Origin of the sequence: Paenibacillus rubinfantis (assembly GCF_001486505.1) — a bacterium.
GTDB classification, from domain to species: Bacteria; Bacillota; Bacilli; order Paenibacillales; family Paenibacillaceae; genus Fontibacillus; species Fontibacillus rubinfantis.
The window spans coordinates 1-56,864 of record NZ_LN909059.1; the positions used below are offsets into that span (position 1 = coordinate 1).

Consider the following 56,864-nt stretch of genomic DNA (forward strand, 5'->3'; position numbering starts at 1 on the left):
CGGCGTCGGCCTGCGCCTGCACGTTGGCATAGAGCGCCTTCCGCACCGGGCCGCGTGGCCCGGCCTTGATGATTAGGCGCTGTGTCGCCGCCCACTGGCGGATGCGCTCGGCCTCGCGCGCCCGCTCGGTCTTGAGGCTGGCAAAGCCCTGCTTGCGGCCCGCAATGGCCGCCTGCCGCTGCCGCTGATACTCGGCGAACAACGCCGCGCTCGACGGGTGTGGTTGTCGCGGGCGCGGCTCGTATCGCCGCCTCGCCTCCTTCGCTGCGCGGCTCTTGTCGCGCTCGAACGGCCCTAGCCGGTCGGTCAGCGCCTTCATGGATAGATCGCGCCCGGCTTCGCTGGCCTTGCACCACAAGCCTAGACCGGCATCGCCGATCACAAGGCCCGCGCCGCGCGGCTTGATCTGCAAGCCATGCTCGGCGAGCGCGGCGTGTAGCTCCTGCCAACTGGTGGCCCGGCGCATGGCAGGGGCAACCTCGCGCGCGGCGTAGCCTATGAGGCTATCGACGCCCGCGTGCGCCTCCATGTCCGCCGCTTTGCCGTCTATCCCTGCTCCATCGCGGCCAGCGCCATTTCGCGCCCGTCGCACGCTGTCAGGCTGTTGGGTTCGTCCTTGCTCCATACGATCACGTGCATGACGCGGCAGTAGTTCCGAATACCGTCCCGGCCCGTGTGCCACACCGCTGCCGGACAGGTTTCGCAAACCGTTGTAGGTTTCGGCCTCTGGCCGCTCGGCAAGCGCGAGATGGTAGGACTGACGTAGGAACTCGCGGAAACGGGAGTCGTGTTGTCGCTCGGGTCCGAGTTGGATTCGATCAGGTCGGTCATAGGCTTTTCCTTCGGTTAGGCCGTGGTTGGTGCGTTGCAGGCCGTGCTTGATTTCGAGGCGTTCGCACGCCTCCATGAGCCGTTGCTTGTCAAAGAACGGCTCGACGTTTTGCAGGCCCGTGGGGTGAACCTTGTTGATGGCGACGTGCACGTGCAGGTGGTCGGTGTCGATATGCACGGCGCTGATGCGCTGATGGTCGGCGTAGCCGATGACGGCGCATAGCTCGTCCTCGATGGCGTGCAGCACGTCGAGCGGCGGGCGCTCGCCCGGCGGAAAGCTGTAGACAAGGTGATAGGTCTTGTCCGCCTTGGACCGCGTGTTGGCCGCCTGCGTGGCCTCTATGATCGTCGTGGCCTGCGCCGGGTCATCGGTGCCGCAGTTCGTTACGCGATAGCTGGCGACCTTCTCGCCCTGCGTCGTCGTACCCTTGCTGTCCAGAATGTAATCGGCGGTGCGCTTCCAGCTTTCCGGCTCGATACCGCCTTGGGCCGCCACCATGTAGCGGACAAGCCGCGCCGGGCTGGAAGTGCCCGCCCGCCTCGGCACTCGCTTGGCGATCATTTGAGCGCCCGCCGCATGATGGCCGATAGCTCGGTCTGCAAGGCCCGGAACTCGGTCATCATCTTCTCAACGTCGATGGGCCGTGCGCCCTGCCCGCGCTTCTCGGCCAGCCACAGCTTTAGCAGCCCGGCCACGCGGCCAAGGTCGCCGTTGACCCGGCCAAGGTCCGCCACGGCCTTGAGGTCGTAGACGGACCGGATCGGATGATTGAGGCCCGCCGCCAGCATGTAGGCGGACAGCGATAGACCGGCCTGCGCCGCCCGGACGGCGATCTCCGCTTTCTCGCCGTCCGTCACCCATACCTTGATCGGCGGAACCTTCCGCCGGGGCCGGTCGGCCTGCTCGTTCATGTCGTCGTCTGCCATGCGCTGCGCGCCCTCCTTTTCGTTTGGTGCCTCCCCTTCGTCGCGGCAGCGACCGTGAGCCTCGCAGAGCAAGATGCCGTCGAGCCGCAGGCGAGTAAGGGGCGGTGTTGGGGGTCTGCGCGGCTCGCCGCGTAGGCCCACAACACACATCTTGCCGTCCTGTCTCTGCCAATTTTACGCAACTCTACGCAAGGATGCCAGAAATATCGCCTACAGGCGATATTTCCCTTGCGCGCTTGCCTTAACTTGCCTAGAATTGCCTTCAGTTGCGCTAAATTGCCTTAACGGGCTTGCGCAATTGCCCTAAATTTACTAGAATTGCGTTGAGTTGCCTAACGCGCTATAGTGAGTCGCCACGCGGCAAAATGAGGCGCTTTATCGGAGAAACAGCAGATGACGGATAACACCAAAAAGGTGCATCGCGGCGCGGGCCGGGTCGCCTTTCTGGCCCGTCTGGCTGACTTCCAAAGGCTGCTCGACGCGGGCCACCCGATGCGGTCGATCTACGACGATCACAAGGACCAACTCGGGATCGGGTATCCGCAATTCACAAAGTATGTCGGCAGATATGTGAGGAAGGCAGACCATGACAGGCACCAAACCGGAAGCGGGCAAGGCCACGCCGCCGCCCCGCAAGTCCCCTCCCCGGCCCCAGCGACAAGCGCAGGACCGGCACAGCAACCCACCGCAGGAAGTGCCGGAGCCGCAAGCGCCGGAACTTCCCCCGGACAGCGGCCCGGCAAACCCGCCCGGCCCGGATTCCAGCACAACCCAAACAGCGGCAATGACCGCGACGATCTCATCTGAAAGGAGCGACGATTTTATGAAGCAAGTTCATTTCACCCTGCAAGGCAAAGGCGGCGTCGGCAAGTCCTTCGTGTCGAGCCTCATCACGCAATACCTGCGCGCCAAGGGCGAGCCGGTCGTTGCCGTCGATACGGACCCGGTGAACGCCACCCTTGCGGGCTATAAGGCTTTCGGCACCCAGCGCCTTGAACTGATGGAAGGCGGCTCGCTGGTCGAGCGTAACTTTGACGCGCTGATTGAGCGCGTGGTGGCCGAAGATTCGCACTTCGTCATCGACAACGGCGCGGCGAGCTTCATTCCGCTGTCCTATTACATCGCCGAAAACGACGCTATCAACGTGATTGCCGGGCACGGCAAACATTACCGGCTGCGCTTCTTTCCGCACCGGGACGCGGCGAGGTTCACCGTTGGCATTGATGCCGAGTGGAGCGACGAGAAGCCCGGCGGACTGGCGAACTACACGCCGAGCTATGAGGGCGGCAACGACGCTTGCCAGCCCGGCGAGGTGGCGATTTCCGATTTGCTCGCCCGATCCCCATCGTGGAAGTCGCTGCGGAGGCCGACGCCATGGTGACGGTGTTCGGCATTCTGAATCTCACCGAGGACTCCTTCTTCGATGAGAGCCGGCGGCTAGACCCCGCCGGCGCTGTCACCGCGGCGATCGAAATGCTGCGAGTCGGAGCAGACGTCGTGGATGTCGGACCGGCCGCCAGCCATCCGGACGCGAGGCCTGTATCGCCGGCCGATGAGATCAGACGTATTGCGCCGCTCTTAGACGCCCTGTCCGATCAGATGCACCGTGTTTCAATCGACAGCTTCCAACCGGAAACCCAGCGCTATGCGCTCAAGCGCGGCGTGGGCTACCTGAACGATATCCAAGGATTTCCTGACCCTGCGCTCTATCCCGATATTGCTGAGGCGGACTGCAGGCTGGTGGTTATGCACTCAGCGCAGCGGGATGGCATCGCCACCCGCACCGGTCACCTTCGACCCGAAGACGCGCTCGACGAGATTGTGCGGTTCTTCGAGGCGCGGGTTTCCGCCTTGCGACGGAGCGGGGTCGCTGCCGACCGGCTCATCCTCGATCCGGGGATGGGATTTTTCTTGAGCCCCGCACCGGAAACATCGCTGCACGTGCTGTCGAACCTTCAAAAGCTGAAGTCGGCGTTGGGGCTTCCGCTATTGGTCTCGGTGTCGCGGAAATCCTTCTTGGGCGCCACCGTTGGCCTTCCTGTAAAGGATCTGGGTCCAGCGAGCCTTGCGGCGGAACTTCACGCGATCGGCAATGGCGCTGACTACGTCCGCACCCACGCGCCTGGAGATCTGCGAAGCGCAATCACCATCTCGGAAACCCTCGCGAAATTTCGCAGTCGCGACGCCAGAGACCGAGGGTTAGATCATGCCTAGCATTCACCTTCCGGCCGCCCGCTAGCGGACCCTGGTCAGGTTCCGCGAAGGTGGGCGCAGACATGCTGGGCTCGTCAGGATCAAACTGCACTATGAGGCGGCGGTTCATACCGCGCCAGGGGAGCGAATGGACAGCGAGGAGCCTCCGAACGTTCGGGTCGCCTGCTCGGGTGATATCGACGAGGTTGTGCGGCTGATGCACGACGCTGCGGCGTGGCTTTGATCCGAGCTGGCGCCTGGATGAAACCTACGTCAAGGTGCGGGGCAAGTGGACCTACCTGTACCGGGCAGTCGACAAGCGGGGCGACACGATCGATTTCTACCTGTCGCCGACCCGCAGCGCCAAGGCAGCGAAGCGGTTCCTGGGCAAGGCCCTGCGAGGCCTGAAGCACTGGGAAAAGCCTGCCACGCTCAATACCGACAAAGCGCCGAGCTATGGTGCAGCGATCACCGAATTGAAGCGCGAAGGAAAGCTGGACCGGGAGACGGCCCACCGGCAGGTGAAGTATCTCAATAACGTGATCGAGGCCGATCACGGAAAGCTCAAGATACTGATCAAGCCGGTGCGCGGTTTCAAATCGATCCCCACGGCCTATGCCACGATCAAGGGATTCGAAGTCATGCGAGCCCTGCGCAAAGGACAGGCTCGCCCCTGGTGCCTGCAGCCCGGCATCAGGGGCGAGGTGCGCCTTGTGGAGAGAGCTTTTGGCATTGGGCCCTCGGCGCTGACGGAGGCCATGGGCATGCTCAACCACCATTTCGCAGCAGCCGCCTGATCGGCGCAGAGCGACAGCCTACCTCTGACTGCCGCCAATCTTTGCAACAGAGCCCCTTTGTGGACCGGGTTTCCGAGGTCCGCTTTGTCCGCGACGGCAAGGTGCATGTCGATCTCAACCACTGGACCGCGACGACGATCTACGACGAGGGCGAGACGGTTCAAGTGATCCAGAGCCGCAAGGCATAGACGAGAGGGGCGACACCAAAATGAACAAGGAACGGCGCAAGCGGATCGAGGAAGCGAGCGCGAAGATCGCCGAGGCCGAGGCCGCGCTACAGGCCGCGCAGGAGATCATTCAAGAGGTCCGCGACGGCGAGGAATCGGCGCGTGAAAACCTGCCGGAGAGCTTGCAGGACGGCGAGCGCGGGCAGGCGATGCAGGAAGCGATAGACGCGCTCGACAGCGCCTTGAGCGAGATCGAGGGCGTCGATCTTTCGGAAATCAGCAGCCAGCTTGAAACAGCGGCGCAGTAAGGGAGGGCGAGAGGATGAAGGTAGAGACGCGGCAGAAGATCGAGCGGCAGATTGCGCGCCGGGCCGCCAAGGACTTGATAGCGGCAGGCTACAAGGTGGCCGTGTTCGACGGCGAGGAAATCGCCTTGGAGGCCAGCACGGACGTGCGCGCGATCATCGCCGCCATGTTCAGCACCGACGAGGACTATCTGTTTGCCATGACGCCCGGCGAGGACGGCAAGTTGAAGCGGGCCGGGTGGGTTCGCTTCATCTACGGCAATACCGGCTTCGACGTCATCAACGACTACACCACCAATCTTGAAACCGTGCTGGCCGGGACGAACGCGCTCGCCGACCAGCTCGAAAGCAAGCACGCATAATTTCCGTCACAGCCAGTAAGGAGGCCAGCTTGCGCGATCCGGCAGACGAAGGCCGCACCCACGAAATGACCTTGCCCGGCGGATCGGGCGCGCGGATCGGCTACGCCCGCGTTTCCACGCCGGAGCAGGACATATCCTTGCAGATCGACGCGCTAGAGCGCGCCGGTTGCTCCCGCATCTTTCAGGACGTGGCGAGCGGTGCGAAGGCCGAGCGCAAGGGACTGGACGAGGCGTTGGCCTACCTACGGCCCGGCGACACGCTTGTGGTCTGGAAGATCGACCGGCTAGGCCGGTCGCTCGCGCATCTTGTCGCCGTGGTGGAGGACTTGCGCAGCCGAGGAATCGGCTTTCGGTCGCTCACCGATCCGGGCATGGACACCACCACGGCCAGCGGCGCGCTGATTTTCCATATCTTCGGCGCGCTGGCCGCGTTCGAGCGCGAGCTAATCCGCGAGCGCACCAAGGCCGGTTTAGCCGTGGCGGCCGCGCCGCGCGCGGCCGACGCGGCGGCCGAAGGCCAGTTGTCACCGCTGCCGTGCTGAAACGGGCCAAGGCCCTGATGCACGACAAGGGGTTGACGGTGCGCGAGGCGGCGGGCGCGCTCAAGATCGGCAAGACGGCCCTTTACGACGCGCTACGGGCCGCCGAGGACGAGGAACAGGTGAAGGCGGCCAAGACGCCGCCCCGGAAAGGGAGACGTGCCCGCTAGGGCCGTTTTCCGGGCCGCTGGCGGCCTTTGGGCCTTGTGGGGTATCCAAGGCCCAGGCCACCCGCTAAAGCCGCTCCTGCGCCTCCTGTGGCGGTCGAGAGGTTCGCGCCGGGCAGTTTCGGGCGTAACATGGCAGCGACAGGCCCCGTTTGCGGGCCGCGATGCCGTCAGGATCGCACCGCCGCGCCCTTGCAACGCCGGAGGCGTCCGCCGCGATGCTCCGGCCCAAGGGTGCAAGGACGCTTTGCCACGGTGCAACGTGATCGCCATACGGCCCAACTCACAAACGGAGGTGCCACCATGTTCAATACCGCCCTTCACCGCCTGCTAGGCGCGGCCTACGGCCCCACTTACCGCCTCGCCGGAATCGGCGCGTGGATCTTCGGCGGCTATGGCCTGTTGATCCTCGCAATGGCGATGGCCGCAGGGCGCACCGCCGAGAGCTTCGCCGTCTACGGCAAGCCGCTGGCCCTCGCGGTCGCGCTCATCGCCTTGCGCCGGTTCTATACCGGCGGCCTTCGCCGCCTCGCCCGGCGGCACTGATCGCGGGGCACGAAAAAAGGGCCGGTCGCCCGGCCCTTTCGTTCTCGCTTCCTCCCTTACAGTTCGACGCCGCCGCCCCGTTCTCGAGAACGGGCTACGCTTCCCGTCTCGCGCCCTACGGCGGCTCCCCGGCCATTCTGATAGTTGACCGTGACCCGCTGCCCTTCGGCGAGCGCGGGGCCGCCCTTTTCCAGATCGCGGAACACCGAGCGGTCATGCACGACGATACCGCGCCCGTGCAGTTGGTAGACCTTTTCATAGTCCACCTGTAGCACCTGCCCCGTGTAGCTCACCGGGGCATTGCGCACGGGCGGGCGCTGGGCGTCATCGAGGAAATAGACGCCCTTCGGCAAGCCCGCTTCCGGCAGCACCTTGAGCGTCACCCACTGGCCGCCTATCACCTTATCAAGCTGGCGGCTCCCGTTGAGAACCGCCACCTTGCGCGACCCTTCCGGCCTCATCATCACTCGTTCCATCGCCTCGCCCTTTTGGTGTCAGCGACGGCCCGAACATGTGGATAGAAGTACAACGTCCCGGTTATATACTGAAGCAGGTGTATGGTTCTGCAAGGACTGATGAGGCAAGTAATAATTGTGTAAATGGATGTATCGATCCACACCTTGCCTGGTCTCCCGAGGACTTGTGTAGTCGTTGATGTAGACCTCATTGTACTTCAGGCTGCGCCAAAAGCGCTCGATGACTATGTTATCCGTAGCCCTGCCTTTGCCATCCATACTAATACGAACCTCGTTTTCTTGCAGTAGATCGATATACTTCGGACTCGTAAAGTGGCTGCCTTGATCGCTGTTGACAATCCCGGGCTTACGTCGTGTGAATGCACGTTTCATGGTCTCAAGCACGAAACCGATCTCCAAGCTTTGATCCAGTTGCCAATCTACGATGTAACGGGAATACCAATCCATGACGGCGTACAGGTACATCCAGCCGTATTTCATGCGAATATATGTAATATCCACACTCCACACCTGATCAGGCTCTGTAATATTCAGTTTCCGAAGCAGATATGGATAAACCCTGTGTTGTAGATCCCGCTTACTCAGATTTGGCCCAGGATGAATAGCCATAAGGCCCATTTCGCGCATGTAGCGCCTGACAGTGTTTTCGTGAATACTGTCTCCTTCCCTATTCATAATTGCAGCAATCCTCCGGTAACCCAGAAACGAATGCTCTGTGTAAATCTCATCAATCCGGTGTTTGAGGCGAATTTCCTCCGGGGAGGGAGGGACCGGCTTATAATAAAGGCTGGAGCGATTCAGACTTAATAGATCGGCCTGAACGCTGAGCGAGTGCTCGGGGCAATCCCATTCTAGAAGATCCATACGTTCTTCGCGGGACAGGTTAGAAGCCAGATTTTTTTTTGAGCCACGACAATTGACTGGTCAGCTTTCCAATCTCGGCGTAGAGGTCGTTGATCGTGTTTTCATAATCGTTTTTCATCTTCGTGATGCCTTTGCGATCATCGACAAACAATTGCGCTAGATTCTGGACAGCTTCTGATTTCCACCGGTTGAGGACATTTGCATGAATGCCATGCTCAGATGAGAGCTGCGAAACCGACTTTTCTTCCTTTAAAATTTCCAGTACGATTTGCGCTTTCTCCTCCGGTGTGAACTTTCTTCTACTGGTTGCCATACAACTAAGAAACTCCTTTTTTGCTGTCTAGATTCTATGTAGCATTATAAGATAACGGATACTGTCCAGGTGAATCAAGAAGTCTTTGAATTTATTGATGACTATAATCAACTTACATCAGCTTACGATTCTGAATCCTCCTATTTGATCTCGTACAAGGCATATCGGAAATACGTTAAAACAAAAACAAAGGAAAAAGCGCGAGAAAAGATGGGCGCTTTCCAATTTATCAATATCATTGATCGATTTTATGGTGATATCGTTACTCCGAAGTACGGTGATTTAGAAAGAATAAAGCCTGGCGATACCAGACACTTTGCCTTTTGCAATATGATGCTGCAAGGGTTTAATATGCTTACTATTGCCCGCATAGGCGGACATAGCCAACTGGAAACCCAATTACATTACCATAAACATTTGGATCACTTCGCTCAATCTTTCGTCCATCACGCGGCGCAGATGCTCCGGATGAACCGTAAGAACTTAATGAGGTCAAATTGGGATGTTGGGACACAAGCCGTAATTGCCAAAAGTAGAATCTACCGAGTTGGCGATTTTCAAGAGACATACAAAGTGGAACATGGCTATTGTACGGATCACCCATCGCGCTGTCAGGTTGGGGATTGCCGCTTTTGCGAATATTATTTTTTCTCGCCAGAGGACGAACAAAAGGGATTAGCATGGTTGAAAGATTGTTCTGATGCGCTGGAAGGGAGATTAAAGGAACAATTGGAGCTCATTCGATATGTCACAAAATCCATGAATTACGATTGTGCAACGTTGACCTATCAGCAAACGGGCCAAGAAAAGCTATCCTCAGCTTGCAGTGAACTGAGGAGATTGATGGATCAAAAAGCGATGGTCGATTCTCATCTTCTGGAGGATGAATTGTGAAAAAGGGAGCACCGCCAAAATATACAGATAAGCAATTAAAAGACATCTTATTAAAATATATCTCAAAGAATCCAGGGAAGAAGATTAATCCTTCCATTTTGGAAAGAGAGACCGGAATAAATCGATTTATTTGGACAAGAAGAATGTCAGAGCAAATCGCGAAGGTCAACGAGCCAGTGCAACAGGAGGTTGTAGAAACTGATGGTGCACTTCCCTTACCAAATGTTGTTGAGCTTGTTGAAACATACTGGAACAATAAAACGGGTTTGATTAATGCATTAGCTCACTATAATGAAATGCTAAATGCTTTGCATCAAAAGGCTAAGGGGTATGACACAATTCTTCAGGAAAACCAAGACTTAGCCGCTCAATTGTCCTTAAAAGAAGACCAGATTAAAACGCTAGAGAACGAGATTAAATTACTCAAAAAACAGTATCTCGAAGTGGCGGTCAAAAGCACATATAAAACCTTCCAAGACGAAGAAGGGCTAGAAAAAATCATATCCATCAATAAAAATAAAAAAACTGAGGATCGAGCCTTAAATGCGGATATTGTGAAAATGTATCCCGAGTTATTTGATAATTGATGTAACCAGCATAGTCGTGAGTGTAAAATGTTTGTGGGCAGAAAAAAGGAATAATTGGTGAACGAATGCGGAAAAGCATGGAAAAAGGCTTCCCTTCTTGGTAGAGTGTAAGTCGACGAAAACCACACTTAGGAAGGAGAAGCCTCATGCAAAAGTCTATCATGAATCTGCCGACAATGAAAGAACTCGAAGTGAATTTATTTCAACAATTGCAAGCGATGTTTGCCGATGTCATGGTTCGCTGCCTCGAAGAGATCGATAAATGGATCATGGAGAATCGCGATCATGCCCGATATCGCTTGCGCGACACGCGTAAAGTGACGATGAGCACATCATTTGGCGAAATCACGTTCGCACGAAGGTTGTATCTGGATCGCGAAAAAGAAACCTGCGTCTACTTGTTGGATCAAGCGCTGGCCTTCGATGGCCAATCCGGCATCAGCCCGCGTCTTGAAGAGTGGGCGGTGGAACTGGCAACCGTGGGACCGTCTTACCATGAGGCAGCGCGGCAAATTGAAGCGCTCCTGGGGTATCAAGCCATTAGCCATGAGACGATCCGGCAACGCCTCATTGCCAAAGCGGAACAAGCGGCTGCAATCGTGCCGGAAGAAAAGAAACCGGCGAAAGTGCTGTTTGTCGAAGTGGACGGGTTATACACGAAGCTTCAGAGGACGAGGCAGCAAGGCCAAGAGAACAAGATGGCGATCATCCATGAAGGATGGGAAAAAAACGGCAGGCGGGTCCAACTGAGAAACAAAACCCACTATCTGCATACGGGAAGCGGCGCTTCCTTTTGGGAAGGCTTCGGTGACTTTCTGATCGAACATTATGACGTGGATGAGGATACGTGGCTGGTCGTCAATGGGGACGGAGCGGAATGGATCGGGGAATGCGCGTCCTACTTTCATCGCTGCATCTACACGCTCGATCGCTTTCATGTTGCACGGGATTTGAAACACTATTTACGCGACCTTCCCACGCATTGGAGAGCGGCGAGCCGGGCACTGGCGGCGTATGATCCGCAAGCGTTGTTCGCTGCAATCGACGCCGTTCCGGATGATCGCATCCGCGAAGATCGCCGCGAGAATTGGGAACGATTCAAAGCCTTTTTGCGCCGCCATGAAAAGCATCTCCTCGATTACCGTAAGGTACTCGAAGCAAACGGGTTGGATCCGGCAGGGATGCGTCCGATGGGAAGCGCAGAATCCCAAATGCGGGTATTTGCGAAGCGAACGAAGCGCGGCGGATACAGCTGGAGTGTACGAGGTGTGCAAGCGATGCTGCGGTCGATCATCATCCGCAGGGAAGGACGTACAGAGTTACCGGAAGGCAGACAGATTGAATCAACGGACAAGCAGCAAGCGGGGCCCCCATTCCGCATTCAGCAATTGTTCAAGAAGCCCAAAGCGTTCACGACAGGCGTCATCAACGGGATGTTGCGAACGCTCCACACTTCGAAACAGAACAGTCCGTTGGGGATGGCGTTGAAGGGATTGCGCGGATGAGACCAGGATGGTCATCCATAGCGAGGAAAGAAGAAATTAAAGCGCTGCCAAGATTGAAGCTGAAGCATAGATTTCACCAATCTCAGATTTCTGCCCACAATTGCTTGACACACACGCGCCCAGGATGCCGATGGAGATGTCCAGTTGCTCGGCAAATTCCAATTGGGTGTGCCCTTTCAGTTTGCGGAATGCTCGAATTCTTCGGGCCAATTGATTTTTCTCCATAGCCGAACGCCTTCCTTTCCATCCAGTGTCTCCAAAGCCTCGCGGGAAGATACGGCAGCCGAAGCATCTTCGTCAAGAACTTCCAGCAGCGGAATCAGTACGAAAAGCCGTTCGAACATGCGCGGATGCGGAATGGTCAATCGGGGCAGCTCCGCTACTTCATCCCCATACAGCAGCACATCAAGATCGATCGTGCGGGGCCCCCAGCGAACGTCCCGTACGCGGCCCAGCGAACGCTCGATTTTAGCGCAGACGTCCAACAGCGGCTCCGGCTTAAGAATGGTTCGAATTCGCGCAACCATATTCAAAAACGGCGGTTGATCGGTGAACCCGACCGGATCGGTCTCGTAAATATTGGAGCAGCGTTCCACGCGGATGCCGGTTTCACCGTGCAGCCTCTTAACGGCCTGACGCAGCTGCTCTTCTTTGTCCCCCAAGTTCGCACCGAGTCCGATATAGGCGATCGTCGCCGAACCCATCATCGATCATCCCGCCTTCGATGAATCTCGACACTGACGCCGCCGAAGCGAACCGGCACAGGGGGATGCGGCTTCGTAACCCGAACAGTCGTTTCCTCGACTATAGTATAAGTGTCGAGTACCCGTGATGCAATGGTTTCCGCCACCGTTTCAATTAACTGGAAACGGTTCAGCTCCACGATCTCCTGGATAAGGAGACATACATCCGCATAATTGACGCTTCGGGTCAAATCATCCTCCGTACCGGCCGGACGGAGATCCAACCCCATCTCCACATCGATATAGAAACGCTGTCCCAGCCGGTTTTCCTCCGGGAACACGCCGTGATAGCCGTAGCATTCCAGCCGTTCGATTCGAATCTTGTCCATTCCCGTTCACTCCCGCGCCGACGAGACCGCCCCCATCATGGCGTCCGTCATGCGTATCGTCTTGCTCATTTCCGCAACATCATGCACCCTCATGATCTGGCATCCCTGCGCGATGCCCAGCGCCACCGTCGCCGCAGTCCCCTCAAGAACCTGATCGGACGGGAGTCCCAGCGTGCGCTGAATCATGGATTTGCGCGAAGTGCCGAGCAGGACGGGAAACCCCATCGCCGCGATCTCGTGCAGATGCCGCATGATCTCAAGGTTGTGTTCGAGCGTTTTGCCGAACCCGATCCCCGGATCCAGCCAGATGCTGTCCGGCTTGACGCCGGCCTTCAGTCCGATCTCCACGCTGATCTCCAGATCGCGCTTCACGTCGGACAGGAAATCGTTATACACCGGCTGCTCCCGGTTATGCATCAAGATGACCGGACACCCGTGCTTAGCGGCGACGGCGGCCATCTCCGGGTCCTTGCGGAATCCCCAGATGTCGTTGAGGATGTGCGCGCCGGCCGACAGGGCGCGTTCGGCCACTTCAGCCTTGTACGTATCGACGGAGATCGGCGTCCGCACCGTCTCGCGCAGACGCTCGAGAACGGGAAGGAGGCGGGCCCATTCTTCTTCAGCGGACACCGGCATATGTCCCGGGCGCGCCGATTCTCCGCCTACGTCAAGCAGGTCGGCTCCCGCTTCAACCATTGCCCGCGCATGCGCTTCGGCCGCGGCGGGATCCAGATACCTGCCCCCATCGGAGAACGAATCCGGCGTCACATTGAGAATGCCCATCAGCAGCGTGCGTTCGCCCAACGTCAGCGGTATGCCCCCCGGAAAGTCGTATCGCCGTTTATACGGCTGCCAATGCTTCCCGACCATGATGTGTTGTCTCATCCGTTCATTGCCCCTTTCACCGCTTGCCGGTAAGCGGCAAACAGACGTTTCGCGGCATCGGAATGTTCATCTCCCGGGAACCGCCAGATACAGACGCCGTTCGGATCGAAAATGCGATCTACCCTGACGATTTCCTGGATCGAGTTCGTCAGAAACACTTCCTGCGCCCGGACGGCATCCTGAAGCGTCAACATTTCTTCCGCGGCCGGGATGCCCAGCGCTTGCAGCAGCTCCAGTACGAAACCGCGCGTGACGCCCGCCAGAATGCCGGTGTGCAGCGGCGGCGTAATCACGCGTCCGTCGATGACGAAGAAAACGTTGCTGACAATCCCTTCAGCAACGTGACCGTCCGCCGTCAGGAACAAGCCTTCCGCCCCCGCCGCCCACGGATAACGGTTGATTTCCCTTTTTCCCAGAATATTATTCATATAATGAAACGATTTAATCCGCCGTTCGCCTTCCGGCGTATTCCGCGGCAGCCGCAGCACCTGCAGCGGCCGGACGGACGGCTCGGCGTCGTCTGCAATCGGAGGCAGAGGCTTCGCATACACGATCGTATTGGGCGCGGCATAATCCTCGTTCGGCAGTCCGACCGCACCGGCGCCGGCAGACACAGCATAGCGGATATAAGCCTCCGTGAACCCGTTGGCCTCGATCAGCGCCCGGATCAATTCCCGCGCAGCCGGCCGATCGATGTTTACCGCGATGCCGATCGTCCGCAAGCTGCCCTCCAGGCGATTCATGTGGGCATCGAATAAGAACGGCCGTCCGCCGTACGTGCGGAACGTCTCGAAACAGCCCATTCCGTACATAAAGCCGTGATCGAATACCGAGATCACGGCTTCCTTCTCTTCTACCAAACACCCGTTAAAGCCGATCTTCATCGCAACCCGCTCTCGGCTTTGGTCAAGTCCAGGAAATTGCGAAGCAGCCGGTGTCCGTGTTCCGTCATAATCGATTCGGGATGGAACTGCACCCCTTCGATCGGGTACTTCCGATGGCGAAGCGCCATAATCTCGCCCTCCGCCGTCTCCGCGCCGATCTCCAGATCTTCCGGCAACGTCTCGCGCTTCACGATCAGCGAATGGTAACGCGTTGCCGTAAACGGCGATGGAATGCCGGTGAAAATCGTTTTGCCGTCGTGGCGGATCTGCGACGTCTTGCCGTGCATCAGCAGCTCGGCGCGGACGACTTCCCCGCCGAAAGCCTGGGCGATGGACTGGTGGCCCAGACATACGCCGAGGATCGGAATTTCTCCCTTGAACCGATCGATCAGGGCCAGACTGATGCCCGCTTCATTCGGCGTACAGGGGCCGGGCGAGATCAAGATATGGTCCGGCTTCAGTTCGGCGATCTCGTCCAAGGTAACTTGGTCGTTCCGTCTTACCTCCACTGCCTCCCCGAGTTCGCCCAAATACTGGACAAGGTTGTACGTAAACGAATCGTAATTGTCGATAACCAGAATCACGTCGTTCCCTCCCTTTCGCTCAGTTCGATCGCTTTCCACAGCGCTCTCGCCTTGTTCAGCGATTCCTTGTATTCCCGCTCGGGAGAAGAATCGATGACGATCCCAGCCCCCGCCTGTACGTAACCGATGCCGTCTTTCACCACCAGCGTCCGTATAACAATATTAAATTCCATATCCCCGGTATAGTCAATCCACCCGATCGAACCGGTATACAGCCCGCGGCGTACGGGCTCGAGCTCCTCGATGATCTCCATCGTGCGAATTTTCGGCGCGCCGGTGATCGTCCCGCCCGGAAATACGGCCCGTATGACATCGAAGCCGTCCAATCCTTCGGCCAACTCCCCCTCCACCTGCGACACCAGATGCATGACGTGCGAATACGACTCGATCGTCATCAGCTCGCTGACCCGCACGGAGCCGTAACGGGCGATGCGTCCGATGTCGTTGCGCAGCAGGTCGACAAGCATAATATGTTCCGCTCGTTCTTTCTCATTCTCGCGCAGTTCACGCAGGAATCGCGTCTCCTCTTCCGCATCGAATCCGCGCCTGCGGGTGCCGGCGATCGGCCGGGTCGATACCCGTCCGCGTTCCAGCCGGACGAGCAGTTCCGGCGAACCGGAGACGATCTCCAATCCCGGCATCCGAATCATCCCCATATAGGGAGACGGATTGATCATGCGCAGCCATTCATAAATCTCAGTTGGGGCACTGCGCAGCACACGATGCTGCCGGAGCGCCAGATTGACCTGGAACACATCCCCGGCACGAATATACTCCTGGATCCGGCGAACGGCGGCTTTGTAATCCTCTTCCGGAAAATCGATATGCAGGTCCGGCCATGCCTCGGCTCCGGTCCGCAGGCGGGCCGCATCGGGGATGTTCGACCACAGCGCCTCTCGTGCCGCAGACTTCGCGTCAGGCTCGTCCAGACGCCAACTGCGCCAAGCGTCCCGCATCGCTTCCGCCTCGCGTTCCGCCTCCCCGTACAGCACGTCAAGGAGCTTGCCGGCGCCCGGCTCCCACCGCTTGATGACGCAGAAATACAGCCTTTTCGCTTCGTGGTCGAATACGAATAATTGATGGAAACGCATAAACATCGCGTCCGGCATCATCAGATCGTCAACGGCCAGCTGCGGCAATCGCTCGATGGATCGCGCCAAGTCGTACGACCAGAACCCCGCGGCGCCGCCCAGGAAGCGCGGAGCGCCGGGAACGGCGGGCGCACGATAAGCGCGCATCCAGTCGCGAACAGCTTGAATAGAAGAAGGGTGAGGGTGGGGGCGCCGGGCCCCAGGGACCGTGTGGCCACTTCCGCCCTGCACGGTACGGAGGGGTACGGCGTCCGCCCCGCCTCGCGCCTTCGCCCCGCGACTGGGAGGGGGAGGGGCCGACTCTTCCTTCCTGAGCGCATCCAGTCGCGAACAGCTTCGAGCGCGGGCTGCCGGCGGCGTTCCGGCTCCCCTGTCGGCGTTCCGTCCAAGCGGCGCACCTCCGCCTCGCCGTTCCGGCATACGATGATCGATTCCGGGTGCAGTCCGAGATACGTGTAACGGCCGCCCTTCCCGCTTTCCAGCAGAACCGCGTGCGGCGAACGCTCCACCCATACGCGCTCCCAGGAAAAGATACGCCCCGTCCATGTCTCGCACAGCACATAAGGCAGCGCGTTGAAGTCGGCGGCCCAAGCGCGCCATTGCTCCAATGTCGTGACCTGCAACCCGTTCAGCCTCCGTGGGAAAGTGATTTTCGGCATGATACTCATTCTATACCCATGTCAAGGATGATAACAAGATACTATACCGATAGTGACTCTACCATTAACGAAACGGTTAATTCCACCAGTGGTGCAACCAACAACAGTGATAATGATAGTTCGGCTACTGTCAATGACACATTAACAAGCACAAGCGGCTCGAACAATACCTCTAATACCGATAGTGACTCTACCATTAACGAAACGGTTAATTCCACCAGTGGTGCAACCAACAACAGTGATAATGATAGTTCGGCTACCGTGACCGATACATTAACCTCAACTAGCGGCTCGAACAACGCATCAGACGCCACCAGCACTTCGTCATCGGGTGATAGTACCTCCACCAATGGAGATAATACCTCCACCACAAGTAGTGGTCCTGCGGCCAACTCATCGGATACGGACGCCACCAGCAGCTCAGGTGATAGCACATCAACGAATGGTGATAATACGTCAACCACAACAAGTGGTCCTGCAACAAACTCATCGGATACAGATGCTACATCGAGTGCAGGTGACAGTTCCTCAACCACTGGCGATAATTCATCCACAACCAGTGCCACTGCCACCACAGGTGATAACACCTCTACGCCTACAGCAACAGCGTCGACAGGCGATAATACTACCACCAATACCTCCAATGCTGACAACTCTTCAACGAACGACAACGCAAGCACCGCCAACAGCACGTTAAACTCCACCAGCTGCGCCACCAACGAATCCACGAATACCAGTGAATCCAACAACACCTTTGACTACAACAGCGCCTTAGTGAGCACGGCAAACGGGTTAGCGAGCTCGGCAAACAACTCGGCAAACACCGTCTCCAATGGCAACAACTTCACCGTTGGCAATCAAATTCAAATTAGCGACAATTCCGTGCTTTTAGCCTTATTGCTTTTGTTTTGCAAATGCCGTACCTGCTGTAACTGTCAGCCTTCTAGCGGATCAACAAGCGGCTGTACCTGCGGCACGTCGGGGACGACGAATTTGGAAGGGATTATTTCCAAACTGCTCGATGATGAAAAAAATAAACAACAGCGCATTTTTGATATGTTAAACCAAAATAATTCAATCGCTTAAGGAGGCGTTTACCCATGCTTGAAAACAGTTCAAAAACCACGTTCACGATGTCTCGCAAAAACGGAGAAACCACACTTTCGGTGGCGATCAACAATGGCAGCGACGAAGAAAAAAATATTAACATGGTCGTCAAAGACAGTGCAAACGGCAATGTATTGCCAAGTGTGATCGATGGCACAGCCATCGACAACGGGGTGACGCTGGAACCTAAAGCAATCAAAAACATGGTGATTGATACCACAAACGCCATCGGGCAAATTCTCGTGGAAATGGCAGGTGCAGGGAGGATGACAATGCGTCAAAAAAGTTCGTCATCCGGTGGCAAAACAAGCAACATCATCGAATTGATATTAAAATAAAAAATATGCTTCGTGAAGTATCGCGCAGAAACGATTCCTATAGCGCGATTCGTTGCCGATTCATTTGCTGCACGAGTGTTTCCTCGGTTGCGCAAATCGTCTCTACGAACCATCATGAAGGAATGATCTCCTAATATTAAATGACCGCTAATTAAGATTAGCGGTCATTTGGTGTTTTCAAAGCATACACTTGATGTCCGCTAATGTAAGACAAGATTTGGAGGCTTTGCTAATGAGAGAAACACCGGGGATTTCGGAACAGGGCGATCAGACGATTCAGGACTTCATTCACGCTCTCACCACCCACGAAGATTTGAATCCCAAAACACTAAAAGAGTATGCAAGCGACCTAAAACATTTCATCGGCTGGTTTGAGACCGCCTACCACCAAGAGGAAGAGATTATATTTCGAATTGAAGATGTGGCTACTCCAACATTAACGCGATATAGGGAAGCAGCACAAAAAATAATGGAATTGAAACCGGCGACCATTAACCGGCGGCTTATTACCCTGAAACGTTTTTTTGAATGGGCCGTGTCAGAATCCAGGATTCGCCGCGACCCTTCGAAGCCGGTTAAATTGGTTCCGGAAGAAAAGGTAAGCCCCAGACAGATGACAGACAAAGAAGAAGCTGCTTTGGTTGCTGCGGCCGAGCATGGCGGTTCTCTTCGGGATCAGACGATTCTAATCGTGATGTTTCACACGGGCTTACGAAGCATGGAAGTGTGTGACTTGGCTCCCGGAGATATTCAAATCGGTAAACGTAGTGGTCAGCTTACGGTCCGATCCGGAAAACGAAATAAACAGAGGGAAGTTCCTTTGAACGCCACGTGTAGAGTTGCTTTAGAAAAATATCTGGCAGAACTCCCTCCGCACAGTCCTTTTCTGTTTCCATCTGAAAAGACCGGCGATCGATTAACCGAACGTGCTTTACGTCATTTAATTCAAAAATATATGAAAGCAGCCCGGCTCGAAGGATTGAGCGCCCACGATCTACGGCACCGGTTCGGCTATGTGATGGCAGAAAACACGCCGTTGCACCGCTTGGCGCAAATTATGGGACACGATAGTCTGGACACAACGATGATTTACGTCAAGGCAACCCGTGCGGATCTGCAAGCGGAAGTCGAAAAAATAGCTTGGCAATAGGGGGATGAAGTACGATGTACGCGAGAGTAAGGGAACTGCTAACTCCGGAGGAACGGCTGCATTATTTGCAGATACCGCCTGATCTTGGCGAATGGGAATTGGGCACTTATTTCACATTTACACAGCATGACCTTGAAATCATACAGCAGCGGCGAAGAGATTATAATCGACTCGGCTTTGCCGTGCAGCTGTGCGTACTTCGTTATCTCGGCTGGACACTTTCTGATACAAAAGAAGTGCCGGTTCAAATTCTTCGTCATATTGCAAAGCAAATCAATGCCGATGTGGAGTCTTTTGCATCTTACGGCGACCGAGAAGCAACGAAGTACGAGCATCTGGATGAGATCCGGAAAGAATATGGCTACCAGACATTCACCTTGAGCGAATATCGTTCTTTGTGCAAGCATCTATTTAGCCATGCAATGGCAAACGGCAATCCCTTACACCTGATTCAACTCGCACTCGAAGATTTACGTAAGCGTAAAATCATTCTCCCTTCAATGGCTACAATTGAAAGAGCCGTTTGGGAAACGCGCAAACGAACAGAAGAAAAAATATTCAAGCTGCTCAGCAGTTCACTGACAGAATTACAAATTGCTAAGCTGGATCGCGTCTTAACCACCATGCCGGAAAGTAGCAAAACCTACTTAGCATGGTTAAGGGAAATTCCAGGTACTAGCTCTCCGGATTCTTTTTTGAAGGTGATTGAAAAACTCGAATACTTACGCGACTTGCAGCTGCAAGTCGATACGAAAGGCATCCATCCGAACCGTCTACGTCAACTTTCTAAAATCGGTTCGCGTTACGAACCTCATTCTTTCAGACGTTTTAATGATCCGAAAAAGTACGCGATTTTAGTAGCGTACCTATTGGAACTAATTCAGGATTTGACAGACCTGGCTTTCGAGATTCATGACCGGCAGATTATGATACTGCTTTCCAAAGGGAGAAAGGCCCAAGAGGAACTTCAAAAGCAAAACGGTAAATCGATCAACGAAAAGGTTGTTCACTTTGCCGATCTTGGAGCCGCTCTTATTAAGGCCCGAAGCGAAGGCATTGATCCGTTTGTTGCTCTTGATGCCGTCATGCCGTGGGATCAGGTCGTCGCATCCGTGGAGGAAGCTAAACGGCTGGCGCGACCAGTTGATTACGACTACTTGGACTTGTTAGAAAAGAAATTCTATGCGCTCCGAAAATACACGCCAACGCTGCTAAAATCGTTGGAATTTCGGTCAACTAAGTCCGCAGAGCCGCTAATGAAGGCGGTCGATATCATCCGGGATATGAATGAAACCGGGAAGCGGAAGGTTCCGGAAGGCGCGCCGCTGAACTTCGTTTCGAACCGCTGGCAAAAGCACGTTTACGACGATGACGGAACGATCAACCGGCATTACTACGAAATGGCTGTCCTGACAGAGTTGCGGAATTACGTTCGTTCCGGGGACGTGTCCATAGTCGGAAGCCGTCAGCATAAGGATTTCGAGGAATACCTTGTTCCGAAAGCCGATTGGAATGGCATTGATCCTAACGCTACAAAGCTTGCCGTCAGTTTGTCCGCAAAGGAATATCTTGAAGAACGGATTGAAGCACTACTTCAAAGATTAAATTGGGTTTCGGATCACATCGATGAGCTGGACGGAGTAAATTTGGAGAACGGGAAATTGCACATTGAGCGATTGGAGAAAGATGTTCCCGATGAATCCCGAAATTTCAGTCTTTCCCTCTATGAGCTGCTACCACGAATTAAGCTTACGGATCTGCTCATGGAAGTAGCCAACTGGACGAATTTTCATGAGCAGTTTATTCACGCTTCCAGTAACCGCGCTCCGAACGAGGAAGAAACAACAATCCTTATGGCTACCCTTATGGCAATGGGAACGAACATCGGGCTTACGAAGATGGCTGAAGCCACGCCGAGCATTTCATATCGGCAAATGGCCAATACAGCTCAATGGCGGCTGTACGAAGACGCGATGAATAAAGCGCAAGCTGTTCTTGTCAATTTTCATCATAAGCTGGCGCTGCCTTCATATTGGGGGAATGGCACTACCTCCTCATCTGATGGAATGCGCGTCCAGATCGGTGTATCGTCTCTTCACGCAGATGCGAATCCTCACTACGGGACCGGAAAAGGAGCAACGATATATCGCTTCGTGAGCGACCAGTTTTCCACGTTCTATACGAAAGTCATCAATACGAACGCTCGGGATGCCGTACACGTCATCGACGGTTTGCTCCACCACGAAACGGACTTGTCCATTGAGGAGCATTATACGGATACTGCTGGTTATCAATACCTTTTTATAAAAAAGTTAGAATTTAATTGTGTTCTTTCATTATAGACATGTATTTAAAGAATGATTAAAAATGACTAACGACTCAAAGTCGTTAGCCATCATCTTCCATTAAAGCACTTAAATAAATGGAATTAACAAGAACCATCCTTACTTTTTAGTTATATTTGAGGAGAGCGTCAAGGGACAATGGAAACTTCTCATGTGCTAATTCCTGCACAGCTTCAGCAAGAACTCTAATTTCGTATTGGGCATCCTCTGGGAGTCTTAAATTCAAGAAATGGGCTACACCTTGAAGAGAACCAGTCCAATAATATCTCACAAACATAGAGTAAGCAGGAAGAAATAATCGAGCTTGTTCTGGAGCCACACCAGCTTCCATGGCTTCTTCATAAAGGCGTTCACCTTCAGCAATATGCTCTTCAAGCTTCTTTGTAAAAACTCCTCCAGATAATTCACTTAAATTCTCGCCAGAGCCTTGTTTTGAATTTGCTGGTTTCGATCTCCACTCATTAGCATTAGGTATGTAAAACTCTGGTTCTTCAGTAATATAACGACGAGAAGATTCATTCCAAGCAACGAATGGGTCCTGAAATCCAGAACCAATGATATGCTTCCAATGTTGTCTTGCGACGTAAAGAGGGACGTAAACTTCAAATTGAAGTGAAGTGTGTCTGAATGGACTTGTGTGACCTTCACGAGCGAGAAAGTCAATGAGTCCCTTATCTTTATCGTCAAGAACGTCCTTTTTCTTGTTATAAGAAACACGAGCTGAATTTGTAACAGATAAGTCGGAACCCATGTAGTCTTGTAAGATCACATATCCACCATTTAAAATGTCAATTTTTTTCATTTTCCAAACCTCTCTCTAACCAAAAATTATTGTTGCTTAATATTTTAATCATTTTTTAAAAGTTTTACTTAAAATCTCTGAAACTGTTAGCTTAATAAATTTATTCTTTTATAAACATGAAAATAGTAGTTATATGGGTTTTTTTCATTCATAATTCCTTTTTCAACAGATTCTTCTTTCCATTCATCAAAATTAACTTCAGGAAAAAATGTGTCTCCCTCGAATTCATGATGAATTCTTGTTATATACATTTTTTCAACATAAGGTAAGAACAAACTATAAATCTGTTCTCCACCGAAAATAAAAATCTCTTCTTCATCTTTACATAACTCAAAAACATCTATAATTGAATGGGCAATTTCACATCCATCAAAATTAAAACCTTTATCTCGTGTCAGAATAATATTCCTTCTGCCAGGTAAAGCTATTCCGATAGACTCAATGTTCTTTCTACCTAATATAATTGAATGTCCATTTGTAGTATCTTTAACATACTTCCAATCATTCGGAATTCTCCAAGGAATGTCATTCTCTTTACCAATTACTCTATTCTTATCCATCGCAACAATTAAAGAAATCTTCATATATACTCAGCCTTTTTTAACTATTTTACCTTGCAATTTTTTATTTCTATTGAAATTTCTTTTTCCACTAAATGACCCTATATTTTAAGTACAATCTTTCAAAATCTCTTCGATATTTTAACATAAATATTCATGAATCCGATGTCATTGTACAAAAAAGACATTCAACATTTTTATGGCTTCGTCATATTACAAGAAAAAAATCAACAGGGAAAGGAAAAAGAGTGGGAACTTAAATATCCTCATACATTTTCCCATATTGAATTTTCAATTGTTCTTTAATTTCTTTATTTTCCTTTTCTAAATGCTTGACTCGCTTCCGTAAGGAAGCGATAATTACATCTTTTGATGCGTCACTCATATTCCTTTTAACTTGCTTTATTGAGGGGAGACCCTCTTGTTGTTTGCGAAGTGTTTCGATTCGATCTCGGAGTTTTGTATTTCTGTATAGAAATGCCTTTGAAACCCCTGATTCTGCAGATATAGAGTTAAAATTGATTTTCATTTGTTTTTTTATCATCTTTTTGATCGCTTCTTCAACTTTTTGAATGGACTTTTCCGTTTTCAACTTCGCATATTTTATAATACCTTCAGTATTTGGGGTTTCATTAGACATTTTGCATCACCTTCTCACGTTCATCTCCAACATACTCACGTCTAGTTTTATCTAAACCAAAGATTCCACCAGTATGTAGTAAACCATTTGCTAATTCTTTATATCTTTTTAATTTGGGTTCAATTAACTCAATGGAACGTAACCTTCCGGATTTTTTGTATACTTCAATATCAGCTTCCATTTTAGATATCTGTTCTTGATAATAGTCGAGAAAAGTCTTGTCAACGTGAAAACTTCGGCAGTTGTTTTTAATACATGGTGGTTCCAATGTCTGTTCAAGAAAATCACAATGAAGTTTTGGGCTTTTTACACAAAACCCATGATCTAAACGAATGGAGTCCATGTTGTGACGTATCCACTCCAGTTCAACTCCATTTTCTTTAGCCTGTTGAGCTAAATCAGCGACAATAACTTCTCCACGTGTATCTAATCTTACTGCGCCATTATCTCGAGCCTTTTCCCATTCATCACGGAGTGTCTGGTCATGAATTTGGGCATAGACTAATGTCATTTCAGGACTGGCATGTGCCATCAATTTTTGAACATGAAGGATATTCATTCCGTTATTAATCAAATTAACACCGTAACGGTGTCGAAATGCATGATTTTTAAACCAATAAATTTCTCCATCCTTGTCCTTAATATTACATCTGTTAGCTAGTTTATTAAGGTTCAGCTTTATGGAATCCTGCGATATGGGATTACCCATCCTTTTCCCTTTAAGTACTGGAAACAAATATTTCTTAGGGTTCGTGTCTAAAGAGGATCTCTTTTTTGTAATTTCTTGCTGCACCAAGACAACATTAGCAATTTCTTCTGAAATAGGAACTTTATGATTTTTATAACTTACTTTTCTTTGATCTCCGATAATCCACCAGCCATCTTCTTGTTTTACTAAGCAGTCAATTATAAGTGATAAAACGTCACTAATTCGAAAACCTGTAGCTTCCATTAGAAGAATTATAGGTATATGATCTGAGGAAAGTTGGTTAATATGGCAAACTAACTGTTCCCATACTTCATCCGGAATATATTTAATTTCATCAGCCTTTGCTCTTTTCTTTTTAGGAATATCCTCAATTGACAATAGTGAAATAACTGACTTTATCGGAGCTTCTTCCCATTCGAATTTTTGTATGTATGAGATAAACGTTTTAAGGTCTATTAAAAAACGATTTACATAATTGTGATCTGGATTAATTAAATATTTTCCTTTTTTAATAGTAGAATGTCGCAAGTATTCAATATACTCCTCAATATCCATTCTAGATAGCTGATTTAATTCTTTCCACTCAGGATATTTCTCCTTCAAAAAGGTGAAGAAAAACAAAAGTCTATTTAAATAACATATTGCTGTAGAAAAGCTAATGGATTGCTGAACAACTAGGCAAGTCTTTATATATTTTTTAAATAATTGTCTATAAGGTTGCGGAATTTTCGAAAAGTCTAATGAATATCTACTGATTGTATTGTTATAATTAATCTTCAAATTTCGTACATCCCAACAATCCTTATCTGTTTCTTCTCGTTCGTCATAAAAGTAATAATAAAAATCATAAACTTGAAGAAATAGTCTAATATACAATGATGGTTGAACTGTTGGTGACATCCACGGTGATGACTTTTTCCGGTGTACAATCTCAACTGATTTTCCTTTCTCTACAAGAAATGTTCGATACTCTATTAGAAACTTTTCTTTCGGAATATCAATAATAGAATCTAAATCAGCATAATATCGAGAGATGAATTCTGTAAAAACTTTAAGACATGGAGAATAATGCATAAAAGCATAGATAATCGAGATCCTTGTCTCCTGTAACCCCTTATAAAAATAATATTTTAATTCATTTTTTAATCTAAGATTGTGTACCTTATCAAAAATCAATTTTCTATTCCAATCATAATGTTTATCCAAAAAGGGACATTCTTGTACATCCCACACATCATTTGCCCAATATCCAAGTAATGGTTCATTTATCTGTTCCAAATGATGGGGAAGGGGTTTTATTTTGAATGTGTTCTGTATCATTATTTATCTCTTCTTCCCATTTTTTTATTTGAATGAGCTTGTTCCCAGCTTTCACGTATGGTTTCATCGGATGCATGGATATAAGTCTGTATGGTTGTTTGAACGTGTGCATGCCCTAATAACCTCTGTATGATGGCAATATCAACTCCTGCTGCGTGTAACTCTGTGGCATATGTATGCCGGAGCATATGAGGGGTAAAATCTATTCCTGTTTTTTTCTTCATCCGTTTAATTAAAGAACGTACAGAACCATCAGTCATTGGTTTACCACGATTTGGTCCAGTTAAGGTGATAAAAACATAATTGCTATCAATTTCGTAAGAATGATAGTCTATTAGATAATCTTGAAAGAGATTCATAGTCTCAATAGACACATAAACTTTTCGTTTTTCTCCATCTGATGTTTTGGATTTCCTCACCGTAACAGCGTTTTTACCTATATCAAAATCCTCTACCCACAAAGAAAGGGCCTCTCCAATCCGTAATCCTCCTTCATATAATATACGGAATAATAATTCATCCCGTATATTGCTGCACGCATCATGGATCACTTGGATTTGATTTTTACTCAAAGTTTTGATTAAACGCTTTGGTTCCTTAATCTTTAAAATGTTTTTATCATAAGAATTCCCTTTTGTAATGTGATGAAGGAAAGGTTTGAAAGTCTTAAAACGCCCTGGGGCTTGCTTTATTAATTGATCATTTAAATTCCCCCCGTAATCCTCATTACGAGTCAAATAGTCATAGAACCCTATGACACACGTTATGATGGTATTGACCGTTTTTTCTGATCGTTTCGCTAAGGTTGCTTCAAAATAAATGACTTTTGTAGATTGATCAGGGATTCTCAGCCAACCGATGAATTGAGCTAAAATATCAAGGTTTACTTCTTGATATTCTAATCTACACTCCTCTAGGAATTGAAAGTAAAGCTTTAGATGGTAACAGTATGACTTTAGTGTGTTTTCAGCTTTTCCAATGTTATCTAAATACTTTATATACTTTGCAACTGAAGTAACTGGATGCCCTCCATTGTCAATTAACAGATATCTTTTCTTCTCATGAATGAGAACTTCTTGTACTTTCAAAATTTCCCCCCATGTCTAAAATCATTTCGTTAGATACTATATATCCATAAAATTCATAGTACATATAATGAATCTATAAGGAAATAAAAAAGAAGTAGTTGATAACATGAGATACGTTAATTACTACTTCTAATACTAGTACAATTAAGGCCGGTTACACCGATCAAGTCTTTGGTTTAACGCATTTGCTTGGATTTCGCTTTGCGCCGCGCTTACGCGACTTGGCTGATTCCAAGCTCTACGCTATCGGAAAACCGTCCATTTTCCCTAAATTGGAGAAGCTGCTTCGCGGACAGATTAATACAAAGATCATTCAAGAGAACTACGACGATGTACTCCGGCTGGCTCACTCCATCCGGGAAGGAACCGTTTCAGCATCACTCATTATGGGGAAAATCGGTTCCTATGCAAGACAAAACAGCTTGGCTACCGCGCTGAGAGAAATGGGGCGTATCGAGAAAACGATCTTCATTCTGGATTACCTTTCGAGCGAGGCGCTGCGGAGAAAAATCCATCGGGGGTTGAACAAAGGAGAAGCCATGAACGCATTGGCCAGAGCGATCTTCTTCGGCAAACATGGCGAACTGCGGGAACGTGCGCTACAAGATCAGCTCCAACGGGCAAGTGCGTTGAACATTATCATCAATGCAATTAGCGTTTGGAATACCGTCTATCTCCAGCAGGCAACTGAACACCGCAAAAAGCAAGGTAAGCTTCAGGAAGAACTGCTAAATCACATTTCCCCCCTTGGATGGGAGCACATCAATTTTCTAGGTGAATACAAATTCAACTTCAAGCAGAATACGTCTCTCAACTCATTACGACCGCTGAAACAACAGGAAGGTGAGTGATCGGTAGTCCGGGCGGTGTAGCCCGGACTATTGGGCTTAGAGTAAGAAAAAACGCTAAGCCAGGTACATCCGAAGGCTTAGCGTATATTATCGTTAAAATGTTGGCGGTACCCCTATTGGGAGTCCGGCGACGCCGTGAACAAAGCGCTTATGGAAGAATCGACTCGTTTATTCAGAGAGTTTCCTGCCCTCGCAAGCGTACAAGTTTCCCTTCCCTTCCAAGGAAAAACGTATTATGTGGACGTAACGAAACAAGAAATCGAAGACTATTTCGACGTAAACTTTGCGGATCTCCATGAGGACGAGACCCTCGACAAATGGAAAAGCGAAGTTGCCGAGCAGTATTTTACCGAAGAAGAGCGCGGGAAGTACGCAGAGAAGTTTATCAAAGTTCAATAATTGCTTTTGTAAGCCGGCACCGCTCCACGGTGTCGGCTTTATTTAGCGTTCGAACCGAAGGAGAGTCTGGAAGTTAATTGATACTATTGATTCCTCATCATTTCCGTAACGTCTACACGAGACGAGAACCCCATCGTTACAGACTGCTCTTTACCGCGCACTTTCTCGCACGCAGATAAATCTATAAGTTCTTTATTGATATCAAAAGGATAATCAAAGCCTAAATCAATTTCTGGCGGGTACCCTACAAGTTCTATATCTCTTTCTGTCCCATGACGCCAATGTTCGTCTTGGGACGAATACGGAAGGTATATCTGATACATGAAGTTATAAAATTTCAAGACAAATTGGCAGTATGGAACGATCCGTGTAATGCCGTCTCTTCGAAAGAATAGTTTGAAACCAACATTTCGTCGAAATGCAGGTCCAGGGATAAACGAATACATCGCCAAAAGAGGTGGCGTCGTTCGCGCACAATGATCTTCCTCTTTTATCCAATCAATTGTTTCTTTAAAGTGTACGAGTTCTTCGGCAGGCATCAACGTTAAGGCCATTTTAGTAAATGCTTTGTACACTGCCCTGGGGGTGAAGGGTTTTACTTTTGCAGTTATTTTAAGCTCATTGTCTCCGTTCCATTGAAGAATTGGTTTATCGATAGGATCTTTAATGAGGATTTGTTCTACTTCATCTCGTATTAAGGATTCGCCTTGTTTGAACGTAGGCGTTCCATACTTCCCTTGAAGTCTTGTAACTGTACGGCCGAGCTCAGTAAACCACCCGAGATCGTTCTCCAATTTTGAGAAAACCTCATTGCAAACATCGCATTCGTAGTAGGTGCACAAGTAATGATTCCCCAGCATTTCCGGAATTGCATGTGCATCTTTTTTAAACTTTACTTCGCCTGCTTTTTTTCCACAAAAACGGCAGACCCGGTTTTGTTTGTCGCCCAGATATGTTCTTCGGTCAAGAGTGATTTCACCATGGATCGATTTATACTGATCGTAATAGGAAGTTACTTTCTCAACAGTCTCTTTCATCTCTTGAAGATACTTGGCAAAGTGAGCATTTTGATTGTCCATTATATCCCCCCCTTTTAACATTACCCGCAGTCGTCACATCTCATAAGCCAATAATGCGATTGACAACGAACAGAAGACTACTGAACACGGCTAATCCGAAACGCTCACCTTTATTTTTTCTGCCAAACAGCGCCCCGATCATGTAGATTAAGGAGACGACTTCAAGCAAAGTGGTCGTGATCTGATAAAATCGCTCCGGTATGATGGCCCCAGCTGATTGAAAGTGCTGGAGCGGGAATAGTAAGCCGTCGCCGCGCGCGTAGGCGAGATAATTGAGCGACAACGTCTGAAGCGCCATCCCCCACAATATCCTCCGCATACCGGTTAAAGTGAGGCGTTTGCCGTCCAGTACACGGCGGCCGGGTTTGACGATGTACGGGACGCTGACAATTATGAAGACTACCGCAAAGCCATACAAATAAACGAGATCGACGATCGACAATAACGGAACCTCCCATTCCGCTAAAGAGTAGTGGAGCGGGATCGGGTGTCATCCTCCCGCTTCCCGCTTCCGTAGAAAAGCACTCATATCGCGCTCGGGCACCTTGCGCTTCAAATGGTCCGGAAGATGATCGTAACAGTAGACCATCTTGTCCCGATTGAGGTTGGGGATGACTTTCAGCAGTTCCCACTCATCCTCCGTAAGCTGTTTGCCGCAACGCGTGTAGATGCAATGCCGGTCAACCTTCGCCCTGGATTGGATGATTTGTCCGGAGGATCGGTCTGCCGGCGGGCCGGACTCGACGAGATGCTTCAAGGCGGGATTGCTACCCCAATCCTTTTTATAGTGTGGCGCAAGGTCTTTCCAGCCCATCTGCCACGAATCAAGCGCCTCGATGAACGCGCTCGCGGCTGCCTGATCGAGCGCATTCCCGATTTTCGGGCGCCCTTGTCCGTCCGAATCAATATAAGAGAAGCCAAAGCCGTCCCGATGATGCTCGCCGATCGTGATGGTGACGACGACCTTCACGTATTTATGCTGGACATTGATTTCGACGTCCTTGATCGCTTTGTTCCACCGGCCCTGCGTCACTGCCTCCAGCCGATCGGTATAGACTTGGTTCGGTATGTAGGCGGCGTTGCTGTCGGATCGAAATTTAACGGTACCCTCGGGGAACGAGTCCTTCAGCCGCTGTATGACTGCTTCATATTCAAACTCGCTCATGAGTTGCCGCCCCCCTTTCTTTTGCTCTTTCGGCGAACAGGATAACGCTTAACGGTTCGGAAAACAAGTGGTTCTGCAGAGCGTCTCCGTTTCTCGGCATGTTCCGCACACATTGTTTTGGTTTCGAGTGCTCTGCCGCAATAGATACAAGTACCCTGGAGCAACCGGGAGTGACGTAGCGCTCTCATGGCGAGGGCTTCTTTCGTCGCCAACCGGGATCGCCCTCCTTATTTCAGATTCACCTTGCCGTAACGCCCCATATATTTCTCGAAGTTTGAGTAGACCTTGTGAGCCAACTTCACCCGTTCTGGCAAGTCGCGAAGCATTTGCATGAAGTATTCGCGCCCGGATTCGGTAATGCTGTAATAGCGATTGTAGCGATCGTCGCCCTTCCACTCGCGAATGACATGGCCGTTCTCGGCCAGCTTTCGCAGCCGGGCGCTCAGGTACGAATCGTTGACCCCGATGCCGCCCAATATGTCGGCAATCTTCTTGTCCAATTCGCTCACGTAAAGTTGCTTGCCTTCCTGCAGCTCGGACAGCACAACGAAGTCAATGACTTGTTGAACCTTGATGACGTAACCGAGTGTACCTTCTTTCTCGACCGGGTTATCGTTTCTCGGCATGCTTCATCCCCCTTCCGCCATTCGCAGCTGAGACCGCCGCGGGCAATAGTAGTCGTGCGCCGCGCCGCGAGGGACGGCGACAATGTAGCGGATCTCGTCCGCGTAATGCGTATCAAACTTGATTCTGGAGCGGGATACCCCATCCGGAATGAAGGAGAAGGCGTCTCTTCCCGCCGGCACGATGGCGTGTACAGCTCCCACTTTCGTTTTGGCGGAGCCGGCAGCCTGGCTTGTCCACTCAACCTTTTGGCCAACCTCAAATGAATGCATCAGCGTTCTCCGGCTCCTTTCGCGGCAGACATCCTCAAGCGGATCGCTAGCAAATCCTCGGTGCACTGCTCGCAAACGATCTGTTCCTTAAAGATGCGAACCCCTTTTCGCGAGCCGCAGAACGTGCAGCGGGGATAATACCTTTCCACGATGATCCGGTCGCCGTCCACGAAGATTTCGACCGCGGCGCCGTTATCCATATCGTAGGCATCTCTGATTTTCTTAGGCAGGGACACTCTTCCAAGCTGATCGAGTTTGCGAACGACTCCGAGTGGCCGATATTTATACGCTTTTTGGTCCAATTTCCACCCACCCCATTACTTTGGATCCGCAATATTCACGTAACCGAAAAATCTGCTCATCAAGTAAGCACAGGCTGCAATTTTATGCTCGTGCTTTGGAGCATACGACCGCATGATGGCCATGATATGACGGCCGGATTTGTAAGGGTCGATACCTTCCTTCGGTTCCAATTCAATTCCTTCCATGCTGCCATAGAAAATTCGATCCGCGGCCTTGTTCCATAAGGTTAGACCTTCCCGAATTCTACCGGGATCTCATCCAAAGCCGGCATCCACTCTAGCGCACGGGCAGGAAACGCAAAATCGACGTCAGAAATCTCAATTGGCGCGATTATCTTCATGATGATATCAATCCTTGTCATTGCCGCTAGTGCGCGAGAACCGCCTATTAGCAGCAAACTCTCGAATGGATGAAAAAATAAGGATTGTAAATAGAGCGAGACCCGTTATCGAGACATAAAATTTTTCAGGACTGCCAAGAGACGAAGATGTTTTCGTGAGCACGATTGTTGCAAAAACGACGAATGCTCCTGCAGACAGGTATGCCATACCTTTATAGATTGACGTCTTTTGACCGATAAGCCATTTCAACAATGCAACAACCACTGCAAGACTAAAAACACTAAGCAAGATTGGATCCTGAAGCAACGCTGTTAGTTTGTCGATTTCCGCAGAATTATTCACTTACGAATCCCTCCAAACGAAATGGTTGGATACGTCTCCGATAGAACGCGGCAACGTCTCCGTACTATCATTATACCACGCCCCCGTGACATCACAAAGCGTGTTATAACTAAGCGTGTTTGCACGCCTTCCGACGCCCGGCTCGCACCATGCGGCGCATTCTCGCTTATCTCCCCCCTTCCCACCGATCCCTTCCGCTCTCTGTACCTAGATTCGTACCTTGCAGCAGATTTCATCGCTGCTACTTGATCCGTGTTTAGTCTTTTGCTGTATCCGTACTCAGTCTCAGGACAGCAATTCTGCTTCTAAGTACGTACTTAGTTACAGTTTTCGATCGTCGGGGGGGCCGCCGCGCGCGCTGCGCGAAAACCGGGTCGGAAAGGGAAAAGAAGTGCCAGAAATGCAGGAAGTAGTCAAGATAAAGTTACAAAGTGCGCGGCGAAACGGAAGGCCGGCACGCAGTCTCAAGATACGCGGAAGCGGGATCGAAGAAGCAAAGGAAGCGGGAAGTTGAAGGAAGATTCGAAGAAGCTGGGGAGCGTCAGACGAACAATCGAAAAGACGTACCGGAAGAAGCGGGCAGTCGCAGGATTAGATCGCGGGCAGCCGCGTGCCCAGCCGCCGAAGTCGTGTAAACACGCTTAGTGTGGACACGGACAAAAGTATGCGGAAGCCCCCTTTCCCGTGTCCGCTGGTCACCGGTCACCGGCGAGTTAGATATTCCTTTTTCCAATGTTCCATCATGTTCTGTATATTTTGGATCGGACTATCATGGGTGTTACTGAGTTTTCCAAGTCTTCAAAATGGAGAGTGCCCCCTTCTACTTGCAGAAAGCAACGAATAAAAATCGGCCCCCCCTTCCGTTTAAGGAGATAGCCGATTTTGTTTAAAGAGCCTATACTTGATATTTCAAACTCATTACTGTTCATTCACCTTACCGTTCTAGGCAAAGAAAAAGAAAAATATTAAGCTCCATTTCGTTCCTCCTCCTGACTGGAGCAGCTTGGTTCTATTGATCTTAAGATATTATGGCAGACCACAGGGGCCCAAGTGACCGATCAATCCTCACTATTCGGACAATGCCTGAGCCGATATCTTCTCCGTTCTCGATGCCCTCAGCGTATCGATCATGACTAAAGCGACCCCTATTACGATAAAGACATCCGCCATGTTAAACACAGGATAGTTGATAAAAGTAAATTCCAGCATATCCACGACTTCGCCATGCAAAGCGCGATCCACAAAATTCCCCAGTGCCCCTCCAAAAATCAGGGCTAGCGCATAAGCGAGCATTTTTTGTTTGCGATAGATTTTGCGCAAATAGACGAAAATGCCAATTAGAACTATAGCTGTCACCACAATGAAAAATAGTCGCTGGTTTTGCAAGATGCCGAATGCGGCACCCCGATTGCGAATGGATGTCACTTGAATAACACCCGAAATAAGCGGTATTTTTTGACCGAGATCCATGTAAGTTGCTACACTCCATTTGATAAATTGGTCAACGGAAAAAGCGATAATACCGACAATTAAATAACGAAGCACATACACCATCCTTCCAAATAGTTGAGTTGGGGTTTAACTCGCTAAAATATTTATTCTTTCACGCGCATGAGTCTCAATCCGTTTAATGCAACAAGGAGCGTTGCACCCATATCGGAAAGTATGGCAATCCACAGCGTCAGCCAACCCGGAATAACGAGCAGTAAAGCAATCAATTTTATCGCGAGCGCAAACGTGATGTTTTGCTTGATGATACTGAGTGCATTTCGGCTTAGTTTGATCGCAAATGGAAGTTTCCGTAAATCGTCGCCCATCAAAGCCACGTCTGCTGTTTCCAGCGCGGTGTCTGTGCCGGCTCCGCCCATCGCAATGCCGACTGTAGAGGCGGCCAGCGCAGGGGCATCATTGACGCCATCCCCGACCATGCCTACGTTCCCGTAATCGGATCTCAATTGTTTAATAAAGTCCAATTTGTCCTGCGGCAGCAGTTCCGCCTGAACATCCGATACGCCGACATGTCCGCCGATGGCAGTTGCCGTACCCTTGTTATCCCCTGTAAGCATAATTGTTTTTTGAATGCCCAACTGGTGCAACTTTTGAATAACGTCCTTACTCGACTCGCGAACTTCGTCCGCTACGGCGATCACCGCGAGAATTGTACTGTCAGTTCCGACAACCATGGCCGTCTTGCCCGCGTTTTGAAGGGTTGTAACCAATTGCTCCTGCTCGCTGCTGAAACGAGTTGTCGGCAGTTCTTTGAAGAGTTTCGGATTACCGATGTAAAACGTCGTTCCATTGACTATCCCTTTGATGCCTTTGCCTGTAATGGAAGAAAACTCGTCAACCATTACATCCGAATACGATATGTTTTCCTCTTCGGCTTTTCTCATGATCGCTGACGCTAGAGGGTGTTGAGAACGGTACTCTAAAGCCGTTATGACGGAAAGTAATTCGGATGTATTTGTCTGATCGTTAAACACCTTGAAATCCGTTACAACCGGGACTCCTTTTGTGAGCGTACCGGTTTTATCAAATGCAATGGCCTTCAAGGCTCCCATTTCTTCGAGATAAACGCCGCCTTTGATTAGGACACCTTTCTTGGCCGCATTTCCGATTGCCGACACGATGGAAATTGGAGTCGAAATCACAAGCGCACAAGGACAACCTACAACGAGTACAGATAAACCTTGATAAATCCATGCGGCCCAGCTCCCATCAAAGAAAAGCGGAGGAATAACCGCGACTAAAGCGGCGACAATCATGATGATGGGTGTGTAGTACTTCGCAAATTTATCAACAAACGCTTGCGAAGGAGCGCGTTCTCCCTGTGCTTCCTCAACTAGGTGAATAATTTTTGCAATGGTTGTATCATCCACAAGCTTTGTTACCTTAACTTCAAGCAAGCCTTCTTCATTTAACGTACCGGCAAAGACATCGTCATTGATCGTTTTTTCTACCGGTACGGACTCACCAGTAATCGCGGCTTGATTCACGGCGGAGTATCCACTTACAACCACACCGTCCATGGCGATCTTTTGACCGGGTTTCACGATCATAACGTCCCCAACGGCGATATCATCAACATGGATCATCATCTCTTGTCCATTGCGTCTTACAAGAGCTTCTTTTGGAGCGATGTCCATTAAGGAACGGATCGATTGTCGCGCGCGGTCCATTGAGAATCGTTCCAGTGCTTCACTAATGGCAAACAAAATAACGACAATCGCGCCTTCTGCCCATTCTCCGATGATCGCGGCTCCAATAATGGCCACGGTCATCAAGGTTTTCATGTCAAATTCAAACCGAAGCAAGTTTTGGAAACCGACTTTAAAGAGTGAGTATCCCCCCATTACAATAGAGGCCGCAAATAATAAGGAAGTGATCAGGTTTTCTTCGCCATTGACATACTGGGAAAGATAACCGAAAACGAGCAATAACGTCGCATTCAGTAACGTGCTGTGCCTTTTATAAAGGCTATGTTAATTCTTGTTGTTGATTTTTGTTTCAAAAGAAAACCGCCTACAAAAAGGCGGTAATTTACATAGTAGTTCACGTTAATGAAGTATAAACATGATCCGTATACTTAGTAATGGCTTCATCGTAATCTGGATACTTATATCCGAGACTTTCTGATACAGCTTTTGAATATTTTCTAAATAACTCATAACAAATTAATAAAGACTTCCACATTTTCTGATACCCATCCTCAGAATAAGTTAATAGGAGTTTTTCCCAATCTTCATTTGGGAGGTAACGATTTATAAATTTATAGTTCTTCCCTACGCTAAAGGTGTATCCTTGCTCTGATCCAATTTTCCAAGCCATCATTCTCAATAAATTAGGTCTTGCAATCTCGTTTAAATGATCAATAGCAAAAAGTATTTCTTTTCTCGCTAATCCTTTTACGACGTAAGTTGAAACCATCCAGAACTCATTACAACAATCATCAAATTCTCTTGCAGTTGGTTTTTTAATCCAATATTGACGATCAGTTGCGATCACTTCATTTTTGATAAGAGTATCTTTATCGAGCAACACCTCTACTAAACCGTCGCTATTGGAAAAATAATCTTCCACCTCGTTAATGGGAATAAGCGTTAGATCTACTTTAGTTCCATCCTCAAAAAGCATTAAATATGAAAACCAATTACCTATTTCTGGCGGAAAAAGCTCCATATCCTCGGGTTTTTGCATCATAACACGATTCCCAAAAACTCGAAGCCATTGATCATTCTCCTTGAAAGAATCAATATCTGTTACAAAGTAAGAAATGTCATAGTCTTGGAATGCATCAGGTGAAATATTTTTGTTTGTACGTGAACCTTCCAAAGTTACCAATCGAATTCTATTATCATTTTTAGCAAAGTCTATAAGGATATTCATCATTTCTTGTTCACTTCTCAATACAGTAATCCTCCATTCTAACCGTATTCTTTTCTATATAGCCACATCACATTGACGAAGACCGACATTCGTGAAAGTTACCGTGAAAAGACATGAAGTCACGAGCATACTTTTCTTATTCGACATTGTGTTCTCGTACTCCTTGCTGTCTAAGTAACGGAACCAAGCTAAATAATGTTGCAAATACTTGGTTGCAACTCCATTAAAACGGTCGATCCAACGTTTTAAACGGCTATGGTAGTTGTTGACATTCTGAATGTGGTACACACCTTTTACACGCTGTTTCCCGTCAGACTTAAATCGATAATGGACTAATCCCTTTTTTCTTGCATACGAGCTGAAAGCCCGCCAGGAATCTGTACATAGCACGTTAGATTCAGATAAATGATCACTAATAACCTCATCTAATTTTGATGTGCGAATTCGCCCACGCCCAAGAACGCCAGAGTATGTCATCTTCTGACGGTCACGAGCCACCAGTACGCATATTTGATCGTTACTGATGCCACGATATTTGGCTTTACCACCTCTTTTACGAGGCTTGCGTTCTGTAATATCCCGTTTTCCCTTCTCAGAGTAAAGGAAATAGGTTTCGTCCATTTCTACAATACCCTGGAACGATTCTATTGGAATCTGCTTTAGAGCAGAGAGGATCTTATGTCGCCAGTAAAATAGGGTAACATAAGAAATCTCATCGTTTAATATTTCAGCACACTTCCTGAGCGAGAACCCTTCAATCATACATTCGATGAATCGAACCCAAAGGTGAGGTCTTCTGGTACGTTGAAGGGGAGTATTCGTAAGGTCATTAAACGTTTGACTGCAGGATTTACAGCGGTAACGTTGCCGATTGATTTCACCTGTGCGAGTTTGAATAACGTATTTACCAAACCGCACAACCGAGTGGCTGACACAATGCGGACAGACGAGCCCATCTTTATGCTTTTGCTCCTGGATTTCATCAATCACACGTACTGGAGCCTTCATCTCCTTAGTTCGAGACTGCAAAAAGTAAATGAGTTCTTGCTTGCCGTTATCGTCCAAAGCGTCAGCGTACTTCTTCAAGTCCTTCAATTCCATAGGTGAAATCACCCCGCACTAAAATGATGCCTCTATTATAGAACAAATGTTTGTATAATTCAAATATCAACAATATGATTTAACATAGCCTTTATAAAAAGGCTGTTTGGCTTCCTTTTTGACTTCTTGCGTCGCTGCCTTTACGGTTCTTTCCGGAGTTACCTTCAGATTTTCAAATGCACCAGCTTTCTCCAGTTCTTCAATCGTTGCATCACCGTACACGGCGATTTTCGAAGCCCCGAAATTCACTTTCGCATCCCGAACCCCTGGTAGCTGCTTCACGTTATTTTCAAACTTCCCGGCACAGTTCGCGCATGTAAATCCTTGAACGTTGAATACGTTTTTTTCCTCGTTCACTTCCGTTTTTGCCACCCGTACCGGTTTTTCAGGGATGACTTTAAGATTCTCAAATGCACCGGCTTTCTCCAGTTCCTCAACAGTGGTTTCACCGAAAACGGTAATTTTTGAAGCACCAAAGTTCACTCTCGCATCTTGAACGCCCGGCAATGACTTGACATTATTCTCAAATTTCCCGGCACAATTCGCGCATGTAAATCCTTCAACGCGGTATACGTTTTTGTTCTCTAATGATTCAGCCACTTTATTCAACGCCAACAACCTCCTTTTGATGCTCAATGGCGAGCCTTATCATTTGTTTAAGCTGCTCATCGCCCAATGAATAAAAAACGAGCTTTCCTTCCTTCCGATAATTCGCAATGCCCATGTTCCGCAGCAGCCGTAAATGATGGGAAGCCGTCGCCATCGTGGAGCCGATGATATTGGCTACATCACAGACGCATAACTCGTCTTCATCGCACAGGGCATAAGCAACCTTTAGCCGCGTATGGTCTGCAAGCACTTTAAAGATTTGCGACATATCCTGAAAATCATTTTTGTTTAATTTTTCCCGGACTCGATTGACCTTATCCTCGTCATAACAAAAGATCTCACATGTATCTTGGTTCTTCAATCCCATCACCTCAGTCTAACGTTCATTTGATTATTATATTATGCTTGCGCCATTGGTTTGTCAAAGGCAACAAAACTAAATATGAATGGGATGACCAAGGGCAACTTCTGCCGCTTCAGCCGACAACTCCCCAAGTGTCGGATGCGCATGAATCGTGAGGGCTAAATCTTCCATGGTTGTTCCCATTTCAATCGCCAAGGCAATTTCCGGAATCAAGTCGGATGCGTTTGTGCCAACGATTTGTCCGCCAAGGATCAAACCTGTTTTCTTATCGCCTACCAGCTTGACAAATCCCTCGGACGCACTCAAAGAGAGAGCACGCGCATTTGCCGCAAACGGAAACTTACCCACCATGATGTCATATCCTTTCTCTTTGGCTTCAGGTTCGCTAAGTCCTACGGAAGCAATTTCCGGATCGGAAAACACGACCGCAGGTATCCCTTTATAGTCGAAGGCACTTGGCTGGCCAGCTATGGCTTCAGCAACCACTTTTCCTTCGTATGATGCTTTATGCGCCAGTGCAGGACCAGGGATAATATCACCAATCGCATAAATATGAGGAATAGACGTTCGCCCTTGTTGATCGACTTCGACCAGCCCCCGGTCTCCAATTTTTACCCCAATTCGGTCAAGACCGAGTTCCCCATCAGTATTGGGTCGGCGTCCTACTGTCACAAGAACATAATCGGCCATCACTTGTTGTTCGGTCTGATCTACCGTAAAGGTAACCGTGATTTCATCAGCCGACTGTTGGGCGGATTGAGCCATGGCGTTCGTATATACCGTAACGCCAAGGGAATCCAGATTTTTTTTACCAATCCGGGTAATTTCACTCTCGAATCCAGGCAGAATCGACGGTGAACCTTCCAAAATGGTTACGTTCGTGCCGAACTTCGCGTACATTTGGCCTAGCTCAATACCGATATAGCCACCGCCGATGACGACCATCCGCTCAGGAATTTCGGTAAGGGCGAGTGCTTCCGTGGAGGACAAAATTCGATTTCCATACGGGAATGCTTTTAATTCAATTGGGCGCGATCCGACCGCAACGATACAATCGTCAAATTGGTATCGGAGCGATTCTTGTTCATTATAGAGACGGGCTTCCCGATCATTTATGAACAGCGCTTCTCCTTTGAAGACCGAGATTTCATGCTTTTTGAGTAAGGACTGAATTCCCATTTTGAGGCGATTCACCACTTTCGACTGTTTCCACTGTTGAATCTGTGAAAAATCAATCTCTACGCCTTTCGCTTTTAATCCGGATATGCCGCTTTCCAGCATTTGTTCATAACGATGGGCCGCTGATATCAGCGCTTTGGACGGCACGCAGCCGCAATTGAGACATACGCCGCCGAGTTCCGATTTTTCCACCAACAACACTTTCTTGCCGAGCTGCGCGGCTCGTATAGCTGCAACATAACCCCCAGAACCACCGCCGATGACCAACAGCTGCGTGTGCATGCTTGCGTCACCTACTACCATTGTGTTTCCCTCCAGTTCGTCATTTCGATTTTCGTGAACGTTATCCAAACAACCGTATGAGATATGCAAATGAATCACCATGCAGCATGATCGAAATACCTAATGCGATAAACACCAGTGGAACAATGACACTTCCGTACTTTTCCAGAATCTTTAGAATGGCCGGGAAGCTTGCCAGCCGATACGCCAGGAAGCACCATACCGCGACCATCAAAAGGAACACAATCGCGATGGATAAAAGTGACGCATTCCCCTGGGTCGTAAAATACGGGATGTATATGCCCAGGTTATCCCCCCCGTTGGCAAAGGTAATCGCAGCGACCTTACCCGTTAGTGGTCCAAACAAACGGTTGTTTGAAGGTTGTGACTTTAGATCGCCCAATTTCTCAAGTGCTTCCTCTGCCTCATCTTCTTCCTCCTTTTTGAGGAACATTCGGATACCTAGATAAATTGGTATCAGCCCGAGAAAACCGGCCCATTCGGGTGGCAAAAATGTAAAACCGAAAGCCCCTAATAGGCTCAATACAACGAGCAATCCGAACCCAAGATACTGCCCTAGAACAACTTGTGTGTGCCGCGCTTTCTCAATCTGTGCGAAAAAGATCATCAGCACAAAAATGTCGTCAACGTTGGTCACGATGAACGTACCAATAGCGGAAAGAATTAATGTGAGTGACATTGCGATTTACTCCATCCAATTGTAGATTTACATGTTCTTATATCCAAATAATTATTTGATTAAACATTACAATTTAACAAAGGTTTACTCCGGCCAGCTTTTTGGGGCAGTAGCAGCGAAGCTACCTTCACCGCAATGCTGTTTTATTTTTTTGCTTTGTATAAAGATAGGGTTCCGTATAATGTCATGAACCTATCCGTCTCTTTAGATTTAGCAAACCCGGCCTCATCGATAATTTGCGGTATCAGGCCATTTACATTATCTGCTGTCGTTTTAAAACCATCGAGGATTTGGATTGAAAGGAACGCAATGCGCATGAGCCGATTTTGCGCCTTTCCCCAATCCGCTATGTGAAGTTCACCTTGTGGTTTAAGTACACGATAAATTTCTTTTAGTGTTCGGAGTTTATTTTCTAAAGTCAAATGATGAAACATTAGACTTGTGACAACACGATCAAATGAATGATCAGGGTAGGGAAGTGCAAAAGATGTTCCTTGATTAAATACAATGTCCATTCCCATATCCACTGCTTTTTTCTCTGCAATTTGGAGAATATTCGGATCAATATCGAGTCCGGTTACTTCTGCTTTCGGGTAAGCTTGTTTTAAAAGAAGGGTTAATGTACCGGTCCCGCATCCCAGATCAAGTACTCGCTGTCCCGAATCAACTTGAATTTGCCTAATTAATTTGTTCTTGAAGGTAGACTCCCTCATTGTCCAGCGTAATATCGGATCATAAAATGATGTAAGCCAGTGAAATCTCAAGGCTGGGATATAATCTCTATTGTCTCGTTTACGCATCTTTCACCCTCTATCCGGCCATCTTGCCAGTAATTTAAGCTTGGATTTTACGAAGTATGATTTTCCGATACATACCGTTAAATAAGGCAGGCTCATCTTCCTCTACTCGAATATGGTTTTCGTATGGTTTTACGATCTGTTCAAAATGACGGCCAATGTCCGTCCCCATTATGGCTACAACAGGACGAAGGATTTTCTTGATTACGGGCAATTCCCGGGAGGGAGGAGCAAACTTATCGAAAATGACTATGCATCCCCCAGAGCCAGTAACCCGAATCATTTCTTGAAAACACTGAATCGGATCGGGTACGACAGATAGGATCAAATTTGCAATGACCATATCGAACGATTCCCGAGAAAACGCCAAAACTTGCGCATCCATTTCTGTGAACGTAAAGTTTGTTGCATCATAATTATTTCTTGCTTTATCAAGCATTTCGGGTGACAAGTCGATTGCATCAACTGAAATATCCTTGTCCATAATGAACTGCAAGTCTGCTCCCGTACCGACACCCACAAAAAGAATATTGCTTCTAGGCTTAATATCGAGGTTCTCAAAAATCTTTTTCCGTGCCATTATAAAGGGCCCGGAATTAAAGAGATAATCATAAAAGGGAGCCCATAACCGATAAATCACTTTGTTCCATGAGTTATTCATAGTCGATTATTTAATACCACCTCTACAATCAAACGTTTATTTGATTATTATAATACACCAAACCCCTCGTATATTCAAACACATATTTGACTGTTTCTCGATTTTGAGAAAAATATTCAAGTTATGGCATCGGAACTTCGAGTCAATCACTTCATATTTGCCTCGTTTTGAAACGAAAGAAGGAAAGATAGACTAGCATTTGGTACATTGTTCCGATTCTGACCATTAGTGAACTTTATCCAGAGGGGATATCATGAAGCGAAATTGGAACTGTGATTGAGCTTTTTACCATACTCCCGAACGAAATGAAGTTGATTCTCCACGGCCCCTTAGTAAACTGGAGTCCCTCGCCCCAATAATTTAAGCTATGTACTAGGGGGATGACTAGGTATGGTAAGACATTTTTGCGAGGAAACAAGGTTGAAAATCGTACGGAAGTACTCGCCGGTATTAAGGTTGCGCCGCTCGCCCGGAATGTATTATGTTCACCCTGAAACCATTCTGAATTGGGTGAGAGATTCACGCGGCCGATGAGCAACTACAGCAACTTCGAAGTCTACAGGAAGTGGAAGCAAAGTTCGAACAAGCGAAGAATTGCGGACCATTATCGGTATGAATGGGGGGCAGGGCGTCTCCGGGGTTCAGGCGCGATTCCAAAGAATTGATCATGTATTGATTCAGCTATATTCCGGCCATGAAAATCAAAAATCGCTTGAAGGATTTATTGGTGTTACCACAACTTTCGTCTTCCGAACAATACTGCGTTGAAGAATCGGAAACACCTTTTTCCGGACCGGCTCTGTGAGCCCGTACTCCACGACCGGAACGACACGCCCATCTCGCTCAAGACCAATTGTCCATGCGAGCTCTTTGCGCGAAAACCCCGTCACATAGACAACCTCACGCTGGAAGCAGACGACGCGCCGCCACACGTCCTTGCGTGCTTTGGAATAATACCTACTGTCCCGACGTTTCAGCACAATACCCTCCAACCCGGCCTGTTCGACCATCTTATAGAACGGAATGAAGCTATGCTCGACGTATCGGATCCGCTTGATCAGATCGTTCTCTTTTAGGGTGTGCGCCAGTAACTCCTTTCGCTCCATCAGCTGAAGCGGGCGCACGTCCTCCCCTCGGGTAAGGATATCAAACGCGACGAAATTTAAACCTGGCGTGGAAGCAGGAATTCTGCTTCGCTAGAACCTGCTCATCATTGCCTCAAAGTCCGGTTTCCCATCCGGGTCCGAAACGATCAATTCGCCATCCAGCGTTGTGCCTTTCGGTACAGCCGCCTCCGCAGCAGCCACAATCTCCGGAAAGCGGCTAGTTATCTCATTATGATGCCTCGTATAGATTCTCGTTTGATCGCCGACTACAATGATGGTTCTGATCCCATCCAGCTTCAACTCAGCGATCCACCGATCATCCTCAAACGGCTCCTTTGCATCTTCCAGGAGCATCGACTCAATAAACATATACGGATCACCACCTACACATAACGGTAGCATGCGGATTTTCCGCCGCATACCGGTATATGTTGGAGACCAGCACGAACAGCCCGAGGATGCGCTTCCCCAGGCTAAAGGTCTGATTTCCTCGGTTTTGTGCACGACCAAACCCCCATAGAGCTCTATGGTCCGTGGCTATGTAAGCGGGAGATACCGGTAATCCCTAAGCATTCTTATTATCGTCGAAACCCGCTAGACTTAAACCTATTTACTGCTTCGACTTTCGAAACCCAGCTGCGACAGCATCCGCTTCAGTACAAAACATCTCCTCGGCTTTCGTCTGCTCATAGTATCGTCCGTCTGGGACGTGGTAAATCCTCTCGCCCTTCGAGTTGATGTTACCTTTGATCGTTGGGCTCTCGCATGCGGCCGCCGCCGGCGGCGCCGAAGCATGTGCTGTTGGCGCATCGTCAACTGTATCTATAACTTCCGGGTGGAACCCATCCTCCCGCGCATAATCTTCGATACTCCAAATGCCAAGCCCTTTTTCCTGCGCCTCGGCTTGGATCTCGCGAAAACGATCGACGTATTTGACGTTGGGCGGGTACACATAAGCGACACGTGCCAACCCCCGCTCTAAAATAAGCTCGTTATACATGCGCTCCCCGACCCATACGTATGCGAGAAGACGGCCGTATTTATCCCGATCGGAGACGTCGAGTTCAAGACGAACCATCTTGTCCGTGAGCATTTCCTTGGCGAAATTGGATGCCTCCCGACCGAAAGGCTGTTCCGGCTTGTCCGGGTGAACCGTCTCGGGACCGTCGATGAGAAGCATCCGGACCGTCTCTTCCGATCCGTCGAACTTTATCTTGATGGTATCGGAATCGACTACTTTTACGACCTCCGCCTCGACAAAACGGCTCTCAGCTTCGTTCTCCGCTGCCGAAGTCGCAGTCGGCGCCGGATTCGATTCGGTTGGTGATATGTCCGTCGTACCGCATCCAGACAGCAAGGCCACAAGTGCAAGGTAAAGAAGAAAAGGTCGCAACTTACTGAATCGAGTTCTGACCATTGCAAATCCCCCATAAATTCCTCATACTATTCCCAAGGCTGGACAATCGCTGGAATCGAACTGATCTTCGATATTAACGAGATGCAGGTCCGATGTTGGCCATCTTGAAAGCCATAATGGTCATTCCCCATGTCGTAGACTTTGATCGGCTCTCTAAATCCCTCACGCAGATAACTTCCATAAATCTTTCTGCAATGATGAACAGAGGCTTTAGGCCATCCGTTATCCGGATAGTTTTGTAACTCTTCTTCTTTCAACGTTAATGAACAACGGCCCGCTCGAAGATGAAAGCAAGTGTTGGGATCAAGCATCCACTGGTATGTCTTCCCCTTTGGGTCAAACGCAACAACCTCTTCCAAGCAATTCCCTCCCTTTTATTCTATTTTATCAAAACAGCACTAAATTGCCCATAGGTTTACCTAGTAAACCCGGTTTACCTTTGATATAATAAGCAGTATTAGTAAACCGAATGGAGCGGGATTATATGAGCGATAAGAAAGAGACGAAAGCTATAAAGGTCACCAGCGAATTCAAAGATCACCTTAACACACTCATTGCGCAGTCCGGCCTCCCCACTGACGAAGCATGGCTGGAAGAAGCAACGAAACTGTGGGAGCTGAAAATGCTCAAAGAGGGCAACCCAGGTTATAAGAAGGAACTGGACGAGCTCGAATACCACACGAAGCGCACGCTAGAAATCTTCATCGCTATGATTGGTGCGGAAGCCGCCGATCGACTGAAGATGATACAAGAGCATGAAGAGCAGATGTCGCAGAAACAAGCGGAGATCACCCGCCTGACTGCCGAAAACGGAGACCAAAAGAGACAGATTCAAGCCGCGGCCGAACTTCTCGGCCAAGCGAACAAGGATAAAGGCGATCTGGAGAAGCAAATCCGGCAGCTAGAGGAGATCGTCCGCAAAAATGACCTTCTCATTGGCGAGTATAAAGAAAAGAACGATACCCTCACGGGTCTTGTGAATGAATATAAGCCGGCCGGCGACAAACTGAAAGCATTGGAAGCAGAACTGGCGAAAGCACAGACGGAAAATGAGCGCCTTAAAGACACCGTTAATCGATTGGAGACTGTAACGGCTCAAACTGCCGAACGTCACAAAGAAGAACTGTCTCGTCTCGAAGAGAGAAAGGAACTGGAGAAAGAGCGGGAGGTTTTGAGGCTCCGTTCGGAACACCAAACTAAGATGCAGGAAGTTACGGAAGCTGCAAATGCCAAGGTACGTGACCTCCTTGCCGCATTAGAACAAGCAAACCGAGGCAAGGTGCAAGATAAGGGAGGTACGGACGAGGATGGCACTCAGTGAAGAACAGAGGCGCAAGGATCGTGCAGACGCCGTAATCGCGCGCCGGTCGGCCGCAGACATGCTCTACGAAGCATTGCAGCTGCTGGAGAAGGCAAACAAAAAGCTTGCTTATAATATGAGCGAGGACGTCCGTTTTGAATTAAACCGAGTCACTGGGGAGCTTCGAGAACTCGTGGACACGTTAAGTGACCCGGAATATGATCCCGATTAACAAGGAGAGGGTGCCTTTACACGGCACCCTCTTGTTCTGCACTATTCAACCCCGAGTGACTTCCTCAGATCTTCGAGCAGCCTAAAAGCCATTAACTGTTCCGGTGCATCTAATTCTCGTTGATCCACTTTTAGTTTTACTTGGTCATTCAGGACTCCAATGAACCCACTCGGCGAATAATTCCGCGGCAAGGTATTGAAGTTCTCTGGGTAGCCGGTAAGTAATTTCGAAAGTCGTTCCACCATCTCGGACTGTTCTTCCGAAAGTTCGGTCTTTCCATTCTCATATTCGCTTTCGGTTATGATGTACTTTCCAGGTTTACTCGACTTTGGACGTTTAGTCATGATGGATTCCTCCTATCCTAATACACTGCAGGCAGAGACCGGCTCATTCGCAAAGGCCATTTTAAGGGATCCGTTCTCTTCAGTAAAGACGATGAACGGATGATTGTAGAACAGTCTCCCCGTTACGGCGTCGTACTCGCTTTGGTGGGTAAACAACTCCGGAAGGGCGATTCGTTTGCTCTTATAGAGGGACAAAATGTTAATCAGCCTGCGACCTTCGAAGGTAAACTGCTCGCCTTCGAATTTGAAAATGTATTCGGCTGTTGCGGTGTTGACCGAAAAGCTCTTGTCCAACCCGCTCCACTCGAACTTGCGTCCTGGCGCCTCAAGCAGTTGTAATCGGAATTGAAGATTGCCAAGCTCCAAGTCGGTCGTGCACGACTCGATCTTGCCCTTGCTCGTCATCAGGTCGTTACTGCCCGCTTTTCTCCAAGCAAAATGAAACCCCTTCGCGATGCCATCAAAGAACATGATCTCCTCCGGACGCGCCGTGGCGATATTTCCTTTAACCGCCTTGATGGAATGGATCACGGAAGCGGTCATCTCGTTCGCCGGCGGCGTAGTATCCCGAATAATGTAACCATCCCCCGACGGGGTGATTTCAAACTGCTCTTTCGAGCTCGTTGTAATCTGGACATTTGAATAACTGCTGAAAAGTTGCTCGACAGGTAGCATGTGTTGTCTCCTTCTGAGTTCTAAGTATGTTCGAAATAATCCAGTACGATATGGAACGGATCCAGCGTTTCCGTCGATATCAGAAACTTCCCATGTGGCACGATCTCTTCCCCATCAGGAGTCAACAGCTTATACTCCTTCGGCAATTCTGTATATCGCGTATCTTCCTTCGCGATGAACACTTCGCCTGGAAGCAACTTCAGAGTCTTCCCCTTTCGTTCGACTTTGACCGCGGCGTACGGTTTGTCGATTGTGAAGATATAGGATCCGGAAGCTGGGTGCATAATAAACACATCCCCCATTCACGTGCAGTTGAAATCTCCCTATTAAGACTCGCTAGGACGATTAGAAGTAAAATACTAGAATCGTCTTCTATTCTTTCTTTCCAAACGTAATTCTCGCCCACTCTTCAAGGGTCATTCCGTTTTGAATTTCAAAGCCTTTTGCTGTAAAATACTAGAATCGTCTTCTATTCTTTCTTTCCAAACGTAATTCTCGCCCACTCTTCAAGGGTCATTCCGTTTTGAATTTCAAAGCCTTTTGCCTCATCATCCTCATCGAATACGAGAAGCTCGCTATCCGCCTTTTCATCGACCTTTTTACCGGTCGGGGTACGGCCGTAGTTATACTCATTCGGCTGAGCATGGAGGAGGCGAACGTAGTCACCCGACTTTGCACATGCGCTGGCCAGCGCGGTGTTGTCGATATTTTCAGGCGAGATCGGCCCATAAACGGCACAATGCGTCATTTCATGGTTGAGCTTCTCGCAAATTCGGCACGTAGGATAAATTTTTTGTGCGCCCATAACGATAACTCCCTTATTCTTCTATTTGCCTATAATCATATACCGGAATACGGGAATCACAAAATTTTTTCGGTATAGAGGCAATCGGGAGTCATATGGCAGCGATCGGGATAAAATACAAAAAAGAAGGTGCCGGACACTCCGCGCACCTTCTTCTTTCAAGCCGTTTGCTTAACCCTAACGCTTTGGTTGTCGGGGCAACCTCTACCCGCCGGATATAGAATGTCCTCCGCCTCCTTGCGAATCTGATTCAGCTCATCCTGGAGCTTATCCGCTTCCGCAAAGAGTGCGTCGATCTCTTCCCAACCGGTTTTGATTGTCATTCCCGTTCAACCCCTTCCGCCCTCATCTTTGCAATAATTATATCATATACAAAAATTAGGGAGCAAGCGTGGGCATAGAACCGAAGCGTTCGGATATCCTGATCCGTGAAGCCGTTAACCACCTCGGACTGGACACATAACACGCCGAGCACATCGCCGTTAACGCGGATCGGCAACCCCACGATTGAACGATAATCGTCAGAAGGTTTAATTGCCCCGAAAAGCTCAGGGGCTTTCGAGACGTCGGGTACACAGATGACGTCCCCCGCCTCCATGACTTTTCCCGCGAACCCCTCGCCTCTCTTGAGCCTGACCGTCCGGGCCGAACGCGCAGCGAGCCGGATATAGTGCTCGATGCGCAGCTCATCGCCATACGCTTTGAACAAGGCTACCGACTTATCGCTGTGATCCTTCTCCAAACACGACATCGCCTCGGACAAGATGTTATTCATCATCTCTTGCCGCCATTGTTCGCCCGTATAGATGAGGTATGCAGCCGAACCGAGAAGCCGGCGGCCGTTCTCATGGTGTCGAACCAATACCGTCAGCTTCTTCGTCATGGCTCGAATAATCTGCTCCTGTTTCAGCGCCCTCTCATTGAGTGCCCTCACGATACTTGCTGCCCGATCACTTTCGGATCGGGCAGAGCGCAAAGCGTCCTGAAACTCCGCTATTTGCTTTTGCAAATGATGCGGGGCCTTAACGAAGTTCTCATCATAGAACGGGTTGGGGAAATCAGTAAAGCCCAGCTTGAGGTCTTCACTTCTCCCTCTCCACAGGTCACCGATGAAGCGGGTAAAGAAAATGATCAAGAACGCAAGCCCCGCGTATTCAAATAACCGCCATACTGTAACCGTATCGCTCCAGGATTCCGGCAGCAGCGCAGATACCGCGCCCATGAGCGTCGCCAAGATCAAGACGGTGAAAAACCCGGCCGATACGTAGCATACCCACACCTTCCACGCCGGCATGACCTTCCCGCTTCCCGGATCGCGATCGGTTTGTGTCATTATTGGTTCCATCGTGCGCATCCCTCCTTTGCGCTCTCTATTCTCCAAAAGAGAAAGGGAGCGGAAACGTCCGCTCCCCCAAAGTGACTAGAAGTTGAAGGCGAATTGCCCTTCACCGACGTTATACGACTTCTTCGCCTTAACCGCCGGTTTTCTGCCCTCAACCACCAGCCTTAATTGGAACTCTTCCTTCGTGGCTTCCGTACGCTCGACGACCGGCTTGTTCGTCAACCCGAACACCCACCTGCGGAAATCCGCTTGCTCCGACGGCACTTTCGACACGTCCCACTTCAGAGAAATCTCGGCGCCAGATTTCGAAAGCTGCAAGCCGTCAACCCCTTGATTGACGTTCTGCTCGACGTACGCAATCTGCTGCTCGAACCGTGGATACAGGTCAGCAGGGATCACATCCGCTGCCCACTCAAGCAGCACAGCCCGGGTCGACGCCCCTGTATAGCGATCGCCGTGTGCAGTAAGCTCGGCAGGGTTAAGGTCAAGCACTTCCGGTTCCGCCGACGCTGGCGTCTCAGGCTCCTTCTGAGCGACGCCCTGCGTGGTTTCGACGGACAACAAGTCCCAAACCGCCGCCTCCGTCTCCTCTACTTCTTCGTCTTCGTAGGCCGGCGCCTCGACCGTGGAAGCGGGAAGGAACTGGCTGGCATCGATCGTCATTTTCCCCCAGATCGACTCCGCACTCTCCACGCCCTCGATGTTGTTGCCAACAAAGCGTTTTGCGAGTTCGGTTGCCAGGCTACCGCCCGATCCCTCGGTGAGCGCAGCAAGACCCTCCTGCGAGAACTGACCCTCCAAAGCCATCGCAGCGCTCATCTTGGCCGCCATGAGATTGATTGCCAGCTCCTGCATCGTGTTCTTATAGGAGGCGTAGGTCGTCAGGCATTTGTTCGGTTGTCCGATACGCCAGTGACGGCGGGACGCTTGGCGAACGATGTTTAAACGATACCCTGTTTGGTAGAAATACAATGACGGGAAGGTCAAGAGGTCCAAGCCTGTTGAAACTAGCACAGGGTTACAAAGTAACACTTGAACTCCTTCCTTCACGCGCCTTGCAATCCACTCCTCCCGCTCCGGTCCGTCAACATCGGACTCCAAGACCGCTGTCTTAATTCCCCTCTCCTCCAGCAACATGGAAAGCCGCTGCAGGGTACCGAGTTTTCCGGTATAAGTTGCGTATATCCCGACTTTCCGCCCAAGTTTTAGCTGTGACCGAACGAATTTGATCATCTGCAGTTCCTTCGGGTAGAGCAGTCGGTCGCTCAGCCGATACTCTGGGGGAACAATGCATTCCCCACTATCCGGATGGTAAACACCCTCGAAATTGAATGGAACGTCCGGGTAGCTTAGAAGCGTGTTGAGCAAGCTGCCGAGCAGGACCGATTGGCCACCCGCGGCAAGCTCTTTCTGCACTGCCTCTCGGAGCAGGTTCTCGACAGCGTTCAAATTCTTTTTGAGGTACCAGGAGGGGGCAAGTAGCCGCATGCCCTTTTGGGGGCGGCGCTTTCTACCCGGGCGCCGAACAACGCGCGTCCTGCAGGAGACAAACTTCCTTTCGCCCTCAAGCGGTACACTCAGCGGGCCCTCTTTCAGCTCCGGCAAGATTTCGAACATATCGGCCATCTGGATAAAGACGGCGACGTCGCTCAGCAAGTCTGTGAACAACTGCGGGGCAACGGCGGGCAGTTCCTTGACCGATGTGCTTCGCTTCGACTTGCCGTTGCTGGAACTGTTCAATTCGCCGTCATCACGGGTTTTTGTCACCTTCTCGCGAACGCCGTAAAGATCAATCCACTTACCGACGTCTCCCCAGTTAAAGCCCATTTGCTTCAGCCGTGCCGGAAACATGCGATAGATAAGCTCAAATAACGACGAGCTGTAACCATTCGACATCGTGCCGGTCATAGCGATCCCGCGTTTCGCGCAGTTAAGAAAGATGTGGAAGGCATGTGCCTGAGCGCTACCGCCGGCGAGCTCGTGGCACTCGTCTCCGATAGCGAGATCGAATTTGCCCTTGAACCACCGCTTGAACAAGTCCGCCGGCGAAACTTTACGCGGGGCAACGCCCGATACCGGTTTCGGCTTTCCGGAGATGTACTGTTTATCGCGGTTCTTCGCTTGCCATAAGCGGGCGCCACAAATACGGGTCTCATCCTTCTCCGGATCGGGATTCTTATAAAGACGGACTTCGTTCGAGCAGAACAGATTGCTTTTTCTACGCGTCGGTTTCCCGTGCTTATTGAAAAAGTCCTCGTATTCCATCGGCACGACGCCGCCTTCTTGCTCCTTCATCAAAAGACCGCCGCAGTCCGGGCACTTCCAACCGCGAAAAGCGGTCTTCGATACGACACGGGTTTCCCCTTTCTCCGTAACCGTTCGCTTCGTGTACGATCGGTCTACCCATTGTGCAACTGGCTCGTAAATGTAACCGAGTTTTGCCGTGTCACGGGCGATGATATATACCTCGATCTTCTTCGGCTTGCTGTCCAGCCTGCCGCTGTCACGAAGTTTCACGACCTCGCCGTAGTCCGAAAGGAAGTGGACTTCGAACAGGTTTTTATCGAGCAAGATGCCGCATTCCCGCTTCGTCTTCTTAATGAGATGGTTCGGCACCATATACAGCACCCTACCCACCTTCTTCTCAAGCAAGTGGGTGATCAGCGAGAAGAAGACCGAAATTGAAATCGACGTCTTTCCGGTGCCAGGCTCACCAATGATGAACAAGTTCCGGTGTCGCTGGAATCCCTTTATCAGCGCGGTAACGACATGCGCCTGCGCGTTGAATAGCGGACGCTTAATCTGTTTCAATACTTCAAGCGGCTCGTCCTTGCCAGGGTGATGCACAGGTACGTACTCATCGTTCAACCGTCGAATCAGGTCTCCGCCGAACAAGCTCAAATAATCCCCGATCGACTCGATTTCCGCGAGCGAAATCGGCTTGCTGTTCGTCCCCGCTTCCGAGTTGGTCTGCTCTTCCACAGCTGCATTCTCTACTGCCAACATGCTCATTTAGACCGCCTCCTTGTTCACGTCGTCCTCGTCCTCGATAAGCTGAATCGCACCCGTCCGCAACCCGTAGGAAACGTACTCATCCAGCACTTCCTCACCAGCCAATAGCTCGTAAGCAACCAATTCGCCGTATTCGCCGGTAAAGTCGTGTACGTCGAGCGGAACGAGATGACCGTCACGGAGCAGCTGATGGTACAGGTACGGGATCCACTCTTCCAACATCGGAGTCTCGTAATAGGAATCCACGGTCCAGAAGAGTTTTTGATAGATATTCCCGTCCCATGCAAAGATGCAGTACCCTTGGTCTTGACGAGACAAAGCTCTCTCGCTTGCGACAATGCCGGTTACCAACGTTTCGTCTTCGCGTTGGGATAGGTGCTTGTATTTGCCGTAAGGCTTGACGTAAAAGGATGAACGATCGTAGTCCTTTTCGCCGATCCGTGGTGCGTGGTACAGCCGGAACGAGACGTCTTCGGCTTTTCTCGAATGATGGAATTGCGCGAAGACCGCCTGCACGCGTGAGTCGATATCGATAAAGTTCGTGTAGATGAGATAGTTGTTCTTCGATTCCGGGTCACGCTTCGTGACGACGAGGGAGCAATGAACTTTGACGTAGACGTCTTTGTGCCGAAACTCCATAAAACGCATGTTCCCTATTGCCTCCTTAATTAAAATCCCCGATCAGCCTTGGATGGTGCGGATGTTGCCGAAGCGATCAACCGTTCGGAACGTGATCTTGAATGTCTCCCGCTCCGTCTCGATCGTCTCGTTCGCCGTTTTCTCCACGTCCTTCGTGATCGCTTTCTTCACGATCCCTTTCAGCACGTGAAGCAGCTCGCCCCGGCCGACCTTGCCGTTCAGCCTGCCCGATGCCATGCGAAGCACACGGTGCATTTCCTTATCCGGAAGGAGCGGCTGCAGCTTTAATGCCGGTGCCTTCGGGGTCGTCCATTCCATGCCTTTTCGCGTAAGGGACGATTTGAGGGACACGCTCTTTACGTGATCGACGTCCATCAGCATGGAGCGGAAATACTTTGGCGTCACGTTCCCCTGCGGGACCTTGTAGATCGGTTCCTCCGCCATCGGGAGACGTTCCAGTTCGTTTCCTTCTTCCATCAAATACAGGATCCGTTGAACCTCCGGTCGATCGACGAATTTTACGGACCGCTTGCGGCCGAACGCATAGACTTGCCCGAAAGTATCATCGTGCGACTGATACACCCGAATGTCGTCCAGGTTCGTCACGAGCAGCGTCACAATGTCCTTCGTCATCCTCCGGCGCGGGATGTTGTACACGAGAATTCCATCCACGGACAGATACTGAATGATGTGGCGAAGAAACACTTTTTCCTTACGCTCGCTCTTGGATTCCTCCGATTCCGAATCGTCATCGTACGGCGGGTTAAGGTAAATCAGCCGGAAGTAATCTTTCGTAATCCGGCACTGCTCGTACCCGCCAAACAACGCTTGATCGATTCGTCCCCGAAGCTCCAAATACTTCCCTTCGTTCGGCTCAATCCCGAACGTAACTGCCTTCGACCCACTCGTGAGAACTTCCAAGGCCCGCCCGCTGCCGGCACAAAAATCTGCGACGGAGAACGGCCGTTCCGGAAACTGCAAGAGACTTCGAACAGCTAACATATCCTGCTCAGTGGTCTCGAAGTTCCCCATTCGGATTTTGTTCCTCATCACGCGGTCGAACATGCCTTTCATGTTGTCGGCCATCCCTATCAATCCTCCTTGTAGAAATAAAAAAAGAGCCACGCATGAGCGCAGCTCTTATTTCCAACATCAGTTGCCCAAACAAAAAAAGGCATGCCTATGGTATCCATAGGTATGCCCCGATGTTCAAGCAGTTTCTTTCCCGGAAAATCCGGCCCACTCTTCCCCGAAATACAGCGGTGAAGAAACGAAAAAGTTAATCGTAATAGGGATATTATACCATGGGGCGTGAAAATTTGAACAGACCCGCTCCGTCCGGACGTATTTTTTGGAGAAAGTTGGAGTTCGCCGTATAATGAAACTATAAGAACGAATTTGGGGGTGACGGTTATGACGATCGAATCTCAACATAACGGTAATGACGATCTGCAGCGGAAATTAGAATGGATGAAGGAGCGTTTAGGGCTGGAAACAAACGAGGAGTTGTTCAGCAAAGCTCTCTCACTGCTGCATCAATGTATCGAATGGGAGGACAGAGGTTACACCGTCGGAGCGTTTACGAAGCCCGGTCCGTTCGAGGATCGGGAGATTGTTGAATATCGAATCCGGCCGGTGGACCGTGAATAGCCACTAAATACACGAGGTCCGACCTTCACAGTGAAGGCGGACCTATTGTGTGGTTCAGCTTAAATTAAGAAGGCTGATTATTCAGGGGGATTCTGCGATTCTCTCTGCTCTAAACCCTCCATTAACGTTATAACGACAAAGGGAACGCGAGGAGGAGTGTGGGATTCGGATTCATCGTTTGCAACGGGGAAGCGATCCGATGTCACTTGTTCCCCATATGCCTCTCTTAACATGTCGCGTACGTACCATGGGGGGGTTTCAGAGACGACATCCTCTTGCCCAACCCCGTATTCTTCGAAATAGTCCGCGAATTGCGCCATAAGTTGATCGAGAAAATCGGTGCCGCCTGGACCACTCCCACTCCCGGTAGCACGGAACACGCAAGTGCAAAATAGACAGGCCATCGGCAAGGATTGGTCATTAACTTCCGCGAAGCTAAACGTCTTTCTCGTTCCCGCTCCCCGTGGTAAGGCAAGAAGTCTATGGATCCGATTTGCTGGCGTAAAAGTCCACCCAAACAAGCTGTTGTCTATTGATGCGCAACCGCAAGGATGACCAGTTATCCGATTATCGTAGTTGTTGTAGAAAACATAAATCGGTAGGGCCTTGTTTGATCTTGCCCGACGCATTAGAAGGTCGATCTGGCGAAGACCCGTCCTTGACCGGCGAATATCGTGATTGGGTTTGTATACGTACCCTTCTTTTATCTTCTTCGCCTGCACACGAAACTTCACCCAGCGGCGGCAGGGCGTATATACGAACCATTCCCAATCCGCCCCAGTAAGAGAGCCTTCTTGGAGTTTGGTATATTGCCTTATAAGATTATGCGGGTGAGTGACAAGTTCCAACAGAATTAACTCGGTAAGCGTTTCTTCTTGAACATCAATTCCACGAGCAAATGATTTTTCGATGGTTCCCCAGCACCACGTAGAGTAAGCTACGATGTCGCGACATATCACGAATACGAACCGCCTTTCCGCTTTGTGACGAAGATTTATCCTTTGTTCCGCCTGAGACAGACTATTTGTCTCAGGGAGTTATGAGTACGCGCTTCGTATCCTTATAGCGATCGCGGAGCTCGGCCGTTGTTAAATTTAATCCTAACGGCTTACCAACGGCTTCAATTAAGCCCCAACTCCGAGCGTGATCGGCGCCGTCTAGGTAATCCGAAAAGGGAGTTCTGAATACTCGTTCGGCTACCAAACCCAACCCATCGGACTTGAACCGGTAATTAAACTTCGTCTGAAACCCGGTGTCTAAATCATATCCGGCAAAGACGGGAGCATTTCGCCCTCCGTCCAACGTCAGCTGGATGGAAAGGTCAAATACTTTCCCGTCAACTTCGACCCATGAATGGTCAAAAAACTGTCCATCCGGACGCCGCACCTCACCGATACAAAGCTCCGACGAAATGCCTTGTTCACTGAACAGAACATACATGATGGACGATAGGAGATGACACGCTCCAGGATTCGGATGTTTCCTGAAATCGTCGTTCAGCAAGAAATACGTCTGATGGATCGCGGCTCTGTGATAATGGCTGAACTCGACCTCCCCAGCGACTTCACTCCACGTCTTCCCGCTATTCTTCAAGTGACACTGCTTGTACTTCTTCCCGCTTCCGCACGGACAAGGATCATTTCTTCCAGGTGTGGACATGTACTTTCTCCTCCCCTGCCGGCTTACAATACCGGCTTGATGCTCTCTTCGTAAATGGCCTTAGGGTATCTTCCGCTCAACTTAAAACCCGTAATTCCGGAAAGGTCGCTGTCCGGCATCGAAACGGCTGTCGTAATATATTTGAGCGACGTGCCTTCGTGGACTACCTTCCGTGGTGGGAAGGCGTGAATATTTTTGTGAATGTCCGGCCGTAGATCACTCAGTCTTGCGTTCGGTCGAATGAACACCCTTGCCTCCGGACTGAATATATCCCGGATCTCGACGTCAGCCGTATCAAGCGTTTCCGTCAGAACCATATTGGGGAGATACGCTTCTTCTCCCTCCTTGTACGGCTGCTGATTAAGGGTTAAGTCAAGAACCGTAAACGGGGGGGCCACCACCCAAGCGTGAGCAGCATCAAACGTTCCTCGATCGACTGGCCAAAAATACTTCGACCGGATGTTCGACTCGGAGGAGAAATTGATGGTCAGGGCCCCTTTAACGCAGTAATTCCAAAAGCC

The 56,864-nt window shown here is 49.7% G+C and carries 62 protein-coding genes and 8 pseudogenes (1 of these 70 running past the window's edge); 20 read left to right on the top strand and 50 right to left on the bottom strand.

What is annotated here, in order from left to right; all coding sequences use genetic code 11:
• Positions 1–1,393 (bottom strand): TraI/MobA(P) family conjugative relaxase (gene traI / locus BN3277_RS01620; protein ID WP_148500952.1); only part of this gene is annotated, 1,393 nt, incomplete at its 3' end.
• Positions 1,390–1,758 (bottom strand): plasmid mobilization protein, encoded by a 369-nt coding sequence (locus BN3277_RS01625; RefSeq protein ID WP_059040579.1) that lies wholly within the window; start codon positions 1,756–1,758, stop codon positions 1,390–1,392. The genes BN3277_RS01625 and traI, both read right to left, overlap by 4 nt.
• A 390-nt stretch (positions 1,759–2,148) precedes the next feature.
• Here BN3277_RS01625 and BN3277_RS26360 point away from each other — a divergent pair.
• From BN3277_RS26360 to BN3277_RS25670, 9 genes and pseudogenes are all read left to right on the top strand, one after another.
• Positions 2,149–2,316, top strand: a pseudogene (locus tag BN3277_RS26360) (TraK family protein); the annotation flags it as partial.
• Between the two features lie 28 nt (positions 2,317–2,344).
• Positions 2,345–3,139 carry a nucleotide-binding protein gene (locus tag BN3277_RS25260; protein ID WP_232436298.1) on the top strand — a complete coding sequence of 265 codons (795 nt, stop codon included), beginning with the start codon at positions 2,345–2,347 and terminating at the stop codon, positions 3,137–3,139.
• Positions 3,133–3,972, top strand: coding sequence for a sulfonamide-resistant dihydropteroate synthase Sul1 (gene sul1 / locus BN3277_RS01645; RefSeq protein WP_032072921.1), 840 nt, complete (start codon positions 3,133–3,135; stop codon positions 3,970–3,972). The genes BN3277_RS25260 and sul1 overlap by 7 nt, the downstream gene beginning before the upstream one ends.
• Before the next feature lie 209 nt (positions 3,973–4,181).
• Positions 4,182–4,748 (top strand): annotated as a pseudogene (locus tag BN3277_RS01650) (IS6-like element IS6100 family transposase); the annotation flags it as partial.
• 208 nt (positions 4,749–4,956) lie between these two features.
• On the top strand, positions 4,957–5,223 hold the full coding sequence (locus BN3277_RS01655) for a hypothetical protein (protein ID WP_021264346.1): 267 nt from the start codon (positions 4,957–4,959) through the stop codon (positions 5,221–5,223).
• Between the two features lie 14 nt (positions 5,224–5,237).
• Positions 5,238–5,582: a hypothetical protein gene (locus BN3277_RS01660; RefSeq protein WP_021264345.1), complete on the top strand. Its 345-nt coding sequence runs from the start codon at positions 5,238–5,240 to the stop codon at positions 5,580–5,582.
• A 29-nt stretch (positions 5,583–5,611) separates the two neighbouring features.
• On the top strand, positions 5,612–6,124 hold the full coding sequence (locus tag BN3277_RS01665; RefSeq protein WP_059040581.1) for a recombinase family protein: 513 nt from the start codon (positions 5,612–5,614) through the stop codon (positions 6,122–6,124).
• A 17-nt stretch (positions 6,125–6,141) separates the two neighbouring features.
• Positions 6,142–6,291, top strand: a complete 150-nt coding sequence (locus BN3277_RS26460) for a hypothetical protein (protein ID WP_232436306.1) — start codon at positions 6,142–6,144, stop codon at positions 6,289–6,291.
• 300 nt (positions 6,292–6,591) lie between these two features.
• Positions 6,592–6,834: a hypothetical protein gene (locus BN3277_RS25670; protein WP_198342945.1), complete on the top strand. Its 243-nt coding sequence runs from the start codon at positions 6,592–6,594 to the stop codon at positions 6,832–6,834.
• A gap of 56 nt (positions 6,835–6,890) precedes the next feature.
• On the opposite strand, the gene BN3277_RS01675 is transcribed toward BN3277_RS25670, so the two are convergent.
• Entirely contained in the window at positions 6,891–7,310 is a 420-nt protein-coding gene (locus tag BN3277_RS01675) for a KfrB domain-containing protein (RefSeq protein WP_059040582.1), read from the bottom strand.
• A gap of 18 nt (positions 7,311–7,328) precedes the next feature.
• Positions 7,329–8,487, bottom strand: a protein-coding gene (locus BN3277_RS01680) for an IS3 family transposase (RefSeq protein WP_089153294.1) whose coding sequence is annotated in 2 segments (ribosomal slippage) — positions 7,329–8,214 and positions 8,213–8,487 — 1,161 coding nt in all. Because the reading frame shifts where the segments join, the coding sequence is not laid out codon by codon here.
• A 69-nt stretch (positions 8,488–8,556) separates the two neighbouring features.
• On the opposite strand from BN3277_RS01680, the gene BN3277_RS01690 reads away from it, so the two are divergent.
• The 3 genes from BN3277_RS01690 (at position 8,557) to BN3277_RS01700 (ending at position 11,473) form a co-directional block, all read left to right on the top strand.
• On the top strand, positions 8,557–9,381 hold the full coding sequence (locus BN3277_RS01690) for a site-specific integrase (protein WP_232436299.1): 825 nt from the start codon (positions 8,557–8,559) through the stop codon (positions 9,379–9,381).
• Positions 9,378–9,968, top strand: coding sequence for a hypothetical protein (locus tag BN3277_RS01695; protein ID WP_059040585.1), 591 nt, complete (start codon positions 9,378–9,380; stop codon positions 9,966–9,968). Before BN3277_RS01690 ends, BN3277_RS01695 begins: the two co-directional genes overlap by 4 nt.
• Positions 9,969–10,114: 146 nt before the next feature.
• Positions 10,115–11,473, top strand: a complete 1,359-nt coding sequence (locus BN3277_RS01700; protein WP_059040586.1) for an ISLre2 family transposase — start codon at positions 10,115–10,117, stop codon at positions 11,471–11,473.
• Between the two features lie 36 nt (positions 11,474–11,509).
• On the opposite strand, the gene BN3277_RS25905 is transcribed toward BN3277_RS01700, so the two are convergent.
• The 9 genes and pseudogenes from BN3277_RS25905 to BN3277_RS01740 form a co-directional block, all read right to left on the bottom strand.
• Positions 11,510–11,698: a helix-turn-helix domain-containing protein gene (locus tag BN3277_RS25905; RefSeq protein WP_082691260.1), complete on the bottom strand. Its 189-nt coding sequence runs from the start codon at positions 11,696–11,698 to the stop codon at positions 11,510–11,512.
• Positions 11,650–12,180 (bottom strand): 2-amino-4-hydroxy-6-hydroxymethyldihydropteridine diphosphokinase, encoded by a 531-nt coding sequence (folK, locus tag BN3277_RS01705; RefSeq protein ID WP_316244800.1) that lies wholly within the window; start codon positions 12,178–12,180, stop codon positions 11,650–11,652. The genes BN3277_RS25905 and folK overlap by 49 nt, the downstream gene beginning before the upstream one ends.
• Positions 12,177–12,545 (bottom strand): dihydroneopterin aldolase, encoded by a 369-nt coding sequence (gene folB, locus BN3277_RS01710; protein WP_059040588.1) that lies wholly within the window; start codon positions 12,543–12,545, stop codon positions 12,177–12,179. The genes folK and folB overlap by 4 nt, the downstream gene beginning before the upstream one ends.
• 6 nt (positions 12,546–12,551) lie before the next feature.
• Positions 12,552–13,430 carry a dihydropteroate synthase gene (gene folP, locus BN3277_RS01715; RefSeq protein WP_232436300.1) on the bottom strand — a complete coding sequence of 293 codons (879 nt, stop codon included), beginning with the start codon at positions 13,428–13,430 and terminating at the stop codon, positions 12,552–12,554.
• Positions 13,427–14,314: an aminodeoxychorismate lyase gene (pabC, locus tag BN3277_RS01720; RefSeq protein ID WP_059040589.1), complete on the bottom strand. Its 888-nt coding sequence runs from the start codon at positions 14,312–14,314 to the stop codon at positions 13,427–13,429. Before pabC ends, folP begins: the two co-directional genes overlap by 4 nt.
• On the bottom strand, positions 14,311–14,898 hold the full coding sequence (pabA, locus tag BN3277_RS01725; RefSeq protein ID WP_059040590.1) for an aminodeoxychorismate/anthranilate synthase component II: 588 nt from the start codon (positions 14,896–14,898) through the stop codon (positions 14,311–14,313). The genes pabC and pabA overlap by 4 nt, the downstream gene beginning before the upstream one ends.
• Positions 14,895–16,409 (bottom strand): anthranilate synthase component I family protein, encoded by a 1,515-nt coding sequence (locus BN3277_RS01730; protein WP_232436301.1) that lies wholly within the window; start codon positions 16,407–16,409, stop codon positions 14,895–14,897. The genes pabA and BN3277_RS01730 overlap by 4 nt, the downstream gene beginning before the upstream one ends.
• Positions 16,349–16,657: pseudogene (locus BN3277_RS25910) on the bottom strand (hypothetical protein); the annotation flags it as partial. The gene BN3277_RS01730 and the pseudogene BN3277_RS25910, both read right to left, overlap by 61 nt.
• 32 nt (positions 16,658–16,689) lie before the next feature.
• Entirely contained in the window at positions 16,690–17,352 is a 663-nt protein-coding gene (locus BN3277_RS01740; RefSeq protein ID WP_059040593.1) for a hypothetical protein, read from the bottom strand.
• A gap of 396 nt (positions 17,353–17,748) precedes the next feature.
• Here BN3277_RS01740 and BN3277_RS01745 point away from each other — a divergent pair, with 396 nt between their 5' ends.
• The 3 genes and pseudogenes from BN3277_RS01745 to BN3277_RS01755 form a co-directional block, all read left to right on the top strand.
• A complete protein-coding gene (locus BN3277_RS01745; protein ID WP_006211803.1) occupies positions 17,749–18,093 on the top strand; it encodes a hypothetical protein in 345 nt (114 codons plus the stop codon).
• Positions 18,094–18,325: 232 nt separating this feature from the next.
• A complete protein-coding gene (locus tag BN3277_RS01750; RefSeq protein WP_006211804.1) occupies positions 18,326–19,243 on the top strand; it encodes a tyrosine-type recombinase/integrase in 918 nt (305 codons plus the stop codon).
• A 14-nt stretch (positions 19,244–19,257) separates the two neighbouring features.
• Positions 19,258–21,534: pseudogene (locus BN3277_RS01755) on the top strand (Tn3 family transposase); the annotation flags it as partial.
• Between the two features lie 160 nt (positions 21,535–21,694).
• On the opposite strand, the gene thyX reads toward BN3277_RS01755, so the two are convergent.
• The 5 genes from thyX to BN3277_RS01780 form a co-directional block, all read right to left on the bottom strand.
• On the bottom strand, positions 21,695–22,390 hold the full coding sequence (thyX, locus tag BN3277_RS01760; RefSeq protein ID WP_059040594.1) for an FAD-dependent thymidylate synthase: 696 nt from the start codon (positions 22,388–22,390) through the stop codon (positions 21,695–21,697).
• Positions 22,391–22,476: 86 nt separating this feature from the next.
• Positions 22,477–22,974 carry a DfrD/DfrG/DfrK family trimethoprim-resistant dihydrofolate reductase gene (dfr, locus tag BN3277_RS01765; RefSeq protein WP_059040595.1) on the bottom strand — a complete coding sequence of 166 codons (498 nt, stop codon included), beginning with the start codon at positions 22,972–22,974 and terminating at the stop codon, positions 22,477–22,479.
• A 232-nt stretch (positions 22,975–23,206) separates the two neighbouring features.
• Positions 23,207–23,590, bottom strand: a complete 384-nt coding sequence (locus BN3277_RS01770) for a DUF6262 family protein (protein ID WP_059040596.1) — start codon at positions 23,588–23,590, stop codon at positions 23,207–23,209.
• A complete protein-coding gene (locus BN3277_RS01775) occupies positions 23,583–25,619 on the bottom strand; it encodes a tyrosine-type recombinase/integrase (protein ID WP_059040597.1) in 2,037 nt (678 codons plus the stop codon). Before BN3277_RS01775 ends, BN3277_RS01770 begins: the two co-directional genes overlap by 8 nt.
• Positions 25,619–26,707, bottom strand: coding sequence for a tyrosine-type recombinase/integrase (locus tag BN3277_RS01780; RefSeq protein ID WP_071220727.1), 1,089 nt, complete (start codon positions 26,705–26,707; stop codon positions 25,619–25,621). Before BN3277_RS01780 ends, BN3277_RS01775 begins: the two co-directional genes overlap by 1 nt.
• A 140-nt stretch (positions 26,708–26,847) precedes the next feature.
• Here BN3277_RS01780 and BN3277_RS01785 point away from each other — a divergent pair.
• Both BN3277_RS01785 and BN3277_RS01790 read left to right on the top strand, forming a co-directional pair.
• Positions 26,848–27,558 (top strand): annotated as a pseudogene (locus BN3277_RS01785) (Tn3 family transposase); the annotation flags it as partial.
• Between the two features lie 135 nt (positions 27,559–27,693).
• Positions 27,694–27,957 carry a hypothetical protein gene (locus tag BN3277_RS01790; RefSeq protein WP_059040600.1) on the top strand — a complete coding sequence of 88 codons (264 nt, stop codon included), beginning with the start codon at positions 27,694–27,696 and terminating at the stop codon, positions 27,955–27,957.
• Between the two features lie 83 nt (positions 27,958–28,040).
• On the opposite strand, the gene BN3277_RS01795 is transcribed toward BN3277_RS01790, so the two are convergent.
• The 20 genes and pseudogenes from BN3277_RS01795 to BN3277_RS01895 form a co-directional block, all read right to left on the bottom strand.
• Complete coding sequence (locus BN3277_RS01795; protein ID WP_059040601.1) at positions 28,041–29,036, bottom strand: hypothetical protein; 996 nt, start codon at positions 29,034–29,036, stop codon at positions 28,041–28,043.
• 40 nt (positions 29,037–29,076) lie between these two features.
• Complete coding sequence (locus BN3277_RS01800; protein WP_059040602.1) at positions 29,077–29,478, bottom strand: hypothetical protein; 402 nt, start codon at positions 29,476–29,478, stop codon at positions 29,077–29,079.
• Between the two features lie 48 nt (positions 29,479–29,526).
• Positions 29,527–30,201 carry a hypothetical protein gene (locus BN3277_RS01805; protein ID WP_059040603.1) on the bottom strand — a complete coding sequence of 225 codons (675 nt, stop codon included), beginning with the start codon at positions 30,199–30,201 and terminating at the stop codon, positions 29,527–29,529.
• A 227-nt stretch (positions 30,202–30,428) separates the two neighbouring features.
• The gene (locus BN3277_RS01810) at positions 30,429–30,827 is read right to left on the bottom strand and encodes a PadR family transcriptional regulator (RefSeq protein WP_059040604.1); all 399 of its coding nucleotides are present in this window, start codon (positions 30,825–30,827) and stop codon (positions 30,429–30,431) included.
• Between the two features lie 3 nt (positions 30,828–30,830).
• The gene (locus tag BN3277_RS01815; RefSeq protein WP_059040605.1) at positions 30,831–31,097 is read right to left on the bottom strand and encodes a hypothetical protein; all 267 of its coding nucleotides are present in this window, start codon (positions 31,095–31,097) and stop codon (positions 30,831–30,833) included.
• Entirely contained in the window at positions 31,097–31,399 is a 303-nt protein-coding gene (locus BN3277_RS01820; protein ID WP_059040606.1) for an AbrB/MazE/SpoVT family DNA-binding domain-containing protein, read from the bottom strand. The genes BN3277_RS01815 and BN3277_RS01820 overlap by 1 nt, the downstream gene beginning before the upstream one ends.
• Positions 31,400–31,747: 348 nt before the next feature.
• A complete protein-coding gene (locus BN3277_RS01825; RefSeq protein WP_059040607.1) occupies positions 31,748–32,083 on the bottom strand; it encodes a hypothetical protein in 336 nt (111 codons plus the stop codon).
• Positions 32,084–33,151: 1,068 nt separating this feature from the next.
• Entirely contained in the window at positions 33,152–33,628 is a 477-nt protein-coding gene (gene lspA / locus BN3277_RS01830) for a signal peptidase II (protein WP_392396607.1), read from the bottom strand.
• A 50-nt stretch (positions 33,629–33,678) separates the two neighbouring features.
• Positions 33,679–35,556, bottom strand: a pseudogene (locus tag BN3277_RS01835) (heavy metal translocating P-type ATPase); the annotation flags it as partial.
• A 79-nt stretch (positions 35,557–35,635) separates the two neighbouring features.
• On the bottom strand, positions 35,636–36,490 hold the full coding sequence (ant(6), locus tag BN3277_RS01840) for an aminoglycoside 6-adenylyltransferase (protein ID WP_059040609.1): 855 nt from the start codon (positions 36,488–36,490) through the stop codon (positions 35,636–35,638).
• A gap of 33 nt (positions 36,491–36,523) precedes the next feature.
• On the bottom strand, positions 36,524–37,570 hold the full coding sequence (locus BN3277_RS01845) for an IS1595 family transposase (RefSeq protein ID WP_059040610.1): 1,047 nt from the start codon (positions 37,568–37,570) through the stop codon (positions 36,524–36,526).
• 90 nt (positions 37,571–37,660) lie between these two features.
• Positions 37,661–38,179 (bottom strand): annotated as a pseudogene (locus BN3277_RS01850) (heavy-metal-associated domain-containing protein); the annotation flags it as partial.
• Positions 38,172–38,540, bottom strand: coding sequence for an ArsR/SmtB family transcription factor (locus tag BN3277_RS01855; protein WP_148500954.1), 369 nt, complete (start codon positions 38,538–38,540; stop codon positions 38,172–38,174). The pseudogene BN3277_RS01850 and the gene BN3277_RS01855, both read right to left, overlap by 8 nt.
• Before the next feature lie 75 nt (positions 38,541–38,615).
• On the bottom strand, positions 38,616–40,025 hold the full coding sequence (gene lpdA, locus BN3277_RS01860; protein WP_059040613.1) for a dihydrolipoyl dehydrogenase: 1,410 nt from the start codon (positions 40,023–40,025) through the stop codon (positions 38,616–38,618).
• A gap of 40 nt (positions 40,026–40,065) precedes the next feature.
• Positions 40,066–40,704: a CadD family cadmium resistance transporter gene (locus BN3277_RS01865; RefSeq protein ID WP_059040614.1), complete on the bottom strand. Its 639-nt coding sequence runs from the start codon at positions 40,702–40,704 to the stop codon at positions 40,066–40,068.
• Between the two features lie 143 nt (positions 40,705–40,847).
• Positions 40,848–41,504 (bottom strand): class I SAM-dependent methyltransferase, encoded by a 657-nt coding sequence (locus tag BN3277_RS01870; RefSeq protein WP_059040615.1) that lies wholly within the window; start codon positions 41,502–41,504, stop codon positions 40,848–40,850.
• A gap of 34 nt (positions 41,505–41,538) precedes the next feature.
• Positions 41,539–42,081: a class I SAM-dependent methyltransferase gene (locus tag BN3277_RS01875; protein ID WP_316244801.1), complete on the bottom strand. Its 543-nt coding sequence runs from the start codon at positions 42,079–42,081 to the stop codon at positions 41,539–41,541.
• Positions 42,082–42,863: 782 nt separating this feature from the next.
• Positions 42,864–43,688, bottom strand: a pseudogene (locus BN3277_RS25915) (ATP-dependent DNA ligase).
• Between the two features lie 190 nt (positions 43,689–43,878).
• Positions 43,879–44,685 (bottom strand): thermonuclease family protein, encoded by an 807-nt coding sequence (locus tag BN3277_RS01890; protein ID WP_059040619.1) that lies wholly within the window; start codon positions 44,683–44,685, stop codon positions 43,879–43,881.
• 26 nt (positions 44,686–44,711) lie between these two features.
• Complete coding sequence (locus BN3277_RS01895; protein ID WP_059040620.1) at positions 44,712–45,044, bottom strand: hypothetical protein; 333 nt, start codon at positions 45,042–45,044, stop codon at positions 44,712–44,714.
• A 125-nt stretch (positions 45,045–45,169) separates the two neighbouring features.
• Here BN3277_RS01895 and BN3277_RS01900 point away from each other — a divergent pair, with 125 nt between their 5' ends.
• Complete coding sequence (locus BN3277_RS01900) at positions 45,170–46,006, top strand: hypothetical protein (protein ID WP_059040621.1); 837 nt, start codon at positions 45,170–45,172, stop codon at positions 46,004–46,006.
• Complete coding sequence (locus BN3277_RS01905) at positions 45,993–46,217, top strand: hypothetical protein (RefSeq protein ID WP_059040622.1); 225 nt, start codon at positions 45,993–45,995, stop codon at positions 46,215–46,217. Before BN3277_RS01900 ends, BN3277_RS01905 begins: the two co-directional genes overlap by 14 nt.
• A gap of 41 nt (positions 46,218–46,258) precedes the next feature.
• On the opposite strand, the gene BN3277_RS01910 is transcribed toward BN3277_RS01905, so the two are convergent.
• The 9 genes from BN3277_RS01910 to BN3277_RS01945 form a co-directional block, all read right to left on the bottom strand.
• Positions 46,259–46,561, bottom strand: coding sequence for a hypothetical protein (locus BN3277_RS01910; RefSeq protein WP_059040623.1), 303 nt, complete (start codon positions 46,559–46,561; stop codon positions 46,259–46,261).
• Between the two features lie 12 nt (positions 46,562–46,573).
• Positions 46,574–47,236 carry a hypothetical protein gene (locus BN3277_RS01915; RefSeq protein ID WP_059040624.1) on the bottom strand — a complete coding sequence of 221 codons (663 nt, stop codon included), beginning with the start codon at positions 47,234–47,236 and terminating at the stop codon, positions 46,574–46,576.
• Positions 47,237–47,256: 20 nt separating this feature from the next.
• Positions 47,257–47,520: a hypothetical protein gene (locus BN3277_RS01920; protein ID WP_148500955.1), complete on the bottom strand. Its 264-nt coding sequence runs from the start codon at positions 47,518–47,520 to the stop codon at positions 47,257–47,259.
• 185 nt (positions 47,521–47,705) lie between these two features.
• The gene (locus tag BN3277_RS01925) at positions 47,706–48,041 is read right to left on the bottom strand and encodes a hypothetical protein (protein WP_059040626.1); all 336 of its coding nucleotides are present in this window, start codon (positions 48,039–48,041) and stop codon (positions 47,706–47,708) included.
• Positions 48,042–48,199: 158 nt separating this feature from the next.
• The gene (locus BN3277_RS25675) at positions 48,200–48,364 is read right to left on the bottom strand and encodes a hypothetical protein (RefSeq protein ID WP_187380022.1); all 165 of its coding nucleotides are present in this window, start codon (positions 48,362–48,364) and stop codon (positions 48,200–48,202) included.
• A complete protein-coding gene (locus BN3277_RS01930) occupies positions 48,361–49,386 on the bottom strand; it encodes a GAF domain-containing protein (protein WP_059040627.1) in 1,026 nt (341 codons plus the stop codon). The genes BN3277_RS25675 and BN3277_RS01930 overlap by 4 nt, the downstream gene beginning before the upstream one ends.
• Before the next feature lie 75 nt (positions 49,387–49,461).
• The gene (locus BN3277_RS01935; RefSeq protein ID WP_059040628.1) at positions 49,462–52,395 is read right to left on the bottom strand and encodes a DEAD/DEAH box helicase; all 2,934 of its coding nucleotides are present in this window, start codon (positions 52,393–52,395) and stop codon (positions 49,462–49,464) included.
• Positions 52,396–53,043: a hypothetical protein gene (locus BN3277_RS01940; RefSeq protein WP_059040629.1), complete on the bottom strand. Its 648-nt coding sequence runs from the start codon at positions 53,041–53,043 to the stop codon at positions 52,396–52,398.
• A gap of 33 nt (positions 53,044–53,076) precedes the next feature.
• Entirely contained in the window at positions 53,077–54,120 is a 1,044-nt protein-coding gene (locus BN3277_RS01945; protein ID WP_059040630.1) for a DUF6094 domain-containing protein, read from the bottom strand.
• A gap of 327 nt (positions 54,121–54,447) precedes the next feature.
• Between BN3277_RS01945 and BN3277_RS01950 the strand changes: the two genes are divergently transcribed.
• A complete protein-coding gene (locus BN3277_RS01950; RefSeq protein WP_059040631.1) occupies positions 54,448–54,684 on the top strand; it encodes a hypothetical protein in 237 nt (78 codons plus the stop codon).
• A 77-nt stretch (positions 54,685–54,761) separates the two neighbouring features.
• On the opposite strand, the gene BN3277_RS26365 is transcribed toward BN3277_RS01950, so the two are convergent.
• The 3 genes from BN3277_RS26365 to BN3277_RS25680 form a co-directional block, all read right to left on the bottom strand.
• Positions 54,762–55,643 (bottom strand): DUF6615 family protein, encoded by an 882-nt coding sequence (locus tag BN3277_RS26365; protein ID WP_059040632.1) that lies wholly within the window; start codon positions 55,641–55,643, stop codon positions 54,762–54,764.
• Between the two features lie 70 nt (positions 55,644–55,713).
• Positions 55,714–56,343, bottom strand: a complete 630-nt coding sequence (locus BN3277_RS25920) for an SEC-C metal-binding domain-containing protein (protein WP_059040633.1) — start codon at positions 56,341–56,343, stop codon at positions 55,714–55,716.
• A 23-nt stretch (positions 56,344–56,366) separates the two neighbouring features.
• Positions 56,367–56,864: the 3' portion of a YecA family protein gene (locus BN3277_RS25680; protein WP_059040634.1), read on the bottom strand. 393 nt of this gene lie beyond the right edge of the window; the window shows 498 of its 891 coding nt (coding positions 394–891); its start codon lies beyond the right edge, outside the window — the gene reads right to left on this strand; it ends in the stop codon at positions 56,367–56,369.

Bases quoted from the DNA above. Each gene is read 5' to 3' on its own strand.
- BN3277_RS25260 (WP_232436298.1), top strand. From the start codon at position 2,345: ATGACAGGCACCAAACCGGAAGCGGGCAAGGCCACGCCGCCGCCCCGC.
- BN3277_RS01905 (WP_059040622.1), top strand. From the start codon at position 45,993: ATGGCACTCAGTGAAGAACAGAGGCGCAAGGATCGTGCAGACGCCGTA.
- lpdA (WP_059040613.1), bottom strand. From the start codon at position 40,025: ATGGTAGTAGGTGACGCAAGCATGCACACGCAGCTGTTGGTCATCGGC.
- BN3277_RS01900 (WP_059040621.1), top strand. From the start codon at position 45,170: ATGAGCGATAAGAAAGAGACGAAAGCTATAAAGGTCACCAGCGAATTC.
- BN3277_RS25905 (WP_082691260.1), bottom strand. From the start codon at position 11,698: ATGGAGAAAAATCAATTGGCCCGAAGAATTCGAGCATTCCGCAAACTG.
- dfr (WP_059040595.1), bottom strand. From the start codon at position 22,974: ATGAAGATTTCTTTAATTGTTGCGATGGATAAGAATAGAGTAATTGGT.
- BN3277_RS01700 (WP_059040586.1), top strand. From the start codon at position 10,115: ATGCAAAAGTCTATCATGAATCTGCCGACAATGAAAGAACTCGAAGTG.
- BN3277_RS01625 (WP_059040579.1), bottom strand. From the start codon at position 1,758: ATGGCAGACGACGACATGAACGAGCAGGCCGACCGGCCCCGGCGGAAG.
- BN3277_RS26460 (WP_232436306.1), top strand. From the start codon at position 6,142: ATGCACGACAAGGGGTTGACGGTGCGCGAGGCGGCGGGCGCGCTCAAG.
- BN3277_RS01660 (WP_021264345.1), top strand. From the start codon at position 5,238: ATGAAGGTAGAGACGCGGCAGAAGATCGAGCGGCAGATTGCGCGCCGG.
- BN3277_RS01950 (WP_059040631.1), top strand. From the start codon at position 54,448: ATGACGATCGAATCTCAACATAACGGTAATGACGATCTGCAGCGGAAA.
- BN3277_RS01795 (WP_059040601.1), bottom strand. From the start codon at position 29,036: ATGGACAATCAAAATGCTCACTTTGCCAAGTATCTTCAAGAGATGAAA.
- BN3277_RS01870 (WP_059040615.1), bottom strand. From the start codon at position 41,504: ATGCGTAAACGAGACAATAGAGATTATATCCCAGCCTTGAGATTTCAC.
- folK (WP_316244800.1), bottom strand. From the start codon at position 12,180: ATGATGGGTTCGGCGACGATCGCCTATATCGGACTCGGTGCGAACTTG.
- BN3277_RS25675 (WP_187380022.1), bottom strand. From the start codon at position 48,364: ATGACAATCAAAACCGGTTGGGAAGAGATCGACGCACTCTTTGCGGAA.
- BN3277_RS01675 (WP_059040582.1), bottom strand. From the start codon at position 7,310: ATGGAACGAGTGATGATGAGGCCGGAAGGGTCGCGCAAGGTGGCGGTT.
- sul1 (WP_032072921.1), top strand. From the start codon at position 3,133: ATGGTGACGGTGTTCGGCATTCTGAATCTCACCGAGGACTCCTTCTTC.
- pabC (WP_059040589.1), bottom strand. From the start codon at position 14,314: ATGAAGATCGGCTTTAACGGGTGTTTGGTAGAAGAGAAGGAAGCCGTG.
- BN3277_RS01945 (WP_059040630.1), bottom strand. From the start codon at position 54,120: ATGGCCGACAACATGAAAGGCATGTTCGACCGCGTGATGAGGAACAAA.
- BN3277_RS01920 (WP_148500955.1), bottom strand. From the start codon at position 47,520: ATGCACCCAGCTTCCGGATCCTATATCTTCACAATCGACAAACCGTAC.
- BN3277_RS01875 (WP_316244801.1), bottom strand. From the start codon at position 42,081: ATGGCACGGAAAAAGATTTTTGAGAACCTCGATATTAAGCCTAGAAGC.
- BN3277_RS01865 (WP_059040614.1), bottom strand. From the start codon at position 40,704: ATGTCACTCACATTAATTCTTTCCGCTATTGGTACGTTCATCGTGACC.
- folP (WP_232436300.1), bottom strand. From the start codon at position 13,430: ATGAGACAACACATCATGGTCGGGAAGCATTGGCAGCCGTATAAACGG.
- folB (WP_059040588.1), bottom strand. From the start codon at position 12,545: ATGGACAAGATTCGAATCGAACGGCTGGAATGCTACGGCTATCACGGC.
- BN3277_RS01810 (WP_059040604.1), bottom strand. From the start codon at position 30,827: ATGCCGAGAAACGATAACCCGGTCGAGAAAGAAGGTACACTCGGTTAC.
- BN3277_RS01845 (WP_059040610.1), bottom strand. From the start codon at position 37,570: ATGGAATTGAAGGACTTGAAGAAGTACGCTGACGCTTTGGACGATAAC.
- BN3277_RS01805 (WP_059040603.1), bottom strand. From the start codon at position 30,201: ATGAGCGAGTTTGAATATGAAGCAGTCATACAGCGGCTGAAGGACTCG.
- BN3277_RS01750 (WP_006211804.1), top strand. From the start codon at position 18,326: ATGAGAGAAACACCGGGGATTTCGGAACAGGGCGATCAGACGATTCAG.
- BN3277_RS01890 (WP_059040619.1), bottom strand. From the start codon at position 44,685: ATGGTCAGAACTCGATTCAGTAAGTTGCGACCTTTTCTTCTTTACCTT.
- BN3277_RS01815 (WP_059040605.1), bottom strand. From the start codon at position 31,097: ATGCATTCATTTGAGGTTGGCCAAAAGGTTGAGTGGACAAGCCAGGCT.
- BN3277_RS01935 (WP_059040628.1), bottom strand. From the start codon at position 52,395: ATGAGCATGTTGGCAGTAGAGAATGCAGCTGTGGAAGAGCAGACCAAC.
- BN3277_RS01745 (WP_006211803.1), top strand. From the start codon at position 17,749: ATGCTTGAAAACAGTTCAAAAACCACGTTCACGATGTCTCGCAAAAAC.
- BN3277_RS01770 (WP_059040596.1), bottom strand. From the start codon at position 23,590: ATGTCTAATGAAACCCCAAATACTGAAGGTATTATAAAATATGCGAAG.
- BN3277_RS25670 (WP_198342945.1), top strand. From the start codon at position 6,592: ATGTTCAATACCGCCCTTCACCGCCTGCTAGGCGCGGCCTACGGCCCC.
- BN3277_RS01915 (WP_059040624.1), bottom strand. From the start codon at position 47,236: ATGCTACCTGTCGAGCAACTTTTCAGCAGTTATTCAAATGTCCAGATT.
- thyX (WP_059040594.1), bottom strand. From the start codon at position 22,390: ATGAAAAAAATTGACATTTTAAATGGTGGATATGTGATCTTACAAGAC.
- BN3277_RS01930 (WP_059040627.1), bottom strand. From the start codon at position 49,386: ATGGAACCAATAATGACACAAACCGATCGCGATCCGGGAAGCGGGAAG.
- BN3277_RS01655 (WP_021264346.1), top strand. From the start codon at position 4,957: ATGAACAAGGAACGGCGCAAGCGGATCGAGGAAGCGAGCGCGAAGATC.
- BN3277_RS01925 (WP_059040626.1), bottom strand. From the start codon at position 48,041: ATGGGCGCACAAAAAATTTATCCTACGTGCCGAATTTGCGAGAAGCTC.
- BN3277_RS01730 (WP_232436301.1), bottom strand. From the start codon at position 16,409: ATGCCGGAACGGCGAGGCGGAGGTGCGCCGCTTGGACGGAACGCCGAC.
- BN3277_RS01910 (WP_059040623.1), bottom strand. From the start codon at position 46,561: ATGACTAAACGTCCAAAGTCGAGTAAACCTGGAAAGTACATCATAACC.
- BN3277_RS25920 (WP_059040633.1), bottom strand. From the start codon at position 56,343: ATGTCCACACCTGGAAGAAATGATCCTTGTCCGTGCGGAAGCGGGAAG.
- BN3277_RS01775 (WP_059040597.1), bottom strand. From the start codon at position 25,619: ATGATACAGAACACATTCAAAATAAAACCCCTTCCCCATCATTTGGAA.
- BN3277_RS01940 (WP_059040629.1), bottom strand. From the start codon at position 53,043: ATGCGTTTTATGGAGTTTCGGCACAAAGACGTCTACGTCAAAGTTCAT.